The sequence below is a fragment of the Pseudomonas sp. C9-3 genome (assembly GCF_032392015.1).
GTDB lineage: Bacteria > Pseudomonadota > Gammaproteobacteria > Pseudomonadales > Pseudomonadaceae > Pseudomonas > Pseudomonas nitroreducens.
Genome location: NZ_CP135919.1, coordinates 6,208,289 through 6,265,083, shown reverse-complemented (window position 1 = coordinate 6,265,083; position 56,795 = coordinate 6,208,289). Strand labels below are relative to the sequence as shown.

49 protein-coding genes and 1 tRNA gene (2 of these 50 running past the window's edge) are annotated in these 56,795 nt (G+C 65.1%); 13 read left to right on the top strand and 37 right to left on the bottom strand.

The genetic code is table 11. The annotated features are described in order from the left end of the window. Both RS899_RS28725 and RS899_RS28720 read right to left on the bottom strand, forming a co-directional pair. Nucleotides 1–704, bottom strand: partial view of an HlyD family secretion protein gene (locus tag RS899_RS28725; protein WP_054907761.1) — the 5' portion only. The gene continues 370 nt to the left of window position 1, outside the view; the window shows 704 of its 1,074 coding nt (coding positions 1–704); its start codon is at nt 702–704; the stop codon falls past the left edge of the window. A 228-nt stretch (nt 705–932) separates the two neighbouring features. Next, nucleotides 933–1,346 carry a flagellar basal body-associated protein FliL gene (locus RS899_RS28720; protein WP_037013440.1) on the bottom strand — a complete coding sequence of 138 codons (414 nt, stop codon included), beginning with the start codon at nt 1,344–1,346 and terminating at the stop codon, nt 933–935. Between the two features lie 159 nt (nt 1,347–1,505). On the opposite strand from RS899_RS28720, the gene RS899_RS28715 reads away from it, so the two are divergent. Continuing rightward, a complete protein-coding gene (locus RS899_RS28715) occupies nt 1,506–2,483 on the top strand; it encodes an NADPH:quinone oxidoreductase family protein (protein WP_315808636.1) in 978 nt (325 codons plus the stop codon). A gap of 533 nt (nt 2,484–3,016) precedes the next feature. On the opposite strand, the gene RS899_RS28710 is transcribed toward RS899_RS28715, so the two are convergent. The 7 genes from RS899_RS28710 to RS899_RS28680 all read right to left on the bottom strand — a co-directional run bounded on the left by RS899_RS28710 (nt 3,017) and on the right by RS899_RS28680 (nt 11,584). Next, a complete protein-coding gene (locus RS899_RS28710; protein ID WP_315808635.1) occupies nt 3,017–4,540 on the bottom strand; it encodes a malonyl-CoA synthase in 1,524 nt (507 codons plus the stop codon). 9 nt (nt 4,541–4,549) lie between these two features. Then, nucleotides 4,550–5,869, bottom strand: a complete 1,320-nt coding sequence (locus RS899_RS28705; RefSeq protein WP_315808634.1) for a malonyl-CoA decarboxylase — start codon at nt 5,867–5,869, stop codon at nt 4,550–4,552. Between the two features lie 24 nt (nt 5,870–5,893). Further along, nucleotides 5,894–7,354 carry an amidase gene (locus RS899_RS28700; protein WP_315808633.1) on the bottom strand — a complete coding sequence of 487 codons (1,461 nt, stop codon included), beginning with the start codon at nt 7,352–7,354 and terminating at the stop codon, nt 5,894–5,896. 167 nt (nt 7,355–7,521) lie between these two features. Next, on the bottom strand, nt 7,522–8,517 hold the full coding sequence (locus RS899_RS28695) for an extracellular solute-binding protein (protein WP_371914085.1): 996 nt from the start codon (nt 8,515–8,517) through the stop codon (nt 7,522–7,524). Between the two features lie 203 nt (nt 8,518–8,720). Further along, a complete protein-coding gene (locus tag RS899_RS28690; RefSeq protein ID WP_054910226.1) occupies nt 8,721–9,527 on the bottom strand; it encodes an ABC transporter permease in 807 nt (268 codons plus the stop codon). Then, the gene (locus tag RS899_RS28685; RefSeq protein ID WP_315808632.1) at nt 9,527–10,453 is read right to left on the bottom strand and encodes an ABC transporter permease; all 927 of its coding nucleotides are present in this window, start codon (nt 10,451–10,453) and stop codon (nt 9,527–9,529) included. The genes RS899_RS28690 and RS899_RS28685 overlap by 1 nt, the downstream gene beginning before the upstream one ends. A gap of 12 nt (nt 10,454–10,465) precedes the next feature. Further along, complete coding sequence (locus tag RS899_RS28680) at nt 10,466–11,584, bottom strand: ABC transporter ATP-binding protein (protein ID WP_054910224.1); 1,119 nt, start codon at nt 11,582–11,584, stop codon at nt 10,466–10,468. 249 nt (nt 11,585–11,833) lie between these two features. Here RS899_RS28680 and RS899_RS28675 point away from each other — a divergent pair, with 249 nt between their 5' ends. Next, a complete protein-coding gene (locus tag RS899_RS28675; protein WP_054910223.1) occupies nt 11,834–12,739 on the top strand; it encodes a LysR substrate-binding domain-containing protein in 906 nt (301 codons plus the stop codon). A 135-nt stretch (nt 12,740–12,874) separates the two neighbouring features. Here RS899_RS28675 and RS899_RS28670 read toward each other — a convergent pair whose 3' ends face one another. From RS899_RS28670 to trxA, 4 genes are all read right to left on the bottom strand, one after another. Beyond that, nucleotides 12,875–13,843 (bottom strand): CDP-6-deoxy-delta-3,4-glucoseen reductase, encoded by a 969-nt coding sequence (locus RS899_RS28670; protein ID WP_315808631.1) that lies wholly within the window; start codon nt 13,841–13,843, stop codon nt 12,875–12,877. Nucleotides 13,844–13,963: 120 nt separating this feature from the next. Beyond that, nucleotides 13,964–15,430 (bottom strand): 4-hydroxy-3-polyprenylbenzoate decarboxylase, encoded by a 1,467-nt coding sequence (ubiD, locus tag RS899_RS28665; protein ID WP_169935069.1) that lies wholly within the window; start codon nt 15,428–15,430, stop codon nt 13,964–13,966. A 105-nt stretch (nt 15,431–15,535) separates the two neighbouring features. Continuing rightward, nucleotides 15,536–16,798: a transcription termination factor Rho gene (rho, locus tag RS899_RS28660; RefSeq protein WP_015475046.1), complete on the bottom strand. Its 1,263-nt coding sequence runs from the start codon at nt 16,796–16,798 to the stop codon at nt 15,536–15,538. 237 nt (nt 16,799–17,035) lie between these two features. Further along, entirely contained in the window at nt 17,036–17,362 is a 327-nt protein-coding gene (gene trxA, locus RS899_RS28655) for a thioredoxin TrxA (RefSeq protein ID WP_015475045.1), read from the bottom strand. A gap of 190 nt (nt 17,363–17,552) precedes the next feature. On the opposite strand from trxA, the gene ppx reads away from it, so the two are divergent. Then, nucleotides 17,553–19,055, top strand: a complete 1,503-nt coding sequence (gene ppx / locus RS899_RS28650; protein ID WP_054910220.1) for an exopolyphosphatase — start codon at nt 17,553–17,555, stop codon at nt 19,053–19,055. Between the two features lie 199 nt (nt 19,056–19,254). Here the strand turns inward: ppx and ppk1 are convergent, their stop codons facing one another. Together ppk1 and hemB are read right to left on the bottom strand one after the other, a co-directional pair. Beyond that, nucleotides 19,255–21,459, bottom strand: a complete 2,205-nt coding sequence (gene ppk1 / locus RS899_RS28645) for a polyphosphate kinase 1 (protein WP_233297020.1) — start codon at nt 21,457–21,459, stop codon at nt 19,255–19,257. Between the two features lie 20 nt (nt 21,460–21,479). Beyond that, complete coding sequence (hemB, locus tag RS899_RS28640) at nt 21,480–22,499, bottom strand: porphobilinogen synthase (protein ID WP_233297019.1); 1,020 nt, start codon at nt 22,497–22,499, stop codon at nt 21,480–21,482. 232 nt (nt 22,500–22,731) lie between these two features. On the opposite strand from hemB, the gene RS899_RS28635 reads away from it, so the two are divergent. Then, complete coding sequence (locus tag RS899_RS28635) at nt 22,732–23,292, top strand: DedA family protein (protein ID WP_054910216.1); 561 nt, start codon at nt 22,732–22,734, stop codon at nt 23,290–23,292. Between the two features lie 13 nt (nt 23,293–23,305). On the opposite strand, the gene RS899_RS28630 is transcribed toward RS899_RS28635, so the two are convergent. Then, nucleotides 23,306–24,544, bottom strand: a complete 1,239-nt coding sequence (locus RS899_RS28630; protein ID WP_315808630.1) for a sterol desaturase family protein — start codon at nt 24,542–24,544, stop codon at nt 23,306–23,308. Between the two features lie 127 nt (nt 24,545–24,671). Between RS899_RS28630 and elbB the strand changes: the two genes are divergently transcribed. Next, nucleotides 24,672–25,322 carry an isoprenoid biosynthesis glyoxalase ElbB gene (gene elbB / locus RS899_RS28625; protein WP_233297017.1) on the top strand — a complete coding sequence of 217 codons (651 nt, stop codon included), beginning with the start codon at nt 24,672–24,674 and terminating at the stop codon, nt 25,320–25,322. Nucleotides 25,323–25,467: 145 nt separating this feature from the next. Here the strand turns inward: elbB and RS899_RS28620 are convergent, their stop codons facing one another. The 6 genes from RS899_RS28620 to RS899_RS28595 all read right to left on the bottom strand — a co-directional run bounded on the left by RS899_RS28620 (nt 25,468) and on the right by RS899_RS28595 (nt 32,172). Then, nucleotides 25,468–25,938 carry a YaiI/YqxD family protein gene (locus tag RS899_RS28620; RefSeq protein WP_054910213.1) on the bottom strand — a complete coding sequence of 157 codons (471 nt, stop codon included), beginning with the start codon at nt 25,936–25,938 and terminating at the stop codon, nt 25,468–25,470. 71 nt (nt 25,939–26,009) lie between these two features. Continuing rightward, nucleotides 26,010–27,911 (bottom strand): cytochrome c/FTR1 family iron permease, encoded by a 1,902-nt coding sequence (locus tag RS899_RS28615; protein WP_233297016.1) that lies wholly within the window; start codon nt 27,909–27,911, stop codon nt 26,010–26,012. Nucleotides 27,912–28,050: 139 nt separating this feature from the next. After that, the gene (locus tag RS899_RS28610; RefSeq protein WP_054910211.1) at nt 28,051–28,680 is read right to left on the bottom strand and encodes a LysE family transporter; all 630 of its coding nucleotides are present in this window, start codon (nt 28,678–28,680) and stop codon (nt 28,051–28,053) included. A 244-nt stretch (nt 28,681–28,924) separates the two neighbouring features. After that, a complete protein-coding gene (locus RS899_RS28605; RefSeq protein WP_054910210.1) occupies nt 28,925–29,683 on the bottom strand; it encodes a TerC family protein in 759 nt (252 codons plus the stop codon). Nucleotides 29,684–29,698: 15 nt separating this feature from the next. Continuing rightward, nucleotides 29,699–30,262, bottom strand: coding sequence for a mechanosensitive ion channel family protein (locus RS899_RS28600; RefSeq protein WP_315808629.1), 564 nt, complete (start codon nt 30,260–30,262; stop codon nt 29,699–29,701). Continuing rightward, the gene (locus RS899_RS28595) at nt 30,262–32,172 is read right to left on the bottom strand and encodes an ATP-binding cassette domain-containing protein (RefSeq protein WP_315808628.1); all 1,911 of its coding nucleotides are present in this window, start codon (nt 32,170–32,172) and stop codon (nt 30,262–30,264) included. The genes RS899_RS28600 and RS899_RS28595 overlap by 1 nt, the downstream gene beginning before the upstream one ends. A gap of 47 nt (nt 32,173–32,219) precedes the next feature. Between RS899_RS28595 and RS899_RS28590 the strand changes: the two genes are divergently transcribed. Then, nucleotides 32,220–32,684: a TIGR02444 family protein gene (locus RS899_RS28590; protein ID WP_315808627.1), complete on the top strand. Its 465-nt coding sequence runs from the start codon at nt 32,220–32,222 to the stop codon at nt 32,682–32,684. 3 nt (nt 32,685–32,687) lie between these two features. Here RS899_RS28590 and RS899_RS28585 read toward each other — a convergent pair whose 3' ends face one another. The 3 genes from RS899_RS28585 to RS899_RS28575 form a co-directional block, all read right to left on the bottom strand. Next, nucleotides 32,688–33,842 (bottom strand): AlgP family protein, encoded by a 1,155-nt coding sequence (locus tag RS899_RS28585; protein ID WP_315808626.1) that lies wholly within the window; start codon nt 33,840–33,842, stop codon nt 32,688–32,690. Nucleotides 33,843–34,621: 779 nt separating this feature from the next. Beyond that, on the bottom strand, nt 34,622–35,089 hold the full coding sequence (locus RS899_RS28580) for an Rsd/AlgQ family anti-sigma factor (protein ID WP_024766399.1): 468 nt from the start codon (nt 35,087–35,089) through the stop codon (nt 34,622–34,624). 257 nt (nt 35,090–35,346) lie between these two features. Beyond that, nucleotides 35,347–35,832: a disulfide bond formation protein B gene (locus RS899_RS28575; RefSeq protein WP_054910205.1), complete on the bottom strand. Its 486-nt coding sequence runs from the start codon at nt 35,830–35,832 to the stop codon at nt 35,347–35,349. A gap of 116 nt (nt 35,833–35,948) precedes the next feature. Between RS899_RS28575 and RS899_RS28570 the strand changes: the two genes are divergently transcribed. After that, complete coding sequence (locus RS899_RS28570) at nt 35,949–37,034, top strand: sorbosone dehydrogenase family protein (RefSeq protein ID WP_315808625.1); 1,086 nt, start codon at nt 35,949–35,951, stop codon at nt 37,032–37,034. A gap of 48 nt (nt 37,035–37,082) precedes the next feature. On the opposite strand, the gene RS899_RS28565 is transcribed toward RS899_RS28570, so the two are convergent. The 6 genes from RS899_RS28565 to RS899_RS28540 all read right to left on the bottom strand — a co-directional run bounded on the left by RS899_RS28565 (nt 37,083) and on the right by RS899_RS28540 (nt 43,080). Next, nucleotides 37,083–38,315 (bottom strand): heme biosynthesis HemY N-terminal domain-containing protein, encoded by a 1,233-nt coding sequence (locus RS899_RS28565; protein ID WP_315808624.1) that lies wholly within the window; start codon nt 38,313–38,315, stop codon nt 37,083–37,085. Beyond that, nucleotides 38,312–39,424, bottom strand: coding sequence for a uroporphyrinogen-III C-methyltransferase (locus tag RS899_RS28560; protein ID WP_315808623.1), 1,113 nt, complete (start codon nt 39,422–39,424; stop codon nt 38,312–38,314). The genes RS899_RS28565 and RS899_RS28560 overlap by 4 nt, the downstream gene beginning before the upstream one ends. A 27-nt stretch (nt 39,425–39,451) precedes the next feature. Further along, nucleotides 39,452–40,210 (bottom strand): uroporphyrinogen-III synthase, encoded by a 759-nt coding sequence (locus tag RS899_RS28555; protein ID WP_054910201.1) that lies wholly within the window; start codon nt 40,208–40,210, stop codon nt 39,452–39,454. Beyond that, a complete protein-coding gene (hemC, locus tag RS899_RS28550; RefSeq protein WP_315808622.1) occupies nt 40,207–41,145 on the bottom strand; it encodes a hydroxymethylbilane synthase in 939 nt (312 codons plus the stop codon). The genes RS899_RS28555 and hemC overlap by 4 nt, the downstream gene beginning before the upstream one ends. A gap of 113 nt (nt 41,146–41,258) precedes the next feature. Beyond that, nucleotides 41,259–42,005: an alginate biosynthesis regulator AlgR gene (gene algR, locus RS899_RS28545; RefSeq protein ID WP_024766394.1), complete on the bottom strand. Its 747-nt coding sequence runs from the start codon at nt 42,003–42,005 to the stop codon at nt 41,259–41,261. 4 nt (nt 42,006–42,009) lie between these two features. Beyond that, entirely contained in the window at nt 42,010–43,080 is a 1,071-nt protein-coding gene (locus RS899_RS28540; protein ID WP_054910199.1) for a sensor histidine kinase, read from the bottom strand. A gap of 233 nt (nt 43,081–43,313) precedes the next feature. On the opposite strand from RS899_RS28540, the gene argH reads away from it, so the two are divergent. After that, entirely contained in the window at nt 43,314–44,708 is a 1,395-nt protein-coding gene (argH, locus tag RS899_RS28535) for an argininosuccinate lyase (protein WP_205338578.1), read from the top strand. Between the two features lie 54 nt (nt 44,709–44,762). Here argH and RS899_RS28530 read toward each other — a convergent pair whose 3' ends face one another. The 3 genes from RS899_RS28530 to gabD form a co-directional block, all read right to left on the bottom strand. Then, nucleotides 44,763–45,959, bottom strand: a complete 1,197-nt coding sequence (locus tag RS899_RS28530; RefSeq protein WP_315808621.1) for an HDOD domain-containing protein — start codon at nt 45,957–45,959, stop codon at nt 44,763–44,765. Nucleotides 45,960–46,209: 250 nt separating this feature from the next. Continuing rightward, nucleotides 46,210–47,490 carry a 4-aminobutyrate--2-oxoglutarate transaminase gene (gabT, locus tag RS899_RS28525; protein ID WP_315808620.1) on the bottom strand — a complete coding sequence of 427 codons (1,281 nt, stop codon included), beginning with the start codon at nt 47,488–47,490 and terminating at the stop codon, nt 46,210–46,212. Between the two features lie 201 nt (nt 47,491–47,691). Continuing rightward, nucleotides 47,692–49,143, bottom strand: coding sequence for an NADP-dependent succinate-semialdehyde dehydrogenase (gabD, locus tag RS899_RS28520; protein ID WP_054910195.1), 1,452 nt, complete (start codon nt 49,141–49,143; stop codon nt 47,692–47,694). A gap of 658 nt (nt 49,144–49,801) precedes the next feature. On the opposite strand from gabD, the gene RS899_RS28515 reads away from it, so the two are divergent. Together RS899_RS28515 and RS899_RS28510 are read left to right on the top strand one after the other, a co-directional pair. After that, nucleotides 49,802–49,878 (top strand) — tRNA-Arg (locus RS899_RS28515). Nucleotides 49,879–50,117: 239 nt separating this feature from the next. Continuing rightward, nucleotides 50,118–50,711: a hypothetical protein gene (locus RS899_RS28510; protein ID WP_054910194.1), complete on the top strand. Its 594-nt coding sequence runs from the start codon at nt 50,118–50,120 to the stop codon at nt 50,709–50,711. A 225-nt stretch (nt 50,712–50,936) separates the two neighbouring features. Here RS899_RS28510 and RS899_RS28505 read toward each other — a convergent pair whose 3' ends face one another. Then, complete coding sequence (locus RS899_RS28505; RefSeq protein ID WP_315808619.1) at nt 50,937–51,662, bottom strand: hypothetical protein; 726 nt, start codon at nt 51,660–51,662, stop codon at nt 50,937–50,939. Between the two features lie 77 nt (nt 51,663–51,739). Beyond that, complete coding sequence (locus RS899_RS28500; RefSeq protein WP_054910192.1) at nt 51,740–51,922, bottom strand: hypothetical protein; 183 nt, start codon at nt 51,920–51,922, stop codon at nt 51,740–51,742. Nucleotides 51,923–52,097: 175 nt separating this feature from the next. Here RS899_RS28500 and RS899_RS28495 point away from each other — a divergent pair, with 175 nt between their 5' ends. Next, on the top strand, nt 52,098–52,532 hold the full coding sequence (locus tag RS899_RS28495; protein WP_315808618.1) for a CBS domain-containing protein: 435 nt from the start codon (nt 52,098–52,100) through the stop codon (nt 52,530–52,532). A 16-nt stretch (nt 52,533–52,548) separates the two neighbouring features. On the opposite strand, the gene RS899_RS28490 is transcribed toward RS899_RS28495, so the two are convergent. Further along, the gene (locus RS899_RS28490) at nt 52,549–53,286 is read right to left on the bottom strand and encodes a metallophosphoesterase (protein WP_315808617.1); all 738 of its coding nucleotides are present in this window, start codon (nt 53,284–53,286) and stop codon (nt 52,549–52,551) included. Nucleotides 53,287–53,629: 343 nt separating this feature from the next. Between RS899_RS28490 and RS899_RS28485 the strand changes: the two genes are divergently transcribed. Together RS899_RS28485 and RS899_RS28480 are read left to right on the top strand one after the other, a co-directional pair. Beyond that, nucleotides 53,630–55,846 carry a TonB-dependent receptor gene (locus RS899_RS28485; RefSeq protein WP_315808616.1) on the top strand — a complete coding sequence of 739 codons (2,217 nt, stop codon included), beginning with the start codon at nt 53,630–53,632 and terminating at the stop codon, nt 55,844–55,846. 14 nt (nt 55,847–55,860) lie between these two features. Beyond that, nucleotides 55,861–56,795: the 5' portion of an ABC transporter substrate-binding protein gene (locus tag RS899_RS28480; RefSeq protein WP_315808615.1), read on the top strand. The gene runs 139 nt beyond the window's last position; 935 of the gene's 1,074 nt are visible here — the first part of the coding sequence; its start codon is at nt 55,861–55,863; the stop codon falls past the right edge of the window.

Below are 56,795 nucleotides of genomic sequence, written 5' to 3'. Positions count from 1 at the left end.
AGGACCTCGCCCGGCTGCGCCACGCGGTACTGCACGCGGCCGTTGCGCGGGGCCTTGAGGTCGCTGTCGTCGATGTCGGCCTGCAGGCGCACGGTGCTCGCAGTGGCGGCCTCGATGGCCGACTGCGCCTCGATCACCTGGGAGCTGGCAGCAGCGATGCTGGCCTGAGCCGAGATGACCTGGGAGCGCGAAGCAGCCAGCGCCGCCTGGGAGCTCTGCAGGGCTGCGCGGTCATCGTCGAGTTGCTGTTGCGGCAGGGCGTTGCGCTTGACCAGCTGCTCGGTGCGGGTGAAGCGCTTCTGCGCAGCGGTAAGCTCGGCCTGGCGCTGGGCGACCATGGCTTCGGCGGTGGCCTTCTCGCTGTGCCGCTGGGCCACCAGGGACTCGGCGGTGAGCTTGGCGTTCTGCGCCCGCCGCACCTCGGCCTCGGCCTGCGCCAGCTGGGCCTTGAGCACCTGGGTATCCATGCGCGCGACGACCTGGCCGGTCTTCACGAAGTCACCTTCGTCCACGAGGATTTCCGCCACCCGCCCGGCGAGTTTGGTCGCAACGTCCACCTCGGTGGCTTCGATGCGCCCGTTGCCGCTGGCAAAACCTTCGCCCAGCCCGGTCGGCTTGAACGTCTGCCAGGCCAGCGCGGCGAGCACGGCCACCACCAGCACCGCGAGACCGCGGGTGCGCCAGCTTTTTGCGTTTCCTGTCATCCGATTTCCCCTTGTCCAGGCGCTCGAATTCGAGCGAATCATGAGGGGATGTTCGGCGACCGGCGGCAAATGGGGTTTGATTCAGGTCAGGCGTGCAGAGGAAATTTCCTACGCGCCTTGCGAGGCGGGACTTTCAGACCGGCATTGCGACGGGTGGCCGCAGCCGGAAAACGGTGGCGCCTGCGGTGCGCAGATGAGTTGCGCTCATGCAGGCGCCTCGGGAAGCGCTCAGGGCTGGACGATCAGGTTGTTGAACAGCAGGTCGTCGACCAGTGGCTTGCCTTCTTCCTGCTGCAGCACGGTCTGCACCTGCTTCAGCGCTTCCTGGCGCAGTTTTTCCTTGCCGTCGACGCTGCCGAGGGATTCATCCGTTTGCTGGGCAAACAGCATCACCAGTTGGTTGCGGATCAGCGGCTCGTGGTGCTCGACCTTCTCCGACGCTTCCTTGCCGATGACCTTCAGGGCGATGTCGGCTTTGAAGTACTTCAGCCGCGGGCCGCTGCCGTAGTTACCCACCAGGGCCGGCGTCAGGTCGACGAAGACCGGCTTGTTGGCGTCTTCCGGCTTGGCCTCTTCGGACTCGGAGGCGATGACGAAGGGGCTGAAGGAAAGGACCAGCAACAGGGCGAGGAAAGCTCTCAAGGCGATGTCTCCGGATTCGATGGGCAAAGGATAGCCACAGTCGCGCCGCCGCCCAAGCTATATCGGGGCATAAGCCGAGGCCATGGTGATTTGCCCCCTGCCCCTGCACTCCTACACTGCCCCACTCGGAAACAAGAACCCGCCAACGGAGTACTTCGAATGAAAGCCGTGCTGTGCAAAGCCTTCGGCCCCGCCGAAACCCTGGTGCTGGAAGACATCGCCAGCCCCGAGCCGAAGAAGAACGAAGTCCTGCTGCAGGTGCATGCCGCCGGGGTTAACTTCCCCGATACGCTGATCATCGAGGGCAAATACCAGTTCAAACCGCCCTTCCCGTTCTCCCCGGGTGGCGAGGCTGCCGGCGTAGTCGGCGCGGTCGGCGAGAAAGTCACCCATGTGAAGCCCGGCGACCGCGTGATGGCGCTGACCGGCTGGGGCAGCTTCGCCGAGGAAGTGGCGGTGCCCGGCTACAGCGTGATGCCGATTCCCGACGGCATGGATTTCGCCAGCGCCGCGGCCTTCGGCATGACCTACGGCACCTCCATGCACGCACTCAAACAGCGCGCCAACCTGCAGCCGGGCGAGACCCTGCTGGTGCTCGGCGCCTCCGGTGGCGTGGGCCTGGCTGCCGTGGAAATCGGCAAGGCCATGGGCGCCAAGGTGATCGCCGCCGCCAGCAGCGAGGCCAAGCTGGAAGTGGCCAAGGCCGCCGGTGCCGACGTGCTGATCAACTACAGCGAAGGCAGCCTGAAGGACAAGCTCAAGGAAATCACCGGCGGCCAGGGCGTGGACGTGATCTACGACCCGGTCGGCGGCGACCTGTTCGAGGAAGCCTTCCGCTCCATCGCCTGGAACGGCCGTATGCTGGTGGTCGGTTTCGCCAGCGGCACCATCCCGTCGCTGCCGGCCAACCTCACCCTGCTCAAGGGTGCCTCCCTGGTCGGCGTGTTCTGGGGCTCCTTCGCCCAGCGCCAGCCGCAGGACAACGCGGCGAACTTCCAGCAGCTGTTCAAATGGTTCGCCGACGGCAAGATCAAGCCGCTGGTGTCGCAGACTTTCCCGCTGGAGAAAGCCGCCGACGCGATCAACCACCTGGGCCAGCGCAAGGCGGTGGGCAAGGTGGTGGTGACGGTTCGCTGATAGCGTTCCGGCGACACAAAAAGCCCCGCTCAAGCGGGGCTTTTTCCATTCTGTCGCTCTTACAGGAGAATCCGGCGTTAAGCGATTCGCGAGCAAGCTCGCTCCTACGAAGCGCCCTATCTCACCGACTCTGGCTTTGGCTTTGGCTTTAAAGAGATTTCCAGAGGAACATCCACGCACTCCGAACGGCCCCGTTCAGGAGGCCTCGTTGAAGCGGAGTTTCAGGGGTTGAGCGGCATGGATGCCGCGAGAGCCACGATGGGCCAGGGATGGCCCGTCGTGGCGGGCCCCTGGAACTTCGCTTCAACGAGGGCATTTTTCGCCCCAAGCGAAAAACCGGATGATTGGGGCAAGACCTTTGCCCACTTTGGGTCGTTTGCCAAAGTGGGTCGCCCGAGGGGGCGAAACAGGGAGCCAGCGCGCACTCCGGCGCGACGCGGGAAACAAAGGCGCGAGACAGACACATCGCGGACGGAGTCCGCTCCTACGAAAGCAAAAGCCCCGCGAACGGGGCTTTTTCAGGTACGCAAGGCTCAGGAATACAGCGCCTTGAACTGCTCACGCAGCACGTTCTTCTGCACCTTGCCCATCACATTGCGCGGCAGCGCATCGACCACCATCACCCGCTTGGGCTGCTTGAAGCGCGCCAGCTTGCCGTCCAGCGCGGCGAGCACCTGGGCCTCGCTCGGCGCCTGCCCTTGGCTGGCCACCAGCACGGCGGTAACGCCCTCGCCGAAGTCCGGGTGCGGCACGCCGATCACCGCCGACTCGACCACGCCCGGCAGGGTGTCGAGGATTTCCTCCAGCTCCTTGGGATACACGTTGAAGCCGCCGCTGATGATCATGTCCTTGTTGCGGCCGACGATCTGCACGTAGCCCTTGTCATCGATGAAGCCGATATCGCCGGTCATGAAGTAGCCGTCCGCGCGCAGCTCCTCGCCGGTCTTCTCCGGCATGCGCCAGTAGCCCTGGAACACGTTCGGCCCACGCACCTCGATCATCCCCGGCTCGCCCTGTGGCAGCAGGGTCGGCGCGGACTGCGAAGGATCGGTGATGCGCAGTTCGACACCCGGCAGCGGGAAGCCGACAGTGCCGGCAATGCGCTCGCCATCCAGCGGGTTGGAAGTGTTCATGCCCGTCTCGGTCATGCCGTAGCGCTCGAGGATCGCCATGCCGGTGCGTTCGGAGAACGCCTTGTGGGTCTCGGCGGTGAGTGGCGCGGAGCCGGAGATGAACAGGCGCATGTGCGCCACCGCCTCGCGGGTCAGGCCGGGTTGGTCGAGCAGGCGGGTGTAGAAGGTCGGCACGCCCATCAGCAGGTTCACCTGCGGCAGCAGGCGAAGCATCTGCGCGGCGTCGAACTTGCTGAGGAAGAGCATCGAACCGCCCGCCATCAGCAGACTGTTGCAGGCCACGAACAGGCCGTGGATATGGAAGATCGGCAGCGCATGGAGCAGCCAGTCCTCGCCGGTAATCTGCCAGGCATCCACCAGTGCGCGGGCATTGGAGACGAGGTTGCCGTGGCTGATCATCGCCCCCTTGGAACGCCCGGTGGTGCCGGAGGTATAGAGGATCGCGGCGAGGTCGCTGGAGGCGCGCGGCACGTCGACGAAGCGCCCCGGCTTGCCATGCACGGCGTCCATCAGCGAGCCGTCGACCTGGTCGCCCAGGGTCGCCACACGAGCCACACCGCTGGCTTCGGCCAGTTCGCGGGCCTGGGCTTCAAAGGCCGGCGCGCAGACGAACAGCGAAGGCTCGGCGTCGTCGAGGAAGTAGCGCAGCTCATCGCCGGTGTAGCCGCTGTTGAGCGGCAGGTAGACCGCACCGACGCGCAGCACGGCGAGGTAGAGCATCACCGTCTCGGGGCTCTTGTCGACCTGCACGGCAACGCGGTCGCCCGGCTGCACGCCAAGTTCCACCAGCGCATGGGCGAACTGCGAAGTGCTGCGCAGCATGTCGGCATAGCTGTAGCCGCCACCCAATGGGGTGCGGATGAAGGGCTTGGACAGGTCGCTGGGCAGGTGTTTGCCGACTTCGGCGAAAAGACTCTGGTTCATGGTGAGGTCCTAGCGTTTTGTTTTCGCCGACAGCGTCGCGAGCTTGCGCACCTCGGGTGAGGCCGCGACCGCGCCCTGGTTGGCGTAGGCTTCGTGGTTCTTTTCGATCTGGCGCAGTTCGTAGCGGTAGTTGACCATCAGTCCGGCAGCCTGGCGCAGGCCGCTGGTGGAAAGGTCGCCACGCCAGTTCAGGCGCTCCAGGCGGGCACCGTTGCCGAGGTGGAAGCGCGCCACCGGGTCCAGCGGCAGCCCGGCGCCGTTCTTGGCGTGCAGGAAATATTCGGCGGCCAGCGCCAGCAGCGGCTGCTCGGTGCGCGGCGGTGGCGCCGCGTCGGGCTTGAGCGCCTTGAGCAGGTCGGTGGCGGCCGCGCCCAGTTGCGGGTCGTCGCCCAGCCCATCGAGCCAGCGACGGAAGCCGGGTACCGGCGACAGGGTGACGTACTGGCGCAGGCCGGGAATCTCCCTCGCCAGCTCTTCCACTACCTGCTTGATCAGGAAGTTGCCGAAGGAAATGCCGCGCAGGCCGTCCTGGCAGTTGCTGATGGAGTAAAACACCGCCGTATCGGGTTCCTCTGCCGGCTGAACGTCTGTTGCCGGCTCGAGAATGTCTGCAATCGCGCCCGGCATCGCGCGGGTCAGCGCCACCTCGACGAAGATCAGCGGTTCTTCCGCCAGCGCTGGGTGGAAGAAGGCGAAGCAGCGGCGGTCGGCCGGTTGCAGGCGGCTGCGCAGGTCGTCCCAGTCCTTGATCGCGTGGACGGCCTCGTACTTGATGATCTTTTCCAGGATCGACGCCGGGGTCGACCAGTCGATACGCCGCAGCACCAGGAAGCCACGGTTGAACCAGGACGCCAGCAGGTGCTGCAGGTCGTGGTCCACGGCCGCCAACTCGGGTTTGCCCTTGAGTTCCCCCAGCAGCCTGCGGCGCATGGCGATCAGCTCGGCGGTGCCGCCCGGCGCCTGATTAAGGCGGCGGAACAGTTCCTGGCGCGGTGGTTCGCTGGCCTCGAACAGCTGGGTGGTGTTGGCCGACGAAGGATCGTCGAGATAGCGCTGGCAGGCTTCGGCCAGCGCGTCATGAGGCGGCGCGAAGTCCATGAGCAGCGTGTCGAAGAAAGCCTTCTGCTGCTCCTCCGGACAGTCGCGGTAGGCGCATAGCACCTGCCGCGCCAGCGCCACGCCGGAAGCCTCGCCATGGCCGGAGATCAGTTTGCGGCAGGCCTGCGCCAACGCCTGGGCATTGCCCGGCGCCGGCTCGCGCGACTCCAGCAATTGCCGGCCGCGCTCGCTGATGCTCTGCAGCAGTTCCTGGAAGAAGCTGATGTTCATGCGTCCCCCTCGCTTGTGGATAAATCAGTCGCCTTTCAGCATTGGCGGCGGGCAGCGCTGGTACCAGCGCGAAGCCTGCTCGTAGGCGTGGGCCAGCTGCAGCACGGCCATGTCGGCCTGGTGCTTGCCGATGATCTGGATGCCCATGGGCAGGCCCTGTTCATTGAAGCCTACCGGCACGTTGGCCACCGGGCATCCGGACAGGGTGGCCGGAATCACCACCTCCATCCAGCGGTGGTAGGTGTCCATGGCCTTGCCGGCGACTTCCTTCGGCCAGTCCCAGCTCTTGTCGAACGGGAACAGTTGCGCGCTGGGCAGCAGCAGATAGTCATAGCGCTCGAACAGCTGGCTGATGGCGCGGTACCAGTCGCTGCGCGCGGCGGAGGCACGGAACACGTCCATGGCAGACAGCTTCAGGCCGTTCTCCACTTCCCAGATGGCCTCGGGCTTGAGCAGCTCGCGCTTGGCCGGATCGGTATAGGCGGCGCCGAGGGAGCCGGCGACCATCCAGTGACGCAAGGTGCGCCAGGTGTCCCAGAGACGCTCGGCGGAGAAGCCCATGGCGGTGTCTTCGATGTGGCAGCCAATGGCTTCGAAGTCGGCGAAGGATTTGCGGCACAGCTCCAGCACACCCCGCTCCATCGGCAGGTGGCCGCCCAGGTCGCCCAGCCAGCCCAGGCGCGCGCCCTTGAAGTCGCGCTCCAGCCTGCCGGCGAACTGCTCGCCACTCTCGGAGATGGACAGCGGCGCGCGCGCATCACCACCGGCCTGCACCGACAGCAGCAGCGCCACATCACGCACGCTGCGGCCCATCGGGCCTTCGTAGCCGAGCTGGTCGACGAACAGGTCGGCGCTGTCGTCGAAGGGCACGCGGCCCTGGGACGGACGGAAGCCGACGATGTTGTTGAACGCCGCCGGGTTGCGCAGCGAGCCCATCATGTCGCTGCCGTCGGCCACCGGGACCATCTGCAGCGCCAGGGCCGCTGCCGCGCCACCGCTGCTGCCGCCGGCAGTGCGGTCGGGCGCATAGGCGCAGCCGGTGGCACCGAAGATCGGGTTGTAGCTGTGCGAGCCGAGGCCGAATTCCGGGGTGTTGGTCTTGCCGATCAGCACGGCGCCGGCCGCGCGGATGCGCTCGACCATGATCCCGTCGCGTTCGGGCACATAGTCGCGGAACAGCGGCGAGCCGAGGGTGGTGCGGATGCCCTGGGTCAGCGACAGGTCCTTCACCGCATGAGGCAGGCCATGCATCCAGCCGCGGTATTCGCCGCGTGCGAGCTCGGCGTCGCGCAGGTCGGCCTCGGCGAGCAGCTGCTCTTCGGGCTGCAGGCTGATGATGGCGTTGACCGCCGGGTTGTAGCGTTCGATCTGCGCCAGGTGCGCCTGCATGACTTCGCGGCAGGACACCTGGCGCAGGCGGATGCGCTGGGCCAGTTCATGGGCCTGGAGCTGGACGAGTTCGTTGTTGTGCTTGTACTGGCTCATGGAGCGCGGCCTTCTTTCATCGGGAGCTTCCGGCAGATGGGAAGCCTATGTCGGGTTCAGCAACCCCGCTGGCAGGCGAGGCTTGTTGCGTTCTTCAGGCCGAGCGATGCCGCTGCGCCGAGCTGGCGCACGCGTGCATCGCTGTGCCGTATTCCCGTCTGGCGGGATCAGCGCATCAGGTTGGTCCAGATGCGGTCGGCCAGGCGGATCGCGCCTTCGCCGCAGGTCTTGCTGAACACCACCTTGGTGCCCTCGGGGATGTGCAGCTCCGGCGCATCCTTGAGGCTGGCATCGAGGAAGGGTTCCACGCCCTTGATCGGGCTCTGGTGCTTGAGGAAGTTCTGGGTCATCGCCGAGTTTTCCGGCTGGCTGAGGAAAGCGATGAACTTCTTCGCGTTCTCCGGGTGCTTGGCGCCGGCCGGGATCACCAGGTTGTCCACCCAGGCCATCACGCCCTCTTTCGGGTAGAGGTACTTCAGGCTGGATTTCATCTCACGCGCACGCATCGACGAGCCGCCCCAGAACATCGACATGTCGACCTCGCCCGAGGCCAGGTTCTCGCGGATCGAGCCGGCCTTGGAGCTGTAGGTCTTCACGAAGGGCTTCTGGGTCTTCAGCAGGGTCAGCACCTGTTGCATCTGCTTGGGGTCCTCGCTGCACAGCGGGATGCCCAGGTAGAGGCTGGCGGTATCGATGACTTCGCTGGCCGAGTCGAACATGTTGATCTTGCCCTGCAGCTCCTTCGGCGGGGTGAACAGCACCGAGTAACTGTCGGCCGGGCCACTGTATTTCGCGCTGTCCAGCACCACGCTGGTGGTGCCCCAGATGAAGGGCACGGCGTAGGCGCCTTCCGGGTCCCAGGCGGGCTTCTTCAGGTTGTCCTCGACGTTGGCGTAGTACGGCTGGCCGGCCGGGTCGAAGCGCTCCAGCAACTTTTCCTGGATCAGGATCGGCACGAACTGGTGCGAGGGAATGGCCACGTCATAGCCGGTGCCGCCCTGCTTGAGCTTGGCCAGCAGGGTCTCGTTGGAGTCATAGGAATCCACGGTGACCTTGATACCGGTTTCCTTCTCGAACTTCTCCAGGATCTGCGGGGTGAAATAGCCACTCCAGCTCACCACGTTCAGTTGTTCGGCGGCGTGCACGTTTGCCACCAGGCCCATGGCCAGCGAGGCACCTACAGCAGCGATCAGTTTGCTCATCTTCTACTCCGGTATGTGGGCGGAGAGTCCGTTCAAGGGCTGGTCGAGCGCTGCCCAGACGAGGCGGGAACAGGTGAGAAAGCGCAGTTTACGGCTGTAAATGAGCATTTCGAGGCTGTTTCCAACGACGTATGGGCAAGCTCGGACAGGCATTGGGCGGGCTCTCAGGCTTTCTTCTTGCCAAGCAGGAAGGACAGGGTTACGAACAGCACGGAAACGCCGAGGATCAGGGTCGACACCGCGTTCACATCGGGCGTCACGCCCATGCGCAGCAGGCCGAAGATGAAGATCGGCAAGGTGGTGGTGCCGGCCTGGGAGACCATCATCGAGATCACGAAGTTATCCAGCGAGACGATGAAGGCGAGCATCACCCCGGAGAAGATCCCCGGCATCAGCAGCGGCAGGGTGACCTTGCGGAAGGTCCGCCAGGGCCCGGCGTAGAGGTCGGCGGCGGCCTGTTCCAGGGACAGGTCCATGTCGTTCAGGCGAGCACGGATCGGCAGGTAGGCGAACGGGATGCAGAACACCGTGTGGGCGATGATCAGGTTGCCATAGCCCAGCGACAGGCCGAGGGTGGAGAACAGCGCCAGGGTGGCGACGCCGACGACGATCTCGGGCAGCACCAGCGGCAGCATGATCGCTCCCATGGACAGGCGCAGGCCCTTGAACTTGGCCCCGCGCGAGGTGCCCAGCGCGGCCAGGGTGGCGATCGCCGTGGCGATCACGCTGGCGCACACGGCGATCAGCAGGCTGTTGCCGGCGGCCTGGCGCAACGCCTGATTAGCGAAGGCGCTGCGGTACCAGTCGAGGCTGAAGCCGGTCCACACGGTGGCGGACTGGTTGGCGTTGAACGACAGCACCACCAGCACCACGATGGGCGCGTAGAGGTACAGGTAGAACAGGAAACTCAGGACGCCGAAGCCACGGAAGTCCTGCACGCCCAGACGGCGCTTGGTCAGCAGCGAGAGCATCATTCACCTCCCCGGGCGATGCGCAGGCGCTCGGCGCGAATCGCGTAGAACATCAGCACCAGCATCACGGCGCCCATGAGCACCAACGACAGCGCCGCGCCAAAGGGCCAGTTCCGCGAGTCGCTGAACTGTCGGAAGATCAGGTTGCCGAGCATCATCTTGGTGCCGCCGCCGAGCAGCTCGGGGGCGATCATCGCGCCCAGGCAGGGCACGAAGGTGAGGATGGCGCCGGCGAGAATCCCCGGCCGGGCGATCGGCAGGACCACCTTGCGCAGGGTGCGGATACGCCCGGCGTAAAGGTCCTGGGCCGCTTCGAGCAGGCGCATGTCCATCTTCTCGAGGGTCGCGTAGATCGGCAGCACGACGAAGGGCGCGTAGGTGTAGACCAGGCCCAGCAGCACGGCGCCGTCGGTGTAGAGCAGGTTCAGCGGCTGGTGGATGATGCCGAGGCTCATCAGCGTGCCGTTGACCACCCCAGTGCCGCGCAGCAGCAGGATCCACGCGTAGGTGCGGATCAGCAGATTGGCCCAGAACGGCACGGTGATCAGGAAGATCAGCAGGCCGCGACGGTGCGCCGGCTGCATGGCCAGCCACACCGCCACCGGGAAACCCACCAGCAGGGTGATCGCGGTGGTCGCCGCGGCGATGCCGATGGAGCGCAGCGCGATCATCACGTAGGAGTCGGCGAAGGCCAGGCTGTCGTCGAGCTGGCGCTCGAACAGCAGCGAAACGTAGGCATCGACGCTGAAGTGCGGGTTCACGCCGCCATAGGGGTTGGCCTGCATCAGCGAGTAGCCGATGACGATGAAGATCGGCACGATCAGGAACAGGCCGATGGACACCAGCGCGGGCGACACGCCAAGGAAGCTGCGCAGCGCCTGGCGCCGCTCCAGCGCATTGCCGGCGGTTGTGGATAACGGGTTCATGCTCACCTCCGCTCAGTCCACCAGGACGCTGGCGCTGCCTTTTTCGAACAGCAGCCCGGCGCGTTGCCCGGCTACCAGGCGCTGACGCTGGCCGGCGCTGTTGGGCGCACGGACGGTCAGCTTGCTGCCATCGGCGAGCGCCACCTGGTACTGCAGGTCGGTGCCCAGGTAGATCTGCTGGACGACGGTGCAGGGCGCGGCGGACGACGTGTCCTCGGCCACCAGTTGCAGGCGCTCGGGGCGGATCGACAGGGTGACTTCGGCGCCGACCTTCAGGCCCTCGCGGGAGCCAGCCTCGATCAACTGCTCACCGCCGATGCGGTAGTAAGCGCGGTCGCCGTCGAAGTTCTCGACGCGGGCCGGGAGGAAGTTGGTCTCGCCGATGAAGTCGGCGACGAAGCGGTTGCGCGGATGCTCGTAGATATCGTCCGGGCGACCCACCTGCTGCACCTCGCCCTCGGAGAGCACGGCGATGCGGTCGGACATGGTCAGCGCTTCTTCCTGGTCGTGGGTGACGAAGATGAAGGTGATGCCAGTCTTGGCCTGGATCGCCTTGAGCTCTTCGCGCATGGCCTGGCGCAGCTTGAGATCGAGGGCGGAAAGCGGCTCGTCGAGCAGCAGCACCTTGGGATGCGGTGCCAAAGCGCGGGCCAGGGCGACGCGCTGCTGCTGGCCGCCGGAAAGCTGGGTCGGCTTGCGCTGGGCGAAGCGTTCCATCTGCACCAGGGCGAGCATCTCGCGGACGCGCTCGGCAACCTGCGCCTTGCTCATGCGCTGGCCCATCGGGTGGGATTCCAGGCCGAAGGCGAGGTTCTCGGCGATGGTCATGTGCGGGAACAGCGCGTAGTGCTGGAACACCGTGTTGACCGGGCGCTCGAACGGCGGGCGGTCAGCGATGTTCTCGCCGTACAGCTGGATTTCCCCGGCGGTGGGGAATTCGAAGCCGGCGATCATCCGCAGGAGGGTGGTCTTGCCGCAGCCCGAAGGGCCGAGCAGGGTGAAGAATTCATTGTCGCGGATGTCCAGGTCGACGCATTTCAGCGCGACGGGACCGCTGGCCGGATCGCCGTAGACCTTGCGCACGGAGCGGATCGAAACCGCCGCCGTCTGCAGGCTGTGCAGGGCATTCATGGTGAAACCTCCGCATCCTTCCCGTCCGCCGCACGCTGGCGTTCGGGGGATCTTGTAGTTGTTCTGGCAGGGCTGGAGTAAACGCTGGATGCAGCGCTGGCCGTGGGTTCGGCTCGATATTGTGGTGATGCTGCTGGAGCGGATATTCGAAGAAAGGTGGTTGAGCGAAAAGCTCAATTTTCTTACATTCGATATTAAATAATTTAACAGCTGAAATTTAACAGCTCAGCCCGCCTTCGAGGTCCAGCCATGTCCATCCAGCGTCTTCCGCCGCTCAATGCCGTCCGCGCCTTCGAGGCCGCCGCACGCCTGGGCAGCTACGTCGCCGCCTCGAAAGACCTGCATGTGACGCAGCCGGCCATCGGCCGACACGTCAAGCTGCTGGAGGATTGGCTGGGCGTGCAGTTGTTCGAGCGCACCCCGCGCGGAGTCAGCCTGACGCCCGCCGGGCAACGCTACTACGCAAAGATATCCACAGCCCTGCAGCAGATCGCCGATGCCGGCCATGAACTGGCCCCCGGCGGCACCGCGCGCTGGCTGAAGATCCTCGTGGTACCGGCCTTCGCCAAGCGCTGGCTGATGCCGCGCCTGGAGACCCTGCGGCAGCAACGCCCCGGCCTGAAGGTGGCGGTGGAGCCGAACCCGACTTTCAGCGAAGTGGACGGTAAAAGCGCCGATCTGGGGATTGTCTACGGGCTTCCCGGCGTCTATCCGCAGTGCCACAGCACCCTCGTGCGGCCGGCGGTGTTCCCGGTGTGTTCACCCGCCTATCTCGAGGAGCACGGCCCGCTGACCAGCGTGCACGAGCTGGCGCAGCACAAGCTGATCCACGTCGACGACGGCGAATGGTGGAACCTCTGGTTGTCCACCATCGGCCTCGACCTGCGGGTGAACTCCGACGTGCTCTACGTCAGCAACGACCACGCGCTGTCCATGGCCGAGGCCGGCCACGGTATCGCCCTGGCCAACCTGGTGCTGGTGAAGCACCAGCTGGCCGCCGGCACGCTGGTGCGGCCGCTGCCCGAGGAAGTGCCGCTGGAAAGCTACCAGTTGCTGCTGCCCACCGGCGCGGTAAGCGCCGACGTCGCCTGGTTCGAGGACTGGATTCGCGCGGCGCTGCAGGAGGAGTTTTCCATCGAGTCTCCGCGTGACTGAGCCGCCGGGGTAACGCAGCCAAGGCGTCACCCTGTAGGAGCGAGCTTGCTCGCGAACACGCCCAACACCGACGCTGCCGGGCACATCGTTCGCGAGCAAGCTCGCTCCTACAGAAAGCCCAGCCCCTGAGCTGAATCAGCTGCGTGGGGCGTAGGCGAAGACATCCGCGCGCATTTGATGCGGGTCCATGCCCGCCGCCACCAGCGCATCCAACGTGCCATAGACCATCGCCGGCGAGCCGCTGGCGTAGACGCGCAGGCCGGCCAGCTCGGCGAAGTCCTCGCACACCGCCTCATGCAGCAGGCCACAGCGCCCCTGCCAGCCGCACAGGTCGCTGACGATCTTGTGCAGGTGCAGGTTGGGCACGCTTTCCCACTGATCCCAATGGGGCAGATCGTAGAAGTCTTCCGGGCGGCGCACGCCCCAGTACAGGTGCACCGGGTGGGCAAAGCCGGCGGCGCGGCAGAACTCGATCAGGCTGTGCATCTGCGCCATGCCGGTGCCGGCGGCGATCAGCACCAGCGGGCCGTCCGGCAGGTCGGCGAGGTGCGCGTCGCCGAAGGGCATCTGCACGCGGGCGAAACGGTCGCGCTGGAGTTGCGCCAGCAGGTCGATGGCGCTGTTCTCGCGGGCCAGGATGTGCAGTTCCAGGTCACGCCCGTCCTGCGGCGCGGAGGCCAGGGAGAAGGCCGCCGGATCGCTGCCCTCGCGCTCGATCAGCAGGTACTGCCCGGCGTGGTAGCGCGGCGGCTTGCCGGCCGGGGCGCGCAGGCGCACGCGCCAGACGTCGCCGCCCACCGGCTCGCAGAGCGTCAGTTGGCAGGACAGCGCACGCACCGGCAACTCGCCGGGCGCCAGCACGCCATCCCAGTGCAGCACGCAGTCTTCCAGCGGCTCGGCCAGGCAGGTAAAGAGTTCGCCATGGTCACGCACCTCGCCATCCTGGCGCACGCGGCCTTCCACCAGCAGCGCCGCACAGATGTGGCAGTTGCCGTTGCGGCAGCTCTGCGGGCACTCGTAGCCCAGGCGCCGCGCACCGTCGAGGATACGTTCCCCGGGCGTCAGCTCGAGCTGGGCGCCGGAGGGTTGCAAGGTCACTTTCAAGCGATGTTCTCGTTCTTTTAGTTGTAGGAGCGAGCTTGCTCGCGAACACCCCCAGCAGCGGAGTTGGGTTCGCGAGCAAGGACTAGGCGTCCCCCTCGGTCCTACAGGCGGGCGGCCACATCAATCGATGCCCAGGCTCGCCCAGATTTCATCGACCCGACGGGTTACCGCCGGGTCCTTCTCGATCACCCGGCCCCACTCGCGGCTGGTCTCGCCCGGCCACTTGTGGGTGGCGTCCAGGCCCATCTTCGAGCCCAGGCCGGAAATCGGCGAGGCGAAGTCCAGGTAGTCGATCGGCGTGTTGTCGATCATCACCGTGTCGCGCTTGGGGTCCATGCGCGTGGTGATGGCCCAGATCACGTCGTTCCAGTCGCGGGCGTTGATGTCGTCGTCGGTGACGATAACGAACTTGGTGTACATGAACTGTCGCAGGAACGACCAGACACCGAGCATCACGCGCTTGGCGTGGCCGGGGTACTGCTTCTTCATGGTCACCACCGCCATGCGGTAGGAGCAGCCTTCGGGCGGCAGGTAGAAGTCGGTGATCTCGGGGAACTGCTTCTGCAGGATCGGCACGAACACTTCGTTCAGCGCCACGCCGAGGATCGCCGGCTCATCCGGCGGGCGGCCGGTGTAGGTGCTGTGGTAGATCGGCTTCTGCCGGCGGGTGATGCGCTCGACGGTAAATACCGGGAAGCGGTCCACCTCGTTGTAGTAGCCGGTGTGGTCGCCATACGGGCCTTCGTCGGCCATCTCGCCGGGGTGGATCACCCCTTCGAGGACGATTTCGGCACTGGCAGGCACCTGCAGGTCGCTGCCAATGCACTTGACCAGCTCGGTCTTGTGGCCACGCAGCAGGCCAGCGAAGGCGTATTCGGAGAGGTTATCCGGCACCGGAGTGACAGCGCCGAGGATGGTCGCCGGGTCCGCGCCAAGGGCAACGGCCACCGGATAGGGCTGGCCGGGATGCTTCTGGCACCACTCGCGGAAGTCCAGCGCGCCGCCACGGTGGCTCAGCCAGCGCATGATGACCTTGTTGCGGCCGATCACCTGCTGGCGATAGATGCCCAGGTTCTGCCGTTCCTTGTTCGGCCCGCGGGTGACGGTCAGGCCCCAGGTAATCAGCGGAGCGACGTCGCCAGGCCAGCAGGTCTGCACCGGCAGCTTCGACAGGTCGACGTCGTCGCCCTCCTCGATCACTTCCTGGCACGGCGCGTCCTTCAGGACCTTGGGCGCCATGTTGATGACCTTCTTGAAGATCGGCAGCTTGGACCAGGCGTCCTTCAGCCCCTTGGGCGGCTCCGGCTCCTTGAGGAAGGCCAGCAGCTTGCCGATCTCGCGCAGCTCGGAGACGTCTTCCGCACCCATGCCCAGGGCCACGCGCTCGGGCGTGCCGAACAGGTTGCCGAGCACAGGCATGTCGAAGCCGGTGGGCTTTTCGAACAGCAGGGCCGGGCCCTTGGCGCGCAGGGTGCGGTCGCACACCTCGGTCATTTCCAGCACCGGGGATACCGGCGCCTGGATGCGCTTGAGCTGTCCGCGCTGCTCCAGGGCAGCGATGAACTCGCGCAGGTCGCGATACTGCATGAGGGTCTCGATGGCGGCAGGATGATGCGACAGTCTACCGCCTATCAGCGCCGGGCAGAAACACGAAGGCCGGGTTTCCCCGGCCTTGTGTGGTTCGAACCGCGCTTACTTGCTGCGCTTCATCGAGTCGAAGAACTCGTCGTTGGTCTTGGTCTGGCGGAGCTTGTCCAGCAGGAACTCGACCGCGGCGATCTCGTCCATCGGGTGGAGGATCTTGCGCAGGATCCACATGCGCTGCAGCTCTTCCTCACCGGTGAGCAGCTCTTCGCGACGGGTGCCCGAACGGTTGATGTTGATCGCCGGGAACACGCGTTTTTCCGAAATGCGACGGTCGAGGATGAGTTCCGAGTTACCGGTACCCTTGAATTCCTCGTAGATCACTTCGTCCATCTTCGAGCCGGTTTCGATTAGCGCGGTGGCGAGGATGGTCAGCGAACCGCCTTCCTCGATGTTGCGCGCGGCGCCAAAGAAGCGCTTGGGCTTTTCCAGGGCGTGGGCGTCGACACCACCGGTAAGCACCTTGCCGGAGCTCGGGATCACGGTGTTGTAGGCACGGGCCAGACGGGTGATGGAGTCGAGCAGAATGATCACGTCCTTCTTGTGCTCGACCAGGCGCTTGGCCTTCTCGATCACCATCTCGGCAACCTGCACGTGGCGGGTTGGCGGCTCGTCGAAGGTGGAAGCGACCACTTCGCCGCGCACGGTGCGCTGCATCTCGGTCACTTCTTCCGGGCGCTCGTCGATCAGCAGGACGATCAGGTGGCACTCGGGGTTGTTGCGGGTGATGTTCGAGGCAATGTTCTGCAGCATGATCGTCTTGCCCGCTTTCGGCGGGGCGACGATCAGGCCGCGCTGGCCCTTGCCGATCGGCGAGCAGAGGTCGATCACACGGCCGGTGAGGTCCTCGGTGGAGCCGTTGCCGGCTTCCATGGTCAGGCGCTTGGTCGGGAACAGCGGCGTCAGGTTCTCGAAGAGAATCTTGTTCTTCGCGTTCTCCGGACGATCGAAGTTGATCGAGTCGACTTTCAGCAGGGCGAAGTAACGCTCGCCTTCCTTCGGCGGACGAATCTTGCCGATGATGGTATCGCCCGTGCGCAGGTTGAAGCGACGGATCTGGCTGGGCGAGACGTAGATGTCGTCCGGGCCGGCCAGGTACGAGGAATCGGCGGAGCGCAGGAAGCCGAAGCCATCCTGGAGAATCTCCAGCACGCCGTCACCGGAGATTTCCTCGCCGCTTTTCGCGTGCTTCTTCAGCAGCGCGAAGATGATGTCCTGTTTGCGCGAACGAGCCATGTTTTCCAGGCCCATGGCATCGGACATTTCCAGCAATTCGGCAATCGGCTTTTGCTTGAGTTCGGTCAGATTCATAGAAGGGACGTAAATACGCTGAAAGGGGAAAAGGGAACAAGCGTGATGCTTGAAGAGCCGCGCCGTAGATGACGGACAGGATCGCTTGGAATTCGAATGGGAAGTGCGTCGGCGACGGCTTGCAGGGGACAACGAAAAACTCGTTGTGGCCCGAATTTAACACCCGAGTTTCGGAGCGTCTAGGGGCAGAAAGAAAAAAGCCCCGCGAATCTGCGGGGCTTTTCGGACTTCGTCGACTCAGATGTTGCTGTCGAGGAAGGCAGCCAGCTGCGACTTGGACAGTGCGCCAACCTTGGTGGCTTCGACGTTACCGCCCTTGAACAGCATCAGGGTCGGAATGCCACGCACGCCATACTTCGGCGGGGTGTCCTGGTTCTCGTCGATGTTCAGCTTGCAGACTTTCAGCTTGCCCTGATAGTCCTTGGCGATCTCGTCGAGTACCGGGGCGATCATCTTGCACGGGCCGCACCATTCGGCCCAGTAGTCGACCAGCACGGGACCGTCGGACTTCAGTACGTCCTGCTCGAAGCTGGCATCGGTAACATTGACGATATGTTCGCTCATGTATTCTCTCCGTCAATCGGATGCGAAAAAGTGTCCGCCATCATATCCCGCCTCGGCCCACACCGAAAGGCGCAGCCGATTGAGTATATCTATCGCTGCCGCGGCGACTTCTGATCGGTGACAACCCCTTCATTGGCACTACCTGCCTAAAATGGCAGGATGTCTCTCGTATTTTTCCGGACCTGCCCCTATGCCCCATACCCCTGCCAAGACCTTCCCGATGATCGCGGCCATTGACCTTGGCTCGAACAGCTTCCACATGGTTTTGGCGAAGGCCGATCACGGAGAGATCCGCATCCTCGAGCGCCTGGGGGAAAAGGTCCAGCTGGCCGCGGGCATCGGTGAAGACCGCATGCTCACCGCCGAAGCGATGCAGCGCGGCTACGACTGCCTGAAACAGTTCGCCCAGTTCATCAACGGCATGCCGCCCGGTTCGGTGCGTGTCGTGGGCACCAACGCCCTGCGCGAGGCTCGCAACCGCGCCGAATTCATCCGCGTCGCCGACCAGATCCTCGGTCATCCGGTGGAGGTCATCTCCGGCCGTGAAGAGGCGCGCCTGATCTACCTGGGCGTTTCCCACACCCTGCCGGACAACCCCGGCAAGCGCCTGGTGGTCGACATCGGCGGCGGCAGCACCGAGTTCATCATCGGCCAGCAGTTCGAATCGCAGTTGCGCGAGAGCCTGCAGATGGGCTGCGTGAGCTTCACCCAACGCTACTTCAAGGACGGCAAGATCACCCCGGCGCGCTACGCCCAGGCCTATACCTCGGCCCGCCTGGAGCTGATGAGCATCGAGAACAGCCTGCGACGCCTGGGCTGGGACGAGGCGGTCGGCGCCTCCGGCACCATCCGCGCCATCTGCCTGGCGATCCAGGCCGGCGGTCACGGCAACGGCGAGATCAACCCCGAAGGACTGGCCTGGCTCAAGCGCAAGATGTTCAAGCTGGGCGAGGTCGAGAAGCTCGACATCGACGGCATCAAGCCTGACCGCCGGCCGATCTTCCCGGCCGGCATGGCGATCCTCGAGGCGCTGTTCGACGCCCTCGAACTGACCCGCATGACCCATTCCGAAGGCGCCCTGCGCGAAGGCGTGCTCTACGACCTGCTGGGCCGCCACCACCACGAGGACGTTCGCGAGCGCACCATCGGCGCGCTGATGGAGCGCTACCACGTCGACCCGGAGCAGGCCGCGCGCGTCGAGGCCAAGGCGCTGGAGTCCCTGGAACAGGTCGCCAAGGCCTGGGACCTGACCGACGAAGGCCACCGCGAACTGCTGATGTGGGCCGCCCGCGTGCACGAACTCGGCCTGGACATCGCCCACTATCACTACCACAAGCACGGCGCCTACCTGCTGGAGCACTCGGACCTGGCCGGTTTCTCGCGCCTGGACCAGTTGACCCTGGCGCTGCTGGTGCGCGGCCACCGCCGCAACATCCCGGTGGACAAGTTCAACGAGCTGGGCGATGAGGGCGACAAGCTGATCCGCCTGTGCGTGGTATTGCGCTTCGCCATTCTCTTCCACCACATCCGTGGCACCCAGGAAATGCCGGCGGTGGCCCTGAAGGCTTCGGGCAAATCGCTGGACGTGCGCTTCCCCGACGGCTGGCTGGCGGCCAACCCGCTGACCCAGGCGGACTTCGAGCAGGAAGCCGAATGGCTCAAGCGCGTGGGCTATTCGCTCAGCGTGAGCTGATCACCCCCGCGAAAGACAAAGGCCCCGGCGCGCAAACGCCGGGGCCTTTTCATTTCGAGCGTCACCATGACCTGTAGGACCGAGGGGGATGCCCAGTCCTTGCTCGCGAACCGCAAGCCCGCAGCAGGAATTGCTCGCTCCTGCGAACAGCCCAAGAAAAAGCCCTGCCGAGGCAGGGCTTTCGATATCACCCGCCTGATCAGCGAACGCTGATCACCGGCGTGCACAGGCGCTCCAGCAGCGTCGCCTGGGCGTTGCGGGCGTTCTGGTTGCCGCTGGGGCTCTGCCGAACGTAGCTGCCGTCGGACTGCAGCACCCAGGCCTGGGTATTGTCGGTCAGGTAGGACTCCAGCTCCTTCTTCACCCGCAGCACGAGCTTCTTGCCTTCCACCGGGAAGCAGGTCTCCACGCGCATGTCGAGGTTACGCTCCATCCAGTCGGCGCTGGAGAGGTAGAGCTTCTCCTCGCCGCCATTGAGGAAGTAGTAGATCCGGCTGTGCTCGAGGAAACGGCCGATGATCGAGCGCACCTGGATGTTGTGCGACACCCCCGGCACGCCCGGACGCAGGCAGCACATGCCGCGCACCACCAGGTCGATCTTCACGCCGGCCTGGCTGGCCTTGTACAGCGCGCGGATGACCTTGGCATCGGTCAGTGAGTTGACCTTGGCCATGATGTGCGCCGGCTTGCCCTCGGCGGCCTGGGCAGCCTCGCGGTTGATCATCTCCAGCAGGTTCTTCTTCAGGGTGAAGGGCGCATGCAGGAGCTTCTTCATGCGCAGCGTCTTGCCCATGCCGATCAGCTGGTTGAACAGCTTGTGCAGGTCCTCGCAGAGCGCCACATCGGCGGTCAGCAGGCTGTAGTCGGTGTACAGGCGCGCGTTGCCGGCGTGGTAGTTGCCGGTACCCAGGTGCGCGTAGCGGCGCAGCTCGCCATCCTCGCGACGCAGGATGAGCATCATCTTGGCGTGGGTCTTGAAGCCGACCACACCGTAGATCACTACTGCACCGGCCTGCTGCAGACGGCTGGCCAGTTGCAGGTTGGACTCTTCGTCGAAGCGCGCCCGCAACTCGATCACCACGGTCACTTCCTTGCCGTTGCGCGCGGCTTCCACCAGCGCGTCGACGATCTCGGAGTTGGCGCCGGAACGGTACAGCGTCTGCTTGATCGCCAGCACGCTGGGGTCCTTGGCAGCCTGGCGCAGCAGGTCGACCACCGGGGTGAAGGACTCGAACGGGTGCATCAGCAGCACGTCGAGCTTGCCCAGGACGTTAAACAGGTTTTCCTTCTTCTGCAGCAGCTTGGGGATCGTCGGGGTGAACGGCGGCGACTGCAGCTCCGGATGGCTGGCCAAACCGGTGACGCTGAACAGGCGCGTCAGGTTGACCGGCCCGCTGACGCGGTACAACTCGGTCTCGGACAGGCCGAACTGCTTGAGCAGGTAATTGGACAGGGGCACCGGGCAGGTATCCACCACTTCCAGGCGCACGGCGTCGCCGTAGCGGCGCGAGAACAGCTCGCCGCGCAGAGCGCGGGCCAGGTCCTCGACGTCCTCGGCGTCCACCGAGAGGTCGGCGTTACGGGTCAGGCGGAACTGGTAGCAGCCCTTCACCTTCATGCCGTGGAACAGGTCGTCGGCGTGGGCGTGGATCATCGACGACAGGAACACGTAGTTGTCGCCCGGCCCTGCGACTTCTTCCGGCAAGCGGATGATCCGCGGCAGCGAGCGCGGCGCCGGGATGATCGCCAGACCGGAGTCGCGACCGAAGGCGTCCAGGCCTTCGAGCTCGACCATGAAGTTCAGGCTCTTGTTCACCAGCAGCGGGAACGGGTGGGTCGGGTCGAGGCCGATCGGGGTGACAATGGGGGCGATTTCGTCGCGGAAGAAGCGACGGACCCAGGCCTTGATCTTCGGCGTCCAGTAGCGGCGGCGGATGAAGCGGATGTCGTGCTTGGCCAGCTCCGGCAACAGGATGTCGTTGAGGATGCTGTACTGGCGGGCAACCTGCTCGTGCACCTGCTCGCTGATGCGAGCCAGCGCCTGGTGCGGCAGCAGGCCGTCGGCGCCGGCCTGCTCGCGGGCGAAGGTGATCTGCTTCTTCAGGCCGGCAACGCGGATCTCGAAGAATTCGTCGAGGTTGCTGGAGAAGATCAGCAGGAACTTCAGGCGTTCCAGCAGCGGGTAGGACTCATCCAGCGCCTGCTCCAGCACGCGGATGTTGAACTGCAGCTGCGAGAGTTCGCGATGAATGTAGAGGGCACTGTCGTCCACGTTGATTGCCGGCACCGCCGGTTCGACGGGCGGTGGCGGCGTCTCGACCACCTCCGTTACGACGACTTCGGTGACTTCAGCAGTGGTGTCAGCTTCGATAACTTCGGTTTCGCTAATGCCTTCGGTATTCATCGCTCGTCTCATCGACGGGGTCAGCCCCCGCTTTTCATTTTCAATTGTTGTGCCGCGCGCTTGGCGAAGTAGGTCAGGATGCCATCTGCGCCCGCGCGTTTGAAGGCCAGCAGCGATTCGAGGATCACCGCCTCGCTGAGCCAGCCATTGTTGATCGCGGCCATGTGCATCGCGTACTCGCCGCTGACCTGGTAGACAAAGGTCGGGGCGCGGAATTCGTCCTTGGCACGGCGCACTATGTCGAGATAGGGCATGCCCGGCTTGACCATGACCATGTCGGCGCCTTCGGCGAGGTCAGCGTAGATCTCGTGCAGCGCTTCGTCGCTGTTGGCCGGGTCCATCTGGTAGGTGGCCTTGTTGCCCTTGCCCAGGTTGGCGGCGGAACCGACGGCGTCGCGGAACGGGCCGTAGTAGGCGCTGGCGTACTTGGCCGAGTAGGCCATGATGCGGGTGTTGATGTGGCCGGTGGACTCCAGGGCCTCGCGGATGGCGCCGATGCGACCGTCCATCATGTCCGACGGAGCCACGACCTGGGCGCCCGCTTCGGCGTGAGAAAGCGCCTGCTTGACCAGCACATCGACGGAAATGTCGTTCAGAACGTAGCCGTCCTCGTCGAGGATGCCGTCCTGGCCGTGGCTGGTGAACGGGTCCAGCGCCACGTCGGTGATGATGCCCAGCTCCGGGAAGCGCTCACGCAGGGCGCGGGTGGCGCGCTGGGCGATGCCATCGGGGTTGAAGGCTTCGGCGCCATCAAGGGATTTCTTCTCCAGCGGGGTCACCGGGAACAGCGCCAGTGCCGGGATGCCCAGCTCCACCAGCTCTTCGGCTTCCTTGAGCAGCAGGTCGATGGACATGCGCTCCACACCAGGCATCGAGGGCACTGCTTCACGCTGGTTGTTGCCGTCGAGGACAAACACCGGAAGGATCAGGTCGTTGGCGGTCAGGACGTTTTCGCGCACCAGGCGGCGGGAAAATTCGTCACGACGGTTACGACGCAGTCGAGTGAAGGGGAAGGCACGATCGGCGGGAATGAAGCTCACGGCGTACTCCAGAGCCTGAACAGCAGGCACAGTCTGACAGTTATAGCCCTGAATTATGACCGATTGGTAACAACCGGTAACAGTGACCCTTGGTCGCGGCATCCTGCCGCAGCGGCATGCCGCCGCTCTGCACGGGCACAGACTTGTTCCAGGTCAGTTGTGCGGACCGGGATACCTTCCCTGCGGGCGACAACCGGGTTAGGCTTCGCGTTCATTTCGCTGCGTTGCCTCGATAATGCTCCAACAATTCCTGCAGGATTTCGGCTACTTCGCGCTGTTTCTCGGCACGTTCTTCGAGGGTGAGACCATTCTGGTCCTGGCCGGCTTCCTGGCTTTCCGCGGCTACATGCAGCTGGAGTACGTCATCGCGGTGGCGTTCTTCGGCAGTTACGCGGGCGACCAGCTCTGGTATTTCCTCGGCCGCCGCCACGGTCGCAAGCTGCTCGCGCGCAAGCCGCGCTGGCAGAAGATGGGTGACAAGGCGCTGGAGCATGTGCGCAAGCATCCCGACCTGTGGGTGCTGAGCTTCCGCTTCGTCTACGGCCTGCGCACCGTGATGCCGGTGGCCATCGGCCTGTCCGGCTACCCGCCGGCGCGCTACCTGCTGCTCAACGGCATCGGGGCCATCGTCTGGGCCACAGTACTGGGCAGCGCCGCCTTCTACTTCGGCAGCGTGCTCGAAGGTGTGCTGGGCAACATCAAGAAGTACGAGCTCATGGTCCTTGGCGGACTCGTGGTGATCGGCCTGCTGTTCTGGCTGCGCCGCCGCTACAAGGCCAGCAAGTCCGAGTAATCGCGCTGACTGATCAGGCCACCTGCGGCAGGCGCTCGGCGCGCCGCAGGCCGAGCAGACCGATCAGGCTGAACAGCGAGTAGACCGCCAGCGCCCAGGGCGCCCACTGCGGCAACTCAACTCCTCCCCACAGTGCCAGCGCCGCGACTGCCGGCACGTTCAGCGCCAATCGCAGCAGTTCCAGGCGCAACGCCCAGGCGCGGTTCTCCAGCCAGCAGCCGATGGCGTAGAGACCGAAAGCCATCCAGCCCCAGCCGATCACCAGCGGCAGCACTTGCCAGCCCTCCCCGACGCCCAGCAACCAGGTTCCGACCACCACATAGGTGGCGAACTGCAGAGCGGCGTACCACTGCCGGCCGCGCGTCAGCGGCACCTCGAACTTGCGGAAGGCCGCCAGGTCAGGCTTGGCCATGGGATAGCGCTGGGCGACGTCCTCGGGGCGCCAGCCGGTACGCATGAACCAGATGCGCAGCTTGTCCCACAGGCTGCCGGCACGGCGCGCATCGTTCCACAGGTGCGCATAGACCTGCAGGTTGGCCCACAGCGGGTTCCAGCTGGCCAGGGGGACCGTCACGCCGAACACCACCGGCTCTTCGTCCAGTTCTTCCTGGAAGGTGCCGAACAGGCGGTCCCAGAGAATGAACACGCCACCGTAGTTGCGATCCATATAGACAGGGTTCTGTGCGTGGTGCACGCGGTGGTTGGACGGGGTGATGAAAACCCATTCGAACCAACCCAGCTTGGGAATGTGCCGGGTGTGCACCCAGAACTGGTAGAGCAGGTTCAGCGCGCCGACGGTAAGAAACACCAGCGGCGGCACCCCGGCAATGGCCATGGGCAGGTAGAAGATCCAGCCGAAGAGGAAGCCGGTGCTGGTCTGCCGCAGTGCGGTGGAGAGGTTGTAGTCCTCGCTCTGGTGGTGCACCGAATGCGCGGCCCAGAGCACGTTGCGCTCATGGCCGAGGCGGTGGTTCCAGTAGTAGCAGAAGTCGTAGAAGACGAAGGCGAACGCCCAGACCCACAGGCTTTTCGCCGACAGGTCGAACAGCGCGAGGTGCTGCCAGGCGATGGTGTAGGTCACCACTGCCAGCCCCTTGGTCAGCAGGCCACTGGTGGTCGACAGGACCCCCGCGCTGAGGCTGTTCAGCGCATCGCTCAGGCGATAGGTGCGCAGGCCGCGCCAGCGGTCAGCGAGCAACTCGACCACAATCAGCAGGAAAAAGAATGGCACGGCGAAGAGGATGTAGTTCATGGCACGACCGAATCGTTATGCTTATGAGGAAGGATCCTAGTCCCTTGCCCGCCGCCGGCCACGGCCGTCGGCGACAGCCCGGGCGGCATATCGCGACAGCCCCGGCCCCCTCGAACAGGAGCAGTCCATGAAGAAAGTTGCCGTTATCCTTTCCGGTTGTGGCGTCTACGACGGCGCGGAAATCCATGAAAGCGTGATCACCCTGCTGCGCCTGTCCCAGCGCGGCGCCCAGGTGCAGTGCTTTGCGCCGAACATCGAGCAGCACCACGTGCTGAACCACCTGACCGGTGAGGAAATGGCCGAGAAGCGCAACGTCCTGGTGGAGTCCGCACGTATCGCCCGTGGCGAGGTGAAGGATATTCGCGAGGCCAAGGCCGAGGACTTCGACGCCCTGATCGTGCCCGGCGGCTTCGGCGCGGCGAAGAACCTCAGCGATTTCGCCTTCAAGGGCGACCAGTGTCAGGTGCAGCCGGACGTGCTGGCGCTGGCCAAGGCCTTCGCCGCCGCGAAGAAGCCGGTTGGCCTGATCTGCATCGCCCCAGCCATGGCCGCGCGCATCTTCGGTGAAGGCGTCGAGTGCACCATCGGCACCGACGAGGGCACCGCCCAAGCACTGACCAGCATGGGCGCCAAGCACATCGACTGTGCCGTGGAAGACATAGTCGAAGACAAGGAGCACAAGCTGGTCACCACTCCCGCCTACATGCTCGCGCAATCCATCGCCGAAGCCGCCAGCGGCATCAACAAGGCGGTCGATCGGGTGCTGGAGCTGGCCTGAAGCTCCTCGACTGAGGCGTTCGCCAGCAAGCTCGCTCCTACGAAGAGCGGCTGCGACCTGCAGGAGCGAGCCTGCTCGCGAACTGCCGCAACGCCGACGTAGCCCAGCGGAATAAAAACGCCCGGCATTGCCGGGCGTTTTCGTTTCAGGCCTTGCGGCTCTCCGCCTCGCGCATGAGGCGCGTCAGCAGGCGGTCCAGGCTGTTGGCGAAGGCCTGGCGGTCCTTGTCGCCGTAGGGCGCCTGCCCTCCTCCCACCTGGCCCTGCTCGCGCAGGTCGGTGAACAGGTTGCGCACGGCCAGGCGTTCGCCCATGTTCTTCTCGTCGAACTCGCGGCCTCGCGGGTCCAGCGCATCGACTCCCTTTTTCACCAGCCGGTCGGCCAGCGGCACGTCGCTGCAGATCACCAGGTCGCCCGGCTCAGCCTGCTCCACCAGGTAATCATCGGCGGCGTCCATCCCGCTGGGTACGACGATCAGGCTGACGCAGGCGAACGGCGGCTTGGCCACGGGTTGCCCGGCGACCATCACCACCTCCAGCTTGCGCTTGAGGGCGAACTTCGCCACCAGGTCCTTGGCCGCGCGCGGGCAGGCGTCGGCATCGATCCAGATACGCATCGGAAAACCATTCTCCAGAAAGCACGACGGCCAGTATCGCACTGGCCGTCGTGTATCGCTCAGCTATCGCCTCAGGAGGAGGCCACCTCGGCCGCCTTGCGGCGCTCGGAGAAGTAGCTACGTCCGTAAAGCACAGCCACTGCCAGCAATGCCGCGGCCTGGGCCGACAACGAATAGGCGTCGGCCTTGATGCCGAGCCAGTCGAAGTCGAAGAACGGCACCGGGCGGGTGCCGATCACGCCGGCTTCCTGCAGGGCGACCACGCCGTGGCCGGCGAAGACCACCGACAGGGCGCAGAGCAGCGCGGCGTTGACGGTGAAGAACAGCTTCAGCGGCAGCTTCGCCGAGCCGCGCAGGATCACGAAGGCAATCGCGATCAGGACCACCACGGCGGTGCCCGCACCGGCGATCACCGCGTTGTGACCGGCCGGGCCGGCCTGCAGCCAGAGGGTCTCGTAGAACAGGATGACCTCGAACAGCTCGCGGTAGACCGAGAAGAATGCCAGCACGGCGAAGCCGAAGCGTCCGCCGCCGCCCACCAGGCTGCTGCGGATGTAATCCTGCCAGGCGGCGGCATGGCGGCGGTCGTGCATCCACACGCCGAGCCAGAGCACCATCACGCAGGCGAACAGCGAGGTGAAGCCCTCCATCAGCTCGCGCTGGGCGCCGCCGATATCGATCACATACGCCGCGACTGCCCAGGTGGCGAAGCCGGCGACGAAGGCCAGGCCCCAGCCGATGTGCACGCCGCGCACGGCCTTCTCCTGCCCGGTGTTGCGCAGGAAGGCGAGGATCGCCGCCAGCACCAGGATCGCTTCCACGCCTTCGCGCAGGAGGATCAGCAGCGCCGAGAGGAAGCTGATGGAGAAGCTCAGCGAGTCGCCGCTCAGGGCCTTGGCGGCATCCACCAGCTTGGCCTTGGCCAGCTCCAGCTGCTGGGCCGCCTCGGCTTCCGGCAGGCCATCACGCAGCGCCTGGCGGTAGGCCATCAGTTGCTTCTCGGTGGCCTTGCGCAGGTCGGCGTCGACGTTGTCCAGCGACGACTCCACCAGCTCGAAGCCTTCCAGGTACGCGGCGACGGACAGGTCGTACGCCTGGTCGTGGTCGCCGGAACGGTACACGGCGAAGCTCTTGTCCAGTGTCGCGCTGGTGTAGTCGATCAGTTGCGCCGGGCCACGGTGTTCCAGCGGCGGGTGCGCACGCAGGGCGCGGAAGCTTTCGGCCGCGGCCTCGCCGTCGTGATCGGCGACATCCGCTGGCGTCTGGGTCGACAAGGTGGCCAGCGGGTAGGCGTGAGCCGGGTCGACCTTGGCCTGGCCGGCGCTGAGGCTGGCGACATAGGACGCGAGGTCCCAGCGCTGACGCTCGTCGAGCTGGTCGGCGAAGGCCGGCATGTCGGTACCGGAAACACCCAGGCCGATTACGTTGCGCAGATCGTAAAGACTGAGCTGGTCGAGGCGCACGCGGTCGGTCAGGTTGGCCGGCGGCGGCTCCAGGCCAATACCGGCCGGGCCATCGCCCTTGCCGGCGTCACCGTGGCAGATCGAGCACTGCTGGGCGTACACCTCGGCGCCGCGGGCCGGGTCCGGGGTGATCGCGGGGGTCTGTACCACCTGGTAGATGTCGGCGACGCGTGCCTCCAGGTGACGAGCCTGCTGGGCAACCTGCTTGCCCGGCTGACGCTGCTCGATGGCCTGCTTGAGGCTCGCGGCGTCCTTTTCCAGGTCGGCGCGCTCAGGGCGCGCCGGCAGGGTGAGGATCAGCGAATGGAGATTGCCGACGAATTCCAGCTGCTCCTTGTATTCGCTGTTGTTGATTACCTTGCCGTCGGCGACGGTGGCGGGGTAGTCAGCAGCGAGGTAACTGAGCAGGTGAAGCGCTTGAGCCGGGTCGACAGCCGTGTCGGCGTGAGCTCCAAGGCTGAAAAGGCCGACCAGCGGCAACAGCCAGACGAAAAGTTTGGAGGGGCGCATACGGGAAGTTAAATGAGAATGAAAGAGATTAAATTGTCACCTCAGGTTTCCGTCTATGCAAGGACAATGTCCCGCAGAGCTGCGCCCGAAGTATTCGTGCGGCCACGCCCGCACTTTCGCCAGCGCCCCTCAAACGCCCTCAGGCCGGGGCTCGGCGCACAGTAGCAAGCAGCGCGGCGGCACCTACGAAGAGGGTAGCGAAAGTGCGATTCATCACCCGCTGCTGGCGCTGCGAGCGCAGCGCACGCAGCACGCGGGCGGCCAAACCGGTGTAGCCGGCCATGACGATCAGGTCGACGGTGATCATGGTCGCGCCCATGATCACGTACTGGATCGCCATCGGCCGATGCGGGTCGACGAACTGCGGCAGTACCGCGAGCATGAAGATCACCGCCTTGGGGTTGCTGGCATTGACCAGGAAGCCGCGCAGCACCAGGGTCAGCGGCCGCCCGATGGGGCGCTCGCCGCTCGCCGCCATCACCTGCGGGGCAGCAGTCCACTGGCGGTAGGCGAGATAGACCAGGTAGACCACGCCGAACCACTTGATCGCGCTGAAGGCCACTGCCGATGCCGAGAGCAGCGCGCCGACGCCGGCCGCGACGATGGCGATCTGCAGGGCGAGGCCGATCTGCAGGCCCAGGGCATTCCAGTAGCCGCGCCAGAAGCCGTATTGCAGCCCGCAGGACATCGAGGCGATGGCCCCGGCGCCGGGCGACAGGCTGATAACCCAGCAGGCAATGAAGAAGGCGAACCAGGTACTGGCGAGCATTGCGGACCTCACGGCGCCCAGGCAGGCGCAATAATTTGTTACGGAGACCCAGTGTGCCTCAGTCAGGCTGCGCCGCCCAGCGCTACCGACGAAGGTCGGGTGAACCTTGCAGGAGCGAGCTTGCTCGCGAACCGCCTCAGCTGCGGAGTCGCTGGAAACTCTCTTCGCGAGCAAGTTCGCTCCTGCGAAGGGCCCAAGAAAAAGCCCGGCAACAGGCCGGGCTTTTTTCGTCAACGCAGGCCGATCAGCTCGGAATGTCCTTGCGCAGCTTCACCGGCTCTTCGCCGCGCTTGCGCGCCAGGGCGCCGCGCAGGCGAATGTTGATCGCCTCCACTGCCAGCGAGAAGGCCATGGCGAAGTACACGTAGCCCTTGGGCACGTGGATCTCGAAGGCTTCGGCGATCAGCACGGTGCCGACCACGATGAGGAACGACAGCGCCAGCATCTTCAGCGATGGGTGCTTCTCGATGAAGGCACTGATGGTGCTGGCCGACAGCATCATCACGCCGACCGAGATGACGATGGCCGCCACCATCACCGGTACATGCTGCACCAGGCCCACGGCAGTGATCACCGAGTCCAGGGAGAAGACGATGTCGATGATCGCGATCTGGATGATGATGCCCATGAAGCCGCGGGACTTGCCGCCCTGCTGGCCGCCCTCTTCCGCGCCTTCGAGGCTGTGGAAGATTTCCATGGTGCTCTTGAACAGCAGGAACAGGCCGCCGAAGAACAGGATCAGGTCGCGCCCGGAAATGCCGTGGTCGAACACCGTGAACAGGTCCGCGGTGAGGCGCATCACCCAGGTGATCGAGAGCAGCAGCAGGATACGCGTGCCCATCGCCAGGGCCAGACCAAAGAAGCGCGCCTTGGGTTGCTGCTCGGGCGGCAGGCGGCCGACCAGGATCGAGATGAAGATGATGTTATCGATGCCCAGTACGATTTCCAGGGCAGTCAGGGTCAGAAAGGCAACCCAGATCTCAGGGCTTGTGAGCCATTCCATAGTGGGAGACGTCCGTCAGGGGGTGGTGGGAAAGTTCGGGCCGCGCCAACGGCGAATGGCCTTCTGGAAGAACAGATTGTTCGGTACTTGCAGCAGTGCGTCGGGCGCGCCGTCCTCGGCAACTTCTTCCAGCGTGGTGTAGAGCAGGTTGATTGCCACTACCCGGCCTTTCACACCGGGCTTGTCGGCGGACTCGATGACTTCCACACGGTCGCCCAGGCGGAACGGCCCCATGGTGAAGATCATCAGGGCGCAGAACAGGTTGGAGAGCACGCTCCAGATGGCGAAGAAGGCCACGGCGGCGACGGCCGCAAAGCCGGTCAGCGCAGCCCACAGCACGTCCGCGGACACACCCAGGCGCTCCAGCACCAGCATTACCGCCGAGCCCATGATCAGCCAGCGCAGGCCGCCGCGCAGGGGCAGCAGCAGTTCCGGCGGCATCGGGTAGCGCTCACCGAGGCGACTGAGGGCGCGCGTCACGATGCGCTGCACCACCCAGGCCAGCAGCAGGATGAGGATGATCTGCCCGCCACGCAGCAGTGGTTCGCTCCACGCCACCAGCAGGTTCACGTCACCCATCACTCACTGGCCTCGAGCTGGCGCTGCAGTTCTTCGAGGGTTTCCAGGGCCATCAGCCAGGACTCTTCCAGTTCGCTTTCGCGGGTCTTGAGAGTTGCCTGGCGAGCCAGCAGGTCACGCAGTTCGTCCTTGCGCGCAGCTTCGTAGAGGGCGCCGTCGCCCAGGCGCTCCTCCAGTTCGGCGAGCTGCTCGTGGACCTTGCCCAGCTCCTTCTCCAGCTTGTCGGCTTCGCGCTTGTGCGGGGCGAGTTGCTGGCGCAACGCAGCGGCCGCCTGGCGCTGGGCGCGCTTGTCGGTCTTGTCGCCGGCGGGTGCGGCGGGCGAAGACGGCGTCTGGCGGGCGCGGAAGTCCACCAGCCAGCGCGCGTAATCGTCGAGGTCGCCATCGAACTCGCGGATACGCCCATCGGCCACCAGCAGGAATTCGTCGGTGGTGCTCTTGAGCAGGTGACGATCGTGGGACACCACCACCACGGCACCGGAGAACTCCTGCAGCGCCAGGGTCAGCGCCAGGCGCATTTCCAGGTCGAGGTGGTTGGTCGGTTCGTCGAGCAGCAGCAGGTTGGGCTTCTGCCAGGCGATCAACGCCAGGGCCAGGCGCGCCTTCTCGCCGCCGGAGAAGTTCAGCACGGGCTCGTCGCAGCGCTCACCGCGGAAGTCGAAGCCGCCGAGGAAGTCGCGCAGGGTCTGCTCGCGCTCAGCCGGCGCGATGCGTGCCAGGTGCAGTAGCGGGCTGGCCTTGGGGTCCAGCGAGTCGAGCTGGTGCTGGGCGAAGTAGCCGATGGCGAGGTTTTCGCCGCGGGCGAGCTCGCCGTCCAGCAGCGACAGGTCGCCGGACAGGGTCTTGATCAGGGTCGACTTGCCCGCGCCGTTGGGGCCGAGCAGGCCGATGCGCGCGCCAGGCACCAGCTGCAGCTTGACCTTCTCCAGCACGGTCTTGTCGCCGTAGCCCAGGCGGGCTTCGGAGAGATTGAGCAGCGGGCTGGAGATCTTGTCGGACTCGCGGAAGGCGAAGTCGAACGGCGAATCGACGTGGGCCGGCGCCAGTTCTTCCAGGCGTTCCAGTGCCTTGATCCGGCTCTGCGCCTGACGGGCCTTGGTGGCCTGGGCGCGGAAGCGGGCAATGTACTTTTCCATGTGCGCGCGTTGCGTCTGCTGCTTCTCGTACGCCTGTTGCTGCTGGGCGAGGCGTTCGGCGCGGGTGCGCTCGAAGGCCGAATAGCCGCCGCGATACAGGGTCAGCTTGCGCTGTTCGAGATGGGCGATGTTGTCCACCACGGCATCGAGGAAATCGCGGTCGTGGGAGATCAGCAGCAGCGTACCCGGATAGCCCTTGAGCCACTCTTCCAGCCAGAGGATGGCGTCGAGGTCCAGGTGGTTGGTCGGTTCGTCGAGCAGCAGCAGTTCGGACGGGCACATCAGCGCCTGCGCGAGGTTCAGGCGCATCCGCCAGCCACCGGAGAAGTCGCCGACGCGGCGGTCCATCTGCTCGGGCGTAAAGCCAAGCCCCGCCAGCAGCTTGCGCGCACGGGCGTCGGCGGTGTATCCGTCGGCACTGTCCAGCTCGCTGTGCAGGCGCGCCAGGGCAGTGCCATCGTGGGCGTCTTCGGCCGCGGCAAGGTCCGCCTGGATCTTGCGCAGGTGCACGTCGCCGTCAAGCACGTAGTCGACGGCGAGGCGGTCGAGAGTCTCGACCTCCTGGCGCATGTGCGCGATGCGCCAGTCCGCCGGCAGGTAGCAGTCGCCGGCATCCTGGCCAAGCTGGCCGCGCAGCAGGGCGAACAGGCTCGACTTGCCGGCGCCGTTGGCGCCGATCAGGCCGACTTTCTGTCCGGCGTGCAGGGTGAGTTCGGCACCTTCCAGCAAGCGCTGGGGGCCACGCTGTAGCGTAAGATTTTGTAGTCGAATCATGGCGGCGGAGTTTATCAGCTTCGCCTGGCAATCGCTGTGGGTGCTCTATGTCTGATGATGTCTGGTCGTATGCGCTGAAACTCTACGCCCGCCCTGGGGTTGAAGCGGCTTGCCTGTCGTTGCAGGAAGGCGGTGCGGATGTCTGCCTGCTGCTCGCTTCGGTCTGGCTGGGAAGCGCTGGCGTGACCTTCTCGCCATCGCGGATGAGCGCGCTGGAATGTGCTGCGCGGGAGTGGCGCGAGGAAGTGATAGTGCCGCTGCGTTCGCTGCGTCAGCGCTGGCGCGAACCGGCGAAGCAGGATGCTGGGCTGGCGCCGCTGCGAGAGCGGATCAAGCAGCTCGAACTGGAAGCGGAAAAGGTGCTGCTGGGAAGACTGGAGGCGGTGGCAATCGGCTGGCCACGAGGTGAGGCGCAGGAACTGGTGTACTGGCTGGAAGCTGCAGCCGGTGAAGCGGGCGGCTTGCGCCGCGATGCGCAGGAAACCCTGCGCATCGCGGCGAGCCTCTCCTGAGCCTCAGGAAGCGCTGGAGGAGGTGCTGCTGGCCGGAGTAGCCGGTGCCGGAGTGGTGCTGGCAACCGGGGTAGCGGCCGGAGTGCTCGGCTGGGCAGCCGGTGCGCTCGGAGCAGCCGGAGCGGCCGGTTTGGCAGCGGTGGCGGGCTTGGGCGCAGCAGGCTTGGCGGCCGGTTTTGCGGCAGGCTTGGCAGCGGCCTTCACCGCGGGTTTGGCGGCCGGTTTCGCGGCCGGTTTCGCGGCGGCGGCAGGCTTGGCAGCCGGTTTCGCAGCGGCTTTCGCGGCAGGTTTGGCAGCAGCGGGCTTGGCGGCAGCAGGCTTGGCAGCGGCTTTCGCGGCGGGCTTGGCGGCAGGTTTGGCAGCGGCTTTCGCAGCAGGCTTGGCAGCCGGTTTCGCGGCTGGTTTGGCGGCAGCAGCGGCAGGCTTAGCAGCGGGTTTGGCTGCCGGCTTGGCGGCGGCTTTCGCAGCAGGCTTGGCGGCTGGCTTCGCGGCAGCTTTGGCAGCCGGCTTGGCAGCAGCGGGTTTTGCAGCGGCAGTTTTCGCAGCCGGTTTCGCAGCGGTTTTAGCGGCAGGCTTGGCAGCGGGTTTCGCGGCAGGCTTGGCAGCGGCTTTGGCAGCAACAGGCTTGGCAGCGGCAACCTTGGCAGCCGGTTTCGCAGCAGGCTTGGCAGCGGCTTTCACGGCAGGTTTGGCAGCGGCTTTAGCGGCCGGTCTGGCGGCAGCCTTGGCAACCGGCTTGGCAGCAGCAGCGACCGGCTTGCGGGTAGCGAGGGACTTGCCAGCGGCTTCCTTCACCTTGGTCACGCCCTGGGCGAGCTTCAGGCTCTCCTGCACATCACGCTTGAGATTGGCGATGTAGGCACGGGTTTCGGTCTGACGGGCCTTCAGGACATCCAGGGCGCCGTCGATATCGGCGATGGTCGACTTGGCTTTTGCCTGCGCCTTCGCCTTGCCGGCCTTGGTCGCGTCCTGCAGTTTGGCGCGAGCCTTGTGCAGCTTCTCCTGTGCCTTGCCGCGTTGTTTCTCGAGCTTGGCGAGCAGCTTTTCGGAATCGACCAGCGCCTGCTTGCAGGCACCTTCGAGGTGTTCGATCAGACTGTTGGACAACTGGTGCAGCAGATGCAACGGAGTGGTGACGGGTTTCTTGTTGGCCGACATGACGTGCCTCCTGGCGGACGTGGTTGCGCCCATACTAGCCCCGCTGATGGCCTCTCGCCAATGTCCTGATTACGCTGCAGGCCGCAGCAGGCATCGGCTTCAGAGGTTTTCAGCGGTGCGCGAAGGCGCGTTTTTTCACTCACCCAGTGACGCTGTAACTCGCACTTGGTTCCCGCGAGTGATCGCCTGGCCGCACGCAAAGCCGCATGACGCGCGGGCTTGAGCACCGAAAATATATTTTTCGAGACTGCCGCAAAGCCGCGTCATAGAGCCTTTCAAGCCATCACTCACCAGGCCGCCAGGCCGCCATTCAGAACCCACTGGTGCACCTCGACGCCGCTCGAAAATATCTCCGGCGAAGGAGCGAATCGATGCTCGCTCACACCCTTGCACACAATCGAAAAACAACCGCCTCGGGCATCGTTTTCACCTTCGAAAAATTCACGCACCACCCTCATTGCGAGCTGCCGAACGGCGTGAGTTTTCACCATGGCGCGCTGACGCCGAGACAAGCTGCGAAGTGCGAAAAAATCGCGGACAGAGCCCGCCCCTGCGCTTCGGGACGATGCTGGGGAGGTACGCGAAATAGCCCCACGGCAGAGGACCGGGGCGAAGAGATGGCCTGGCACAGATTCGTCAAAAGACGACAGCGCCTTTTAACCGAACATGAACCACGAGCAGGCTCTGTCCGCGATCGGCTTGAACGGCACGAACCCAATCCTGAAACGAACACGGCGCGATCACCGGGAGTGATCGCGCCGTGTTCGGCAACACCATGATCAGGCCAGGACGGCTTTCTGCTCGTGGGCGTTGTGCAGCACCTCGATCAGGCAATCTTCCAGTTCGAAGCGTTCGTGCAGTTGCTGGCGCAGACTCTTCAGCTCGCTGGTCAGGCAGGTGCCTTCGCGGCAGTCGCCGTTATCGCAACGATCGTTGAAGTTCAGCGCGTTGGCGGTGATGGTTTCCAGACGGGGGTAGATCTGCTTGGCCAGTTCCAGGCCCCGCGTATCACCAAAGGCCTGCGCCTCGTTCATCAGCTGTTCGTAGACTTCGAAGTGGCCCGCCGACACGTAGTCGAGCAGGAGCTGACAGAAGTTCTGGAGATTCTCGGCGTTGGTCTTCGGCGCCTGGACACCGTCCAGGGAATCGAATGCCCGGACCAACTCATGTCGATCCCGCAACCAGCGGTCGATCAGCTGGTGTACGCCTCCCCAACGTTCCTGGGCATTACGGCAGCTCTCGAGCATGTTGTCCTCACTTCCCTTTTCGCCGTCCCGGCAAAGTCCGCCCCGGGACAATATTCTGTCGAATCTCGACATCCGCGATGTGTGAAGCTTGTTCGGCGGCGGCTTTCCGACGGAGTGGAAACCCAGAGTATGCCCGCCCGTTATCGCCTTCAAGACACCAGCAGCGGGAAAATTCATACGGGCGTTTAATCGACAGACCGCGATGCCTCTGGCCTGCACCGATCAGGTGCAGGCCATGGCGATTTGAGATGCGACGCTCAGCCGCGGCGGCGGAAGAACTGCACGATGGCGAACAGGGCGAAGCCGATGAAGGCCAGCAGGCTCCACTCCGGAATGCTCAGGCCGAGCAGGGTCCAGGAGACTTCGGCGCAGTCGGCCGAACCGTGGAACATGGTCCAGATGATGTCGGCATAGGGCATGCTCTCCATCATGTATTCCAGCGGCGGCAGGCAGGACGGCAACTGGTCCGGCGGCAGGGTCTGCAGCCACACCTGGCGGCCCGCAGTACCGGCGCCACCCAGGGCGCAGAGCAGGATCAGCACCGAGTAGACGCGCGGAGCACGGCCGTGCAGCGCGGCGATCAGCGAGAACAACCCGCAGCCGGCAAAGAAGATGCGCTGCAGGATGCACAGCGGGCAGGGCTCCAGCCCGACCATGTACTGCAGGTAGAAGCCCGTGCCGAGCATGGCGACGCAAGCGAGGAAAGCGAGGAAGAACAGGGACCGAGGGCTGGCCAGATTCATGGCGGCTCCGCTGAAAAGCGCTGTTGCAGGAAAGGCCGCTACGGTAGAGGAAACACCGCGATCAGTTCAAGGCAAGTGTCTAGACTGGCCGTGGCACTCATCCGGGAATCCATGCCATGCGTCGTCATTTCCTGCTTTGCTCGCTGCTTTCCCTGACAGCGGTTCCAGCCATCGCCGCCACAGATCTCAGCCACATCCGCTTGCCTGAAGGCTTCCATATCAGCTTGCTGACCGACCAGGTTCCCGGCGCGCGCGCCATGGCCTGGGGTGACAAGGGCACGCTGTTCGTGGGCAGTCGCTCCTCCGACAAGGTCTACGCGGTGAAGCCCGACGGCCAGGTGAAGGTGCTCGCCGATGGCCTGCAGATGCCCGTAGGCGTGACCTTTCACAAGGGCGACCTGTACGTGTCCTCGCTCAGCCGCATCGTCGTGCTGCGCGATATCGAGGCGCGCCTTGATGCTCCGCCCAAGGCAGAGGAACTGCCCGCAGTGTTTCCGAAAGAGACTGCGCACGGCTGGAAGTTCATCGCCTTCGGCCCGGACGACAAGCTCTATGTGCCGGTCGGTGCGCCGTGCAATATCTGCCGTCCGGATCGCGAGCAGTACGCCAACCTGCAACGCATGAACGCCGATGGCAGCGCGCGGGAGGTGGTCGCCTACGGCATTCGCAACACCGTCGGCTTCACCTGGCACCCGCAGACGAAGCAGTTGTGGTTCACCGACAATGGGCGCGACATGCTGGGCGATGACAAGCCCGACGACGAGTTGAACAAGGTCAGCAAGGTGGGCGAGGATTTCGGCTATCCCGACTGTCACCAGGGCGACATCGCCGACCCGGAGGAAGGCAGGAAACCCTGCTCCGCCTTCACCCCGCCAGTGGCCAAACTCGGCCCGCACGTAGCCGCGCTGGGGCTGCGCTTCTACACCGGCGAACAGTTCCCGGCCGAGTACCGCAACAACCTGTTCATCGCCGAACACGGCTCGTGGAATCGCACGCAGAAGATCGGCTACCGCGTAGCGCGGGTCGAACTCAACGAAGACGGCACGCTGAAGCGCCAGAGCATCTTCGCTGAAGGATGGCTCAGCAAGGACGGCGAGGTGCACGGGCGGCCAGCGGACGTCTTGGTAGCGCCGGACGGCTCGCTGCTGGTCAGCGACGATCAGAACGGCGCGATCTACCGCATCCGCTACGGCAACCCCTGAAATCGAAAACGGCGCCCTCGGGCGCCGTTTTCACTACCAGCGACGGGATCAGGCGCGCACTGCCAGCGCCGACGCCGCCGGAGGGGCCAGTAAACCAAGGCCTTCCTGGAACAGCTGGTTGCTGCGCTCTACCTCACCGAGCTGCGCCAACAGGCGCGCCAGTTCGGCGCAGGTTTCCGCGCTGCGCTGGCGAGCCAGGCTGGCTTCCAGGTATTCGCGCGCCTTGCCCCACAGTTTGTTCTGCAGGCACAGGCGACCGAGGGTAAGCAGCAGCTCCGGATCGTCGCCGTGCTGCTTCAGCCAGCCTTCGGCGGTCTTCAGCTGGTGCGCGCCATCACGGCCACGGGCGCGGCCATAGAGGTGCACCAGACGGCTGTCGTAGCCCTCCTTGAGCGCCTTGCGCAGTACTTCCTCGGCCTCTTCCGGCGCCCCCAGGCGCAACAGCTGATCGGCGTACGCGGCCACCAGCGGCGGTTGCGCGCGAAGGTTGGTCGGCACGTTCTGCCAGCGCTGGGTCAGCGGCTGCAGACTGCTTTCGCCCTGGCCAATGCCCTGTTCGCCCGCCTCGCCCAACGCGGCCATCCAGGTGCGGCGCTCCAGATCAGCCAACTCGGCGTTCTGCAGCACGCGCTCCTTGCGCAGCTCTGGCAACAACACGCACAGCGCCTGCCACTCGTGGAGACTGACGTACAGCTGCTGGAGCAGGCGCAGCACGGTCGGATGACGTGGGTGATCCTGGTGCAGCTTGTCCAGCACCACGCGGGCGCGGGCGAAATCGCCCCGGTTGATCAGCAGCTGCGCGCGGGTCAGGCCCACGGCGAGCTCGGTGCCGGGCTCGCGCTCCTGCGCGCGGTCGAGCAACTCGTCGCATTCTTCGGTCTTGCCCAACTCGTTTGCCGCGCGGGCGGCGCCCAGGTAATGCGGCAGTGGGCGATCGCTAAGCTCCGCGGCACGACGCAGATGACGCAGCGCCTGCGCCCAGTGGCCTTCAGCGAGATCACGTTGACCATGTTCCTCGGCCAGCTGCGAGCGGCGGCGGCGGTTGAAGCGCGACCAGGGATTCACCACCCGCCCGGAAACGCCCAGCAGCCGCAGCACCAGCCGTACAGCGAGATAGATCACCCAGAGCACCACCAGCAGCGCCAGGAAGGTCCACAGGCTGGATTCGTAGCGGAAGCTCTTGTAGGCGATCAGCACGTAACCTGACTGTTCGGCGATAGCCAACCCGACCAGGGTGGCCGCCAGGACCACGGCGAGGATCAGGACATAGACGCGGCTCATGGCTGGGTCCCCGCGTCCGGCGCCACCGCCTCCTGCTGCTGCACCGCGCTTTCGCGGCGCGACAGGTAGGCCTGCAGCGAACTCAGGGCCGGGCCGAGGTCAGGCGTCTGCACGGTGACGGCCTGGCCGCTGAGCTCATCCAGGCGCGCAATCAGCGCACGGCTGTCGGCGAGGTCTGCGTTGAAGAAGTCGCCGACGATCTGCTTGGCCTGCTTCAGTGCCTGCTCGTAGACGTCCTGCTTGCCATTCAAAGCGGCCCACTGCGCCTGTTCCAGGGCGAGGCTCAGAGCCAGGCGCACACGGTCCAGTTGCTGGCCGGAGAGCAGCGGGCGGATGTCCTGGCCGGCGTTGAAATCGATGCGCACGTAGCGCGAGATGCGTTCCCACCACTGGTCCCAGGTGCTGCTGCCATCACCCCAGGCGGTGCTCGGGCCGGTACCGCCCTCGGAGGGCTTGAACGCCGGGTTCAGTGGTTGCAGCTGGGCAGCCTGGTCACGCAGCGCGCCCAATTGCAGGAACAGCCCGGTGCGGTCCGGACGCGGCAGGGCGCGCAGCGCTTCGAGGCTCTTGGCCAGTTGCGCACGAGCGGCGAAGGCGCCCGGATCATTGTTTACGCGAAGAATGTCGTCCGCGCCCTGGACCAGTTCGGTCGCGCTGTCGATGTCCTGCAGCGCGGAGAGGCGCAGCGCGGCCAGACGCAACAGGTGTTCCGATTCGGCCAGTCGCCACTGCTGGCGGCTCTGCCCCAGCACCTGCTTGACCTGCTTGGCCAACTGCTGCTGGTCGCTCTGCAGCTCCACCACCAGGCGGCGACGGGCCTCCAGCTCATCGGCGTTGGGCAGGGTGTCCAGGCGCTTGCTCAAGTCCGCGTTGGCACTCTGCACGCCCTGCGCCTGGGCGCGGGCATCCTCCAGTTGCGCAGCGCGCTGCTGCTCGACACCCTTGAGCTGCTGGACCTGCCAGATGCCCCAGCCGCCTGCGGCGAGGCCAGCGGCGCCGACCAGCAGGGCCAACAGCGCAATACCCGTGCCACCCTTGCGCGGGGCCGGCGCGGGGGCCGGACTGGACGATGTTGGTGAAGTCTCTTGGGGAGTGACGGCTTCGCTCACAGATCCATCCTTCGCTCAGAAATTATTCTATTCGGCGCTTCTCAGCGCCTCCATCAGTGCCACAGCGCTGGCGCCCCGACAATCGATCACTCGCTGCGCACCCATCTCCCGCGCCTGCTCAGCCACACGCGGGCTGGGCACGAACAACGGCATCGCACTCACCTGCGGCCAATCCTGTGCGGCGAGCAGCTGCAGATGTTCCAGCCCCTGCCCACTACTGACCGCGATGGCATTCAAACGCTCCCCCTGAATTCGCCGTAGCAATTCGCCTTCGGGGTAGCACGGCATTTCGCGCCGGTAGAGTTCCAGATAGTCCACCGCCACGCCTTGGCCGCGCAGGCGCTCGGCAAGGAATTCTCGGCCACTCTCGCCGCGCATGATCAATACCTTCGGATCATGCACCTGCAGGGCCTGCTCGAACGCTGGCAGGGCCAGCAGGGCTTCACTGTCGTCACCGCCCTGCGGGCAGACCACATCCAGACCGTAGTCTTCGAGGATAGCCGCCGTGGCCGCGCCCACGGTAAACCAGCGCTGGGTCAGCGGCGGTTGCGGCCAGTAGCGGTCGAGCCGCTCCAGGCCCAGGCGCGCCGCGGGCTTGCTGACCACGATAACCGCGCAGTAGCGGTCCAGGTCAAGGATCAGGCTGCGTTCGGCGGGTGTCTCTTCGCGAGGCGTGATCGTGAGCAAGGGCAGGCAGTCGCCGTGGATACCGTGCTCGGCGAGGGTGGCGGCGAGTGCCGCGCAGTCCTCTTCGGGACGGGTCAGCAGCAGCCGCCAGCGGCTCACGGGTGACCGGCCTCGCCGTAGACTGCGGTGAGGATTTCCTCGGCGCCCTGGCCCAGCAGGTCTTCCGCGACCTTCACGCCGAGGGTTTCGGCTTCGGCCAGCGGGGCGCGAGCTTCGGCGCGCAGCAATTGGCTGCCATCGGGCTGGCCGACCAGGCCGCGCAGCCACAGTTGCTCGCCTTCGAGGATGGCGTAGCAGGCGATAGGCACCTGGCAACCACCGTTGAGGCGCTTGTTCAGTGCACGCTCGGCAGTGACGCGCAAGGCTGTCTCGCGGTGATGCAGCGGCTGCAGCAGCGCGTGGATTTCCGCGTCAGCGGTACGGCACTCGATGCCCACCGCACCCTGGCCGCCGGCCGGCAGGCTGGCTTCGACGCTGATGGAGGAGCGGATGCGGTCTTGGAAGCCGAGGCGGATCAGGCCGGCGGCGGCGAGGATGATGGCGTCGTATTCGCCGGCATCGAGCTTGGCCAGTCGGGTATTGACGTTGCCGCGCAGGAAGCGGATCTGCAGGTCCGGGCGGCTGGCCAGCAACTGGGCCTGACGGCGCAGACTGGAGGTGCCGACCACGCTGCCGGCGGGCAGGTCGTCGAGACTGGCGTAGGTATTGGAAACAAAGGCGTCGCGCGGGTCTTCACGCTCGCAGATGCAGTACAGGCCCAGGCCTTCGGGGAAATCCATCGGCACGTCCTTCATGGAGTGCACAGCGATGTCCGCTTCGTTCTCCAGCAGGGCGGTTTCCAGTTCCTTGACGAACAGGCCCTTGCCACCGATTTTCGCCAGTGGCGCATCCAGCAGCTTGTCGCCGCGGCTGGTCATCGGCAGGAGGGTCACGGTCAGGCCGGGGTGGGCCTGCTCCAGGCGGGCCTTGACGTATTCGGCCTGCCAGAGTGCCAGGGCGCTCTGGCGCGTGGCGATACGGATTTCGCGAGACATGGGCATTTCCAGGCAAAGGAAGCGTGCAAGAAAGTGCCCGCATGATAACAGCTCACGCAAACGAAAAGCCCGGGGGCCGCCCCCCGGGCTTCAGGCGCTGCGGCACTGTGTCGCTACAGGTTGTGCATGAGCCGCCGGACACCGGCGACATGGCGGCGGCTGACAGTCAGCGCATCGCCGTTGAGTCCTTTCAGGTACAGCTGGAAGTGCCCCAGCGGGGTGCGCTGCAGGCGCTCGATACGTTCGCGGGAAACCAGCGCGTTGCGGTGGATACGCACGAAGCGATCACCGAACTCGTCTTCCAAGGCTTTCAGCGGCTCGTCCAGCAGCACTTCGCCGCCAGCGTGGCGCAGGGTCACGTACTTGTGGTCGGCGATGAAGAAGATCACATCTTCCAGCGGGATCAGCTCGATGCCCTTGCGGGTCCGCGCGCTGATGTGACTGCGCGGGCCGGGGCCGCCGGCCGCCGGAGGCTTGGTCAGCGCCGCCAGTTGCACGCGGTTGGGCCGCGAGGCCTTCTTCAGGGCCTCGGCCAGGTCCTCGCTGCGGACCGGTTTGACCAGGTAGCCGACCGCACTGACCTGGAACGCCTCCAGGGCGAATTCATCATGGGCGGTGCAGAAGATCACCGCCGGCGGGGCTTCGCGCTCGCACAGCTTGGCGGCCACCTGAAGCCCGTCCAGGCCGGGCATGCGGATATCCAGCAGGACGATATCCGGCTTCAGGCTGTCGATCAGCGTCAGCGCTTCTTCACCGTTGCTGGCGGAGGGCTCGAGGACGCGATAGCCGTCCAGTTGCCCCACCAGCCGGGCCAGGCGCTCTCGCGCCAGGGGTTCGTCATCGACGATCAGGACATTCATAAGCTCAGGCTTCCTGCATGAGACGCGCACATGGATAGCGTAGACAGGTGAAGTGCCGTCCGTCACGGCGCTCGACGCTGAGACTAGCTTTTGGCCCGAAAAGTGCCGCAAGTCGCGCTGCAATATTTTGCAGGGCCTGCTTGGTCCCCTTCGTGGGCAGCGTCTCGGTCGATTCGTCGTACGGGTTGCTCACGCAGAGCTGGAACACACCGTCACGGTATTCCGCCTCAACTTTCACCAGCCCGCCTTCGATGCGCGGCTGGATGCCATAAATCAATGAGTTCTCCAGCAACGGCTGCAGTGTCAGCTGGGGAATCGGCACACCATCGGGCACGCCGCTCACCTGCCAGTCCATCTGCAACCGGTCGCCAAGACGGAACTGCTCAATGGAAAGATAGCGTCTGGCCAGCTCAAGTTCCTCTCCCCAGGAAATTAATGTTCCAGGTTTGGCCAGGCTGGCGCGAAAAAGATCCGAAAGATTCAGCACCGCCAGCTCGGCCTTGCCCGGATCGATCTCGATCAGGCTGGCGATACTGTTCAGGCTGTTGAACAGGAAGTGCGGACGGATGCGCGCCTGCAGCGACTCGATCCGCGCCCGCAGCTCGGCCTGTTCCTGCCGCCGCCATTGGCTCTGGAGATAAAAGTAGCGTAGCAACAGCGTGGACATGATGAGCGCAATCAATGCGTGTCGCAGGTAGAGATTGACTTCGCCGGTGCGCGACATGGGGCCGCCGAGGGAGAAATAATCTGCCACCCAGGTGCAGCCCAGGGTCAGCAGCACCACCAGCGCGCAGCTGAGCAGCCCGGAGACCCACGTCGGCCAGCGCGCCATGAACGGTCGCAGTTGGCACAGCAGGCCGGCCGAGAGCAGCACGATCCACTGCACGAACAGCGAGGACAGCGCCAGGCGCACCCAGTTGAAGCTGGGAGTCATCGGCTCGGCGAGCACCAGCACGAGCACCAGCAGCTCGGCGAGCAGCACGAGGCTGAACAGCGCCTCGGGCTGGCAGAGTTCGGGAATGAAGAAGTCTTCGTTGGGCGCCGGCTTGTCGCCGGTCTTCGTCAGTATGGGCATCGACGCAGTTTCCGTAAGCGCCTGCACGGCGGCAAGCACCGCGTGCGACCAAAAGCCTGGAATTGTCGGCCAGCGCAAGGATCGGCCGCCGGCCCCGCGGCGATTCGCCGCCGCTGCACGGCCGCAACCCGCCAAAGCGCCGCCGGTTTTGTCCCTCAGCCTGCTATTATCGTCGCACTTTGCCCTTCATGCAGGCCGCGCGCCGCGCCTGCCCGTTTCAGCGAGAGAGATCCATGAGCGTAGAGAAGACCAACCAGTCCTGGGGCGGCCGCTTCAGCGAGCCCGTCGATGCCTTTGTCGCCCGCTTCACCGCTTCCGTCGACTTCGACAAGCGCCTCTACCGCCACGACATCATGGGCTCCATGGCCCACGCCACGATGCTGGCCAAGGTCGGCGTGCTGACCGATGCCGAGCGCGACACCATCATCGATGGCCTGAAGCAGATCCAGGGCGAGATCGAGGCCGGCACCTTCGACTGGCGCGTCGACCTGGAAGACGTGCACATGAACATCGAAGCGCGCCTGACCGACCGCATCGGCATCACCGGCAAGAAACTGCACACCGGCCGTTCGCGCAACGACCAGGTCGCTACCGACATCCGCCTGTGGCTGCGCGACGAGATCGACCTGATCCTCGCCGAGATCACCCGCCTGCAACAGGGCCTGCTGGGCCTGGCGGATGCCGAAGCCGACACCATCATGCCCGGCTTCACTCACCTGCAGACCGCCCAGCCGGTGACCTTCGGCCACCACCTGCTGGCCTGGTTCGAAATGCTCAGCCGCGACTACGAGCGCCTGGTGGACTGCCGCAAGCGCGCCAACCGCATGCCCCTGGGCAGCGCGGCGCTGGCTGGTACAACCTACCCAATCGACCGCGCTATCACCTGCGAACTGCTGGGATTCGAAGCGATCTCCGGCAACTCGCTGGACGGCGTGTCCGACCGTGACTTCGCCATCGAGTTCTGCGCCGCGGCCGCCGTGGCGATGATGCACCTGTCGCGCTTCTCCGAAGAGCTGGTGCTCTGGACCAGTGCCCAGTTCCAGTTCATCGACCTGCCCGACCGCTTCTGCACCGGCTCCTCGATCATGCCGCAGAAGAAGAACCCGGACGTACCGGAGCTGGTGCGCGGCAAATCCGGCCGCGTGTTCGGCCACCTCGCCGGCCTGCTGACCCTGATGAAGGGCCAGCCGCTGGCGTACAACAAGGACAACCAGGAAGACAAGGAGCCGCTGTTCGACGCCGCGGATACCCTGCGCGACAGCCTGCGCGCCTTCGCCGACATGGTCCCGGCGATCAAGCCCAAGCGCGAGATCATGCGTGAAGCGGCCCGCCGTGGCTTCTCCACCGCCACCGACCTCGCCGACTACCTCGTACGCCGCGGCCTGCCGTTCCGTGACTGCCACGAGATCGTCGGCCACGCCGTGAAATACGGCGTGGACAGCGGCAAGGACCTCGCCGAAATGAGCCTGGACGAACTGCGCCAGTTCAGTGACCAGATCGACGACGACGTATTCGCCGTGCTGACCCTGGAAGGTTCGGTGAATGCCCGCGACCACATCGGCGGCACCGCACCGAACCAGGTCCGCGCCGCTGTCGTCCGCGGCAAGGAACTGCTGGCTTCGCGCTGATCGCGCTACTCGCCAGAAGCAAAGGCCGCGTCAATCGACGCGGCCTTTTTCGTTTCAGCTTCTGCCTAGAAAGCCCAGCTGCGCCGGCGTCAGCCGCAACATGCGCGCAGCCTTGTGTTCGGTCAGGGTCGGCAATTCGCTCTCCGGCAGGCGCGCTGCGCTGGAAGCCAGGTTGACGATCAGCGCCTCGCGGCTGAACACGCCATTGTCGATGGCGTAGGCCGCGGCGATCAGGTTGCGCAGTTCCAATGGCAGGCGCCAGCGGGTGCGCAGAGCGGAGCCAAAGCTCGCGCCGTGCTCCTTCAGAGACTTCTCCACCTCCGCCTCGCTCAGCGCGCCACCGGCGCTGTGCCAATCCTGCAGGCTGCGCAGCAGCGCGAGGTCCCCCAGGCAGTGCAACAGTCCGGCGGTGAAGCAGCGGTCGGCATCGGCACCCAGGGACTCGGCCAAGGCGAAGGCACCATCGGCAGTGTGCCGCGACAGCTCCCAGAAGCGCTCGGCGCGCTCTTTCAGCAACGGGTCGGCCAGTGTCGCGGCGCGCTGCAGCGCGACCGCCAGCATCAGGTTCAGTGCCTGCGCCACACCCAGGCGTGACAGTGCCTGCATCAGCGTCTGGCAGGGCATGCCGACATGCCGTGCAGCGCTGTTGGCGGCGGAGATCAGGCAGGCGGTGATCTGCGGATCATGGCCGAACTCCTGGTCGAGCATTTCCAGGTTGATGTCACTGGCTTCCATGCAGCGATTCACCGCTGCACCAACCTCACCCATCAGCGGTGCGCCCTCGGTGGCGTCGCGTTCGGTTTGCAGGAAGCGCTCCAGCGACAGGCTCTGCTCCAGCGTGGGCAATTCGCAGACGACGTTCTCGCCCGGTGCGAGCAGCAGCGAGCGCAGCCGCTCGCGCAGGTTCTCGGCATTGAAGGGCTTGACCAGGTAAGCGGTGGGCGCCAGCGGCAAGGCCGCACGCACACTGGCGGCATCGGCCTTGGAGCTGATCAGGATGAAAGGCTGGGCGACCGGCCCGCGGCGGCGCATGCGCACATGGCGCAGCAGTTCGAGGCCGTCACTGCCGGGTAACTCGCGCTCCGCCAGGATCAGGGCGAAAGGATGCCGGCGGCAGGCCTCGATAGCCGTGTCGCCGTCTTCGCAGAATTCGACGTTCGCATCGCAGCGTACGCTCAGCACCAGCTGGCCAAGCAGCTCGCGGCTCCAGGGATCGCTGGCAGCCACCAGCACGCCGGGAGAAACGCTCATGGATCACACCTCGTTCGGGACGAATGCCGTCGCGGGCGGAAACAACCGATCCAGAGCCTTCCCTGCCGAGTGCCCGGCCCTTCGGATGCCGCCGGCCAACGGCCTACGGATACTGCGCAGCGTAGTCCAAAGCCCTCAGGCTTCCCATGCGCGCCATCAACTTCGGGGGACAATTCTCACAAAAAAAGGCGCACAAAAAGAAAGGCCCGCTTGCGCGGGCCTTTCTCCTGAACGGCTAGAGCGATGAGGCTCAGGCCAGTTCGTCGAAGCACTCGGCCAGAATGGCCAGACCTTTGTCCAGCTGCGCGTCCGGGATGGTGACGGGCATCAGGAAGCGGATCACGTTGTAGTAGGTACCGCAGGAGAGCAGGATCAGACCTTTCTCACGGGCACGAACCACGATCTTGCTGACCAGTTCAGCGGCCGGCTTGTTGTGATCGCCGCCTTCGAACAGCTCGATGGCGATCATCGAACCCAGGCCACGAACGTCGCCGATCACCTTGTGCTTGGCCTGGATGTCGCGCAGGCCAGTCTTCAGGCGCTCGCCAACGGCTTGCGAACGGTCCAGCAGCTTCTCTTCGTCGAACACTTTCAGCACGGCCAGGGCCGCGGCGCAAGCGATCGGGCTACCGGCGTAGGTGCCGCCCAGGCCGCCCGGAGCGATGGCGTCCATGATCTCGGCCTTGCCAGCAACGCCGGAGATCGGGAAGCCGCCGCCAACGGATTTGGCGAAAGTGGTCAGGTCCGGGACGATGCCCAGTTGCTCGGTGGCGAAGAAGGTGCCGGTACGGCCAGCGCCGGTCTGTACTTCGTCAGCGATCAGCAGGATGCCGTGCTCGTCGCACAGGGCGCGCAGGCGCTGCATGAAGGCCTTGGAGTTGACGTAGAAGCCACCCTCGCCCTGAACCGGCTCGATGATGATGGCAGCGATGTCGCGCGGCTGAGCGTCGTTCTTGAAGATGCGCTCGATGCTGGCGATGGACTCGTCTTCGCTCACGCCGTGCAGTTCGCACGGAGCCAGGGCGCGGAAGATGCCGCCCGGCATCAGGCCCATGCCAGCGGAGTACGGAACGACCTTGCCGGTCAGGCCCAGGGTCATCATGGTACGGCCGTGGTAAGCGCCGGTGAAGGCGATCACGCCAGCGCGGCCGGTGGCGGCACGGGCGATCTTGACGGCGTTCTCAACGGCTTCGGAGCCGGAGGTGACCAGCAGGGTCTTCTTCGGGAAGTTGCCCGGAACGCGCTTGGCGATTTCTTCGGCCAGCTCGATGTAGGGCTCGTACGCCAGCACCTGGAAGCAGGTGTGGGACAGCTTGGTCAGTTGATCCTGAACGGCAGCGATCACTTTCGGGTGCAGGTGACCGGTGTTCAGTACGGCAATGCCGCCGGCGAAGTCGATGTACTCACGACCTTCGACGTCCCACACGGTGGAGTTCTCGGCGCGCTCGGCGACGACCGGGTGGATCTGGCCTACACCGCGCGGTACGGCGGCCTGACGACGTTGCAGCAGGGATTCGTTGGTTTTGCTCATAGCTTCCTCAGTGGCCGCTCATCGGGCGACCGGATCAAAGGATGAAAGCGGGGAGAAGCCTCACGCGACAGCATACGATGATCGACTGTCGTGGAACTTGCGGCCCGCCAGACGGGTTGTCCGGTGCTACCACCGGAAAACGCCGACGCGAAGGTGGCTGTCAGCTCTTGCCTGCCACCTCGCGCCCACGGAAAAAACGGATCAGATACCGCCGAGGCAGAGGTATTTGACTTCGAGGTAGTCCTCGATGCCGTACTTCGAACCTTCGCGGCCCAGGCCGGATGCCTTGATGCCGCCGAACGGCGCCACTTCGTTGGAGATCAGGCCGGTGTTGATACCCACCATGCCGTATTCCAGCTGCTCGGCAACGCGGAATACGCGGGCCAGGTCGCGGGCGTAGAAGTACGAAGCCAGGCCGAACTCGGTGTCGTTGGACATGGCGATGACTTCGGCCTCGTCCTTGAAGCGGAACACCGGCGCCAGCGGGCCGAAGGTTTCGTCCTTTGACACCAGGGCGCTCTTGGGTACGTCGACCAGGATGGTCGGCTCGAAGAAGGTGCCGCCCAGGCTGTGCGGCTTGCCGCCAGTGAGGACTTTGGCACCCTTGGAAACGGCGTCGGCAATGTGCTCTTCGACCTTGGCAACAGCCTTGGAATCGATCAGCGGGCCGGTGGTGACGCCCTGCTCCAGGCCGTTGCCGATGTTCAGCTTGGCCACGGCGGCCTTCAGCTTCTCGACGAAGGCGTCGTACACGCCGTCCTGTACGTACAGGCGGTTGGCGCAGACGCAGGTCTGGCCGTTGTTGCGGTACTTGGAGATCAGCGCGCCTTCGACGGCGGCGTCCAGGTCGGCATCGTCGAACACGATGAACGGAGCGTTGCCGCCCAGTTCCAGGGACACTTTCTTGATGTCCTTGGCGCATTCGGCCATCAGCTGGCGACCGATCTCGGTGGAGCCGGTGAAGGTCAGCTTGCGCACGATCGGGTTGCTGGTCAGCTCGCCGCCGACTTCGCCGGCGCTGCCGGTAACCACGCTGAACACGCCTTTCGGAATGCCGGCGCGCTCGGCCAGCTCGGCCAGGGCCAGGGCGGAGTACGGAGTCTGCGAAGCAGGCTTGAGCACCATGGTGCAGCCAGCGGCCAGGGCCGGGCCGGCTTTACGGGTGATCATCGCGGACGGGAAGTTCCACGGGGTAATAGCCGCGGTCACGCCGATCGGCTGCTTGATCACGATGATGCGCTTGTCGGGCTGGTGGCCCGGAATGGTGTCGCCGTAGATGCGCTTGGCTTCTTCACCGAACCACTCGAGGAAGGAGGCGGCGTAGGCGATTTCGCCCTTGGCTTCGGCCAGCGGCTTGCCCTGCTCGATGGTCATCAGGCGAGCCAGGTCGTCCTGGTTGGCGATCATCAGGTCGAACCACTTGCGCAGCTTGTTGGCGCGCTCCTTGGCGGTCAGCGCGCGCCAGGCCGGCAGGGCCTTGTCGGCGGCTTCGATGGCGCGACGGGTTTCGTCGGCACCCATCTTCGGCACGGTGCCGATGATCTCGTTGGTGGCCGGGTTGTTCACGTTGATGGTCTTGCCGTTATCGGCATCGACCCAGGAACCGTCAATGTAAGCCTGTTGGCGGAACAGCTTGGCATCATTGAGTTGCATGACCTGTCTCCTTTCGAGGAAAGCCTGTGGACGACGGGTCTACCTCGAGTCCCCCGCCTGCCTTGTTGTCTGGATGGGAGAGACCGCGGTCTCTGCCGTTCATTCGCCCCGGCCGATCAGTATCGACGCAGGATGCGAATGCCGCCCCTGCACGGAGGCGACGCCAGGCGAACGGCTCTTAGTTCGCTCGGCATGCGGACACGAAAAAACGCAGACCGGGGTCATTGCCCGGTCTGGTTGAACTCGTTCGCGCACAGATTCCCGGGCTCGACCCAGGGGTACGACTGCCCTACAACCTTCCGGTACGCTGATCGACGGAAGCCGCACGGAGACCTGTCACAAGGGACATGCGGTGGGTGCAACGGAAGACTGTCATCCCGCAGGCTGATGGCCGGCTGGTGTGATGCCAATTCTCCGGTCTCCTGTTGTTGTGATGGGGAGGCGTTTGAAATCTCAAACGAATCCTAGGGCCCTCGGCTGCAAAGGGCAATAGCTCGTTCGACAAAACCAACGAAGGTATCAGGTTGTTGCAGGTTTTCGAGGTCTTTCTACCGACGGGCGGCTGTTTTCGTTCGATATCATGAACGAGCGTACCCGCATTGGACGCCCGCGAAGGAGATGCGTATGATTGCCGCCTGCCGCGCCAGCCGCGGCATACGCACCAGTAGCTCAGCTGGATAGAGTACTGCCCTCCGAAGGCAGGGGTCGTGGGTTCGAATCCCGCCTGGTGCGCCATCTGCCTTGTTTCGAGTTGCCTCCGGCAATCTGCGAAACCGCCTGAAAGGCCCGCTCTCAGCGGGCTTTTTCGTTTCTGCCTGTAAAGCCTTGCGCCGCTTGCCGGCGCCCCACTGTGCGAACCGGGCATCCCGGCAGGCCCGGAGGCGAGGGTTATCCTCGGCGCCCGACGATTCCTCTTCGCCACCCAAGGTTGTATAAGCCTTGCGCCATCGCGCGAGAAAAGGACAAACCGCCCCATGCTCCGGCTTCTGCTGCCAGCCCTCCTCCTGGCCCTTGCCGGGTGCGCCACCCAACCTCCGGCGCACCCCGAGAACCTCTGCGAGATCTTTCGCGAAAAGCCGAAATGGCACGAAGCGGCGCTGAAGGTGCAGAAGCGCTGGGGCGGGACGATCCAGGTGCCGATGGCGATGATGTACCAGGAGTCTTCCTTCAAGCACGACGCCCTGCCACCGCGCTATTACTTCCTCGGCTTCATTCCCTGGGGCCGGGTCAGTTCCGCCTACGGCTACGCCCAGGCCAAGGACGAGACATGGGCGGACTACAAGAAGGAAGCAGGAGGCTGGGGCGCCGACCGCGATGACTTCGCCGATGCGCTGGATTTCATGGGCTGGTACATGAACAAGACCTACAGCGTGAACCGCGTTTCCAAGTGGGACGCCTATGCCCAGTACCTGAACTACCACGAGGGCTGGGGCGGCTATCGCCAGCGCAGCTATGACGCGAAGCCATGGCTGAAGGCGACGTCGCAGAAGGTCCAGGCTCGCGCCTCGTTATACGGCGCTCAGTACAAGAGCTGCGAGCAGGAACTGTCGAACAGCGGCTGGTTCTGATGTCGGCACCAAAGCCTGTCGATGGGACGGGCTTTTCGCTTATCCAGCGATGAGGCTCCAGGCCATAAGCCCCAGAAGCGGCATTGCCACGACGCCCAAGAAGATCAGCGCAACCCTCAGAGGCTTTCGGTATCGCTTGATCCAGGCTGGTGCGTCTCGATCATTGGCAATGGAATCGACCAACAACAACTGAGCGAACAATTCGATCAGCGCCGCCATGCAGCCTTAGCGCCCCATGATCCGCTGATATTCGTCGCGGTATTCCTCGTACGGCAGGTTGCGCCGCTGCAGCTCCATCAGGCGCTGCTCCTTGGTCAATGGCTGGGAGACATGGGCGACCGTTTCCGCCGCGGTGGGCGAAATCGGCTGCGGCACGGCCTCCGGCGGCTGCGCCGGCGTGCGGACAGGCAGCGGCGCCGGCAGGCTGCGGGACGGGCGGGCGACCAGCAGGGCTCCGGTGATCTCCTCGACTATCTGCTCAGACACGGCGCCGACTTCGGACGAACTCATGGAGTTGAACAGATCACCATCGGCTTCGCTTTCGTAGCGCCGCGAGGCGAGCAATTGGCCGGTCAGGCCATCGTGGTAACGCACGGTGGAGGTGATCCACTCCTCACCGTCGCTGCTCGTGCGGTTGTTGGCGCTATGACCGGCGCCCACTTCGATCACCACCAGGGTCGACAGGGTATCGGTGGCGCGCGGCTCGCCGTCCTGCTCGCTGAGCTGGTAGTCCGCCGAATCCGCCTCGTCACGCAGCGCCTCGCGCCAACCAGCCTTCAGCGCGCCCCAGCGCGGGTTGGCCGCCACCGTGGCGTCGGGCTGGAAATTCACCACCATCACGTGGCGGGTATCGCGGTAGAGGGAGATGGGCGCGGTGCGGTCATCCCGGCGGACGTCAGAGGAACATCCGCAAAGCAGGGAGACAGCCAGGGCGAGCGTGACGTAGCGCATGGTGCTTTCTCTTTATTGTCTGGCCAGCATTCTGCCAGCCAATCATGACGCCCGGGTATCGTCCGAAGGTCAGTCCTCTACCAGTCCTCGTCGTCCAGGCCCGGCTGGTATTCCTCCGCTGCCTCGTCCTCCTCCTCGTGATCGCCGGGCTGGTCTTCAAAGAAGGCCGCATCCTCCTCCAGCAGGCCGTCGAGGTCGTCGTCGAGGTCCAGCAGGTGGTCGTGTTCGGGCTCGTGGAGGTCGAGGTCTTCGTCAGTCATGGCCGGTCTTTCGTGGGGGGAAACGGGGAAGGGAATCACAGTATAAGTCGCGCCGCAGGTGGATGACGCTCCTGTGACGGCGGACGGCGCTTTGCGGCCTTGCCGGATCGCGATTCGTCCACGATTCTCTATGAACCACGGGCCTCGCGCCGTGAACGACGAACAGGGGGTAGGAATGAAGACTGTGGCTCAGCTGTTGAACGCCAAGGCGGACCAGCAGGTTTACACCATCGCCCCGGGCGCGATGGTGGTCGACGCATTGCGCCTGATGGCGGAGAAGAACCTCGGCGGCCTGCCGGTGGTGGAGGCCAACCAGCTGGTCGGCTTCTTCAGCGAGCGCGACTACGCCCGCCGCCTGGCACTCAAGGGGCGCAACTCGGAAGACACGCCGATCAGCGCGGTAATGACCGCGCCGGTGATCACCGTGGACACCCACCTGAACGTCGACAAGTGCATGAGCATCATGACCGAGCGGCACCTGCGCCACCTGCCGGTGGTGGAGAACGGCGAACTGCTCGGGCTGCTGTCCATCGGCGACCTGGTGAAGGCTGCCATCGCCGAGCAGGCCGAGCTGATCCAGCAGCTGGAACAGTACATTCGCGGCGAGTGATCGTCCCGGCGGCGGCTCAGCGGGCGGCCGCCGTCTCTACCTTGCCGCTGCGCATGTCGACGATGCTCAGGCAGCCGTCGGCATAGCCGCTGCCGGTGTCGATGTAGTGGGTGTTACCCAGCGGACGGACCGCCTTCTGCGCGGTATGCCCCACATACAGACGCTCCAGGCCTTCGATCGCCGTGGCATCTTCCTTCTCGATCCGGGTGCGCGCCCACATCGCCAGGCCGACGGCGTTGCGCCGGGCGGCCTCTCCCAGCTCGCCAGCCAGCGCGGCGACGCCGCTGTCCCAGTCCGGAAATGCCGGGGAAACCGGCGCTTCGGCATGCACGATGCCAACGCGGCGACCTTCGTCCAACTCGACTTCTATCACCAGCGGCAACTGCTGCAACCGTCGCGCGATGCGTTCGCGAGTCACTGGCGTGAGCTTGTAGAGCCAGGCGCCACCGTTGCGAAAGTGCAGGTCGCGGTCATCGCCGGCCAGCACCACGTCGATCACCAGTTGCTCGTGGTTGCCGCGCACCGAGGCAAACCATGGTTTGGCCAGCCAGTCGAGCACCTGCGGCGAATAGGGACCGCGATCCACCAGGTCGCCGGCGCCGAACAGGCGGTCGGCGGACGGCTCGAACCCGACCTGATCGAGCAGACGCTGCAGCAGTTCGAAATGGCCGTGCACATCCCCGACCACGAAGTCGCGGCCGCGCCGATTGCGCGCAAATCGTTGCAGAGGTTGCTCCGGCAAGAGCGTGTTCATTGCCAACTCCAGGTCATTCAAGAGATCAGCTTATCAGCTGCAAATGGCGTTCCCGCTGTTGTTCGACGAAAGCCTTGAGCACTTGCTGACCCGCTGCTGCCCAGGCAGCGGCGGGGCAGCACGGACTGCTGCGCCAGCAGCAGCAACCTAAGAACCTCACATGAAAATCCTTGAGGATCAGCGACTTGGAAAGTCGGTACGGAAGTTGCGATGTCCCCCGCAAGCCAACCGGCCTTATCACGCGTGAGCCAACAGAAGCGCAACGCAATAACAGCTTGATGCCTTGCGGCGACGACCGAGCACCACAGAGCCAGCCGTCTTTTCGCCGCCCCCTGGGGACACCATGTTCAAACGCAACACCCTTTCCCTCGCGATCCTGGCGGGCCTCGCCAGCGTCGCTGTACATGCCGCCGACGGCGATACGCAGAACAAGGAAGAAGCCAGCACCGCGCCGACCCTCGGCAAGGTAGTGGTCACCGCACAGAAGCGCGAAGAGTCGGTGCAGGAAGTGCCGGCGCCGATCACCGTGCTGAGCGGCGAGAAGATCCGCGATGCCTCGCTGCAATCGGCCAACGAAGTCACCCGCTATACCCCTAACGCCTCCGCCGGCACCACCGACGGCCATGGCCGCCCGCGCTGGTGGATTCGCGGCCTGGGCACTGGCGACCAGGGTGCCAACACCGTCAGCCCGATCGGCATCTACGTCGACGACGTGTACATCGCCAACATCAGCGCCACCGGCTTCCCGCTGTTCGACCAGGAGCGCGTGGAAGTGCTGCGCGGCCCGCAAGGCACGCTGTGGGGCAAGAACACCACGGGCGGTGCGATCAACTTCATCTCGCGCAAGCCGACCTTCAGCCCCGAGGGTTACTTCAAGGTCGACATGGGCAACTACGCCAACCGCATCGTCGAAGGCGCGGTGAGCGACGCGCTGGTGGATGACAAGCTGGCCGGGCGCGTGTCCTTCCACCACCAGGGCCGCGACGGCTACACCGAGAACAAGAACGACGGCAACGACCAGGGCGCGCTGGAAGATGACGCCGTGCGCCTGCAACTGGCCGCACGGGTGAATGACAACCTCGACGCCAACCTCAACGTCCACGCCCGCCACTACCACGACACCGCCAGCTACAACACGGTGAGCTACGGCACCCGCCCGAACGGCACCAACCAGTTCGGCTACTCCATCGATCCGGAGCTGGGCAAGGCCAACTTCAACGCCAAATACCAGGCCGAGATCGACCAGGCCGGCAGCAACCTCAACCTGGTCTGGCAGCTGGGCGAGCTGGAGCTGACCTCCATCACCGCCTTCGAACACTTCACCCGCGACGGCTGGACCGACAGCGACAACACCCCGCTGGAATTGCAGCGCAGCTACAGCTATGCCGACAGCCAGCAATGGTCGCAGGAACTGCGCCTGGCCTCGCCGCGCAGCGACCGGCTGAACTGGGTGCTGGGCTTCCACTACTTCAACGAGGACCTGGAGTCGAAGAACGCCAACGCGGCGCTGCCCAACGTCTACGTGCCCAGCTACTACAACAACGTCAGCTACGACCAGAAGACCGAGAGCTACGCCATCTTCGGCAGCACCACCTACAACTTCACCGACGACTTCAGCCTCACCGCCGGCCTGCGCTGGACCCGCGAAACCAAGGACATCGACCTGGAGCGCCTGGTCAACCGCGGCGCGGCGAGCTTCGGCGACGGCCACTGGTGGCAGCCGGGCAACGTCGACTCGCCGCTGATCGTCAACGCCACCCAGGACGAGAGCAACACCTGGAGCGACTACAGCTGGGACCTGACGCCCGAATACCGGATCTCCGACAACGCCCGCGCCTACTTCCGCTATGCCCGTGGCTTCCGTTCCGGCGGCTACAACGCTGGCGTCACCAGCCAGGCCACCGTGGCCAAGGTCGATCCGGAATACCTCACCTCCTACGAGCTGGGCCTGAAGTCGGAATGGTTCGACGGCCGCCTGAACGCCAACGCCAGCGTCTTCTACTACGACTACAAGGACATCCAGCTCAACATCGTCACCGCGGTGAACAACCAGACCGTCTCGCGCCTGGCCAACGGCGCCCAGGGCGAGGCCTACGGCGCCGAGTTCGAGCTGGAGGCGATCCCGGTGCAGAACCTCCACGTCAACTTCGGCCTGGGCCTGCTGCACACCGAGTTCACCGACTACACCTCGGGCACCGACGACTACTCCGGCAACCACTTCGTCCGCGCGCCCAGCGTCTCGGCGGTGATCGGCGCCGACTACCGCATCCCGCTGAACGTCGGCGGCGCGGTGATCCTCGGTACCGACTGGAACACCCGCAGCCGCCAGTACTTCTTCACCAACGACCAGAGCGCCAACATGCGCAGCGGCGGCTACACCCTGGGCAACGCGCGGGTGACCTACGAGCTGCCGGGTGAAACCACCCGCGTCACCGCCTACGTGAACAACCTGACCGACAAGGAATACCGCAACCACACCCTGCCGGGCGGCTACCAGACCGCCGCGGTGATGTTCGGTGATCCGCGCACCTTTGGCGTCTCGGTCACCACCGACTTCTGAGCGAGGTAACTGCCATGCCCCTGATCCATCGCACGTTGCGCCGCCTGCTGTCGGCCGCCGCCGTGCTGCTCGCAGGCGACGCGCTGGCCGCCGAGCAGCCCACCACCCTGCGCATCGCCACGGTGGCCTATGCCAACGCCGGGCAGATCACCTTCAATGGCCCGGCCTATGTCATCGACCGCGACAAATGGCTGGAGCAGCAACTGGCCCAGCGCAACATCAAGCTGGAGTGGGTGCCCGCGGCCACCGGCTCGGTGGGCACCTTCGTCAACGAGGAGTTCGCCAACAAGCGCATCGACTTCGCCTTCTACGGCGACCTGCCGTCGATCATCGCCAACGCCTCGGGCGTGCAGACCCAACTGATCGTCCCCGGCGGCATCGGCAACAACGTCTACCTCGTCGTACCGCCGGGCTCCACGGCGAAATCCATCGCCGACCTCAAGGGCAAGCGCATCGCCCTGCACCGTGGCCGGCCGTGGGAACTGTCGTTCGCCAAGCTGCTGGAAGCCAATCATCTGGGCTTCGAGGACTTCCGCATCTTCAACCTCAACCCGCAGGCCGGCGCCGCCGCCTTGAGCGCCGGACGGGTGGATGCGTTCTTCACCCTCAGCGATGCCTTCCTGCTGGAAGACAAGCAGGTCGGCCGCGTCATCTGGTCGAGCAAGGAGGCGCCAGCCGACTGGAAGATGCGCGCCGAAGTCTGGGGCGCGCGGGACTTCATCAAGGATCATCCGGACCTCACCCAGCTGGTGGTGGACGCCTACCTGAAGGCCGCGTGGTGGGTTTCCCAGGACGCCAACCAGGCGGCGTACCAGGAAGCGCAATCGCGCTCCGGCGTACCGCTGAGCGTGCTGCAACGCGAAGTCTCCGGCGAGCCGTGGCCCGCGCACTTTTCCCCGCTGTATGACGATGCCCTGCGCCAGCACTACACCGATGGCATCGCCTACAG

Excerpts from the sequence above, each read along its gene's own strand:
- RS899_RS28585 (WP_315808626.1), bottom strand. The coding sequence starts at position 33,842 with ATGTCGGCCAACAAGAAACCCGTCACCACTCCGTTGCATCTGCTGCAC.
- RS899_RS28570 (WP_315808625.1), top strand. The coding sequence starts at position 35,949 with ATGCGTCGTCATTTCCTGCTTTGCTCGCTGCTTTCCCTGACAGCGGTT.
- RS899_RS28575 (WP_054910205.1), bottom strand. The coding sequence starts at position 35,832 with ATGAATCTGGCCAGCCCTCGGTCCCTGTTCTTCCTCGCTTTCCTCGCT.
- RS899_RS28700 (WP_315808633.1), bottom strand. The coding sequence starts at position 7,354 with ATGAGCCAGTACAAGCACAACAACGAACTCGTCCAGCTCCAGGCCCAT.
- ppk1 (WP_233297020.1), bottom strand. The coding sequence starts at position 21,459 with ATGAATACCGAAGGCATTAGCGAAACCGAAGTTATCGAAGCTGACACC.
- RS899_RS28485 (WP_315808616.1), top strand. The coding sequence starts at position 53,630 with ATGTTCAAACGCAACACCCTTTCCCTCGCGATCCTGGCGGGCCTCGCC.
- gabT (WP_315808620.1), bottom strand. The coding sequence starts at position 47,490 with ATGAGCAAAACCAACGAATCCCTGCTGCAACGTCGTCAGGCCGCCGTA.
- hemC (WP_315808622.1), bottom strand. The coding sequence starts at position 41,145 with ATGTCTCGCGAAATCCGTATCGCCACGCGCCAGAGCGCCCTGGCACTC.
- RS899_RS28690 (WP_054910226.1), bottom strand. The coding sequence starts at position 9,527 with ATGCTCTCGCTGCTGACCAAGCGCCGTCTGGGCGTGCAGGACTTCCGT.
- RS899_RS28600 (WP_315808629.1), bottom strand. The coding sequence starts at position 30,262 with ATGGGTGACGTGAACCTGCTGGTGGCGTGGAGCGAACCACTGCTGCGT.
- elbB (WP_233297017.1), top strand. The coding sequence starts at position 24,672 with ATGAAGAAAGTTGCCGTTATCCTTTCCGGTTGTGGCGTCTACGACGGC.
- RS899_RS28680 (WP_054910224.1), bottom strand. The coding sequence starts at position 11,584 with ATGAATGCCCTGCACAGCCTGCAGACGGCGGCGGTTTCGATCCGCTCC.
- argH (WP_205338578.1), top strand. The coding sequence starts at position 43,314 with ATGAGCGTAGAGAAGACCAACCAGTCCTGGGGCGGCCGCTTCAGCGAG.
- RS899_RS28715 (WP_315808636.1), top strand. The coding sequence starts at position 1,506 with ATGAAAGCCGTGCTGTGCAAAGCCTTCGGCCCCGCCGAAACCCTGGTG.
- RS899_RS28615 (WP_233297016.1), bottom strand. The coding sequence starts at position 27,911 with ATGCGCCCCTCCAAACTTTTCGTCTGGCTGTTGCCGCTGGTCGGCCTT.
- RS899_RS28710 (WP_315808635.1), bottom strand. The coding sequence starts at position 4,540 with ATGAACCAGAGTCTTTTCGCCGAAGTCGGCAAACACCTGCCCAGCGAC.
- RS899_RS28500 (WP_054910192.1), bottom strand. The coding sequence starts at position 51,922 with ATGACTGACGAAGACCTCGACCTCCACGAGCCCGAACACGACCACCTG.
- RS899_RS28540 (WP_054910199.1), bottom strand. The coding sequence starts at position 43,080 with ATGCCCATACTGACGAAGACCGGCGACAAGCCGGCGCCCAACGAAGAC.
- RS899_RS28595 (WP_315808628.1), bottom strand. The coding sequence starts at position 32,172 with ATGATTCGACTACAAAATCTTACGCTACAGCGTGGCCCCCAGCGCTTG.
- RS899_RS28620 (WP_054910213.1), bottom strand. The coding sequence starts at position 25,938 with ATGCGTATCTGGATCGATGCCGACGCCTGCCCGCGCGCGGCCAAGGAC.
- RS899_RS28705 (WP_315808634.1), bottom strand. The coding sequence starts at position 5,869 with ATGAACATCAGCTTCTTCCAGGAACTGCTGCAGAGCATCAGCGAGCGC.
- ppx (WP_054910220.1), top strand. The coding sequence starts at position 17,553 with ATGCCCCATACCCCTGCCAAGACCTTCCCGATGATCGCGGCCATTGAC.
- RS899_RS28610 (WP_054910211.1), bottom strand. The coding sequence starts at position 28,680 with ATGCTCGCCAGTACCTGGTTCGCCTTCTTCATTGCCTGCTGGGTTATC.
- RS899_RS28565 (WP_315808624.1), bottom strand. The coding sequence starts at position 38,315 with ATGAGCCGCGTCTATGTCCTGATCCTCGCCGTGGTCCTGGCGGCCACC.
- RS899_RS28685 (WP_315808632.1), bottom strand. The coding sequence starts at position 10,453 with ATGAACCCGTTATCCACAACCGCCGGCAATGCGCTGGAGCGGCGCCAG.
- RS899_RS28675 (WP_054910223.1), top strand. The coding sequence starts at position 11,834 with ATGTCCATCCAGCGTCTTCCGCCGCTCAATGCCGTCCGCGCCTTCGAG.
- RS899_RS28510 (WP_054910194.1), top strand. The coding sequence starts at position 50,118 with ATGCTCCGGCTTCTGCTGCCAGCCCTCCTCCTGGCCCTTGCCGGGTGC.
- RS899_RS28590 (WP_315808627.1), top strand. The coding sequence starts at position 32,220 with ATGTCTGATGATGTCTGGTCGTATGCGCTGAAACTCTACGCCCGCCCT.
- RS899_RS28495 (WP_315808618.1), top strand. The coding sequence starts at position 52,098 with ATGAAGACTGTGGCTCAGCTGTTGAACGCCAAGGCGGACCAGCAGGTT.
- gabD (WP_054910195.1), bottom strand. The coding sequence starts at position 49,143 with ATGCAACTCAATGATGCCAAGCTGTTCCGCCAACAGGCTTACATTGAC.
- ubiD (WP_169935069.1), bottom strand. The coding sequence starts at position 15,430 with ATGCAGTATCGCGACCTGCGCGAGTTCATCGCTGCCCTGGAGCAGCGC.
- RS899_RS28505 (WP_315808619.1), bottom strand. The coding sequence starts at position 51,662 with ATGCGCTACGTCACGCTCGCCCTGGCTGTCTCCCTGCTTTGCGGATGT.
- trxA (WP_015475045.1), bottom strand. The coding sequence starts at position 17,362 with ATGAGCGAACATATCGTCAATGTTACCGATGCCAGCTTCGAGCAGGAC.
- rho (WP_015475046.1), bottom strand. The coding sequence starts at position 16,798 with ATGAATCTGACCGAACTCAAGCAAAAGCCGATTGCCGAATTGCTGGAA.
- algR (WP_024766394.1), bottom strand. The coding sequence starts at position 42,005 with ATGAATGTCCTGATCGTCGATGACGAACCCCTGGCGCGAGAGCGCCTG.
- RS899_RS28695 (WP_371914085.1), bottom strand. The coding sequence starts at position 8,517 with ATGGGCCTGGTGGCAAACGTGCACGCCGCCGAACAACTGAACGTGGTG.
- RS899_RS28580 (WP_024766399.1), bottom strand. The coding sequence starts at position 35,089 with ATGCTCGAGAGCTGCCGTAATGCCCAGGAACGTTGGGGAGGCGTACAC.
- RS899_RS28490 (WP_315808617.1), bottom strand. The coding sequence starts at position 53,286 with ATGAACACGCTCTTGCCGGAGCAACCTCTGCAACGATTTGCGCGCAAT.
- RS899_RS28530 (WP_315808621.1), bottom strand. The coding sequence starts at position 45,959 with ATGAGCGTTTCTCCCGGCGTGCTGGTGGCTGCCAGCGATCCCTGGAGC.
- RS899_RS28605 (WP_054910210.1), bottom strand. The coding sequence starts at position 29,683 with ATGGAATGGCTCACAAGCCCTGAGATCTGGGTTGCCTTTCTGACCCTG.
- RS899_RS28630 (WP_315808630.1), bottom strand. The coding sequence starts at position 24,544 with ATGAACTACATCCTCTTCGCCGTGCCATTCTTTTTCCTGCTGATTGTG.